Genomic DNA, 56,610 nt, shown 5'->3' on the forward strand with positions numbered 1-56,610 from the left:
CAGCAGCTGCAGCAGACCCAACCCGAATTGACCCTGGTGGCGGTGGGCGCCACCAGCGCCGGCCAGGTGGAAGGCGTGGTGATGGCGCTGCGCGCCGGCCTGCGCGATGTACTGGACCTGGACAGTGACAACACCGGCATCGAAGCCGCCCTGCGTCGCGCTTTGTCACCGCGCCCCGCCGCAAGCGCGCAGCAGGCGCACAAAGCGCGCCTGATCGTGCTGCTGGGCGTGCGCGCCGGCGTCGGCACCAGCACGTTGGCCGCACATCTTTCGGTGCTCGCACAGCAGACCCGCACCTTGGCCCAGGGCGATGCCGCCGTGCAGGACGGGCTATTGATGGAGCTGGCGCAGCCGGCCGGCGACCTCGCCCTGTACCTCAACCTGGACAGCCGCTTCCACTACGAAGATGCGCTGCGCAATGCCAGCCGCATCGATGCCACCCTGGCCCGCACGGCGATGGCCCGGCACACCAGCGGACTGGTCCTGCTCGACCGTGCCAGTGGCAGCGACGCACTGCCGCCGTCCGATCCTGGTGCGCTGCTGCAACGACTGCGCGGCGTGTTCTCCAGCGTACTGTGCGATGCCGGCGGCTGCCCGCTGCGGCAGCTGCCGCCGCTGCTGCTGGACCAGGCCGATGAAATCTGGCTGGTGGCCGACGCATCGATCGCCACCCTGGTGTCGCTGGACCACGCCCTGAAGCACCTTTCCGGCCAGCGCGACCGCGAGAAGCGACTGCAGCTGGTGATCAACCGCCACGACGACAACAGTGGCATGAGCCCCGAACAGATCGCGCGCCGCTTCGAGCTGCCGCTGCTGGCCACCCTGCCCGAGCGGTCGCGGGTACGCGCCTCCGCCAGCCATGGCCATCTGCTGCTGCAGGATGCGCCGCGCGACCCGTACCTGCGTGCCCTCGCCCCGCTGGTGCAACGCCTGGATCCGGCTGCCTGCCCGGTCCAGGCGCACGGCCTGCGGGAAAGACTTGCCCTTGCCCTGGGTGGATCGCAATGGAAGACAAAGTGACCCCGTTCCCGCACGTTGTCGCCCGCAGCACGGTGCCGGAGCATGCACCGGGCAGCCTGCCGTTCGCACAGACCGAGCAGTACCAGAAGGTGCTGTCGGCCGCGCACGAGCATCTGCTCAACAGCATCGAAGACGAGCGCATCGACATCGATTCCTGGGCCCCCGACACCATCGCCCGCTGGGTGGAAGTGCAGACGGTCAGTTTCATCCAGGAATGGCGCATCCCCATCAACGAAGAAGAAATGCAGGTGGTGGCCGAAGGCCTGGTCAAGGAGCTGACCGGGTTCGGCCCGCTCGATGACCTGCTGCATGACCCCACCATCGAAGACATCCTGATCAATGGCTTCAAGGATGTGCATGTCTCCCAGGGTGGGCAGCTCAAACGCGCACCTCAGCGCTTCACTGATGACACCCATCTGCTGCGCATCCTGCGCCGCATCATCGCCCCGCTCGGCCGCCGCCTGGATGATTCCAATCCGATGGTCGATGCACGCCTGCCCAATGGTGGCCGCCTCAACGCGATCATCTCGCCACTGGCGGTGGACGGGCCGATGGTGTCCATCCGCAAGTTCCGCAAGGATCCGTTCACGCCCGACGAACTGCTGGCCAAGGGCACCTTCGATGCGCCGATGCAGGCGCTGCTGAAGGCGATGGTGCTGGGCCGCTGCAACATCCTGGTGTCAGGTGGCACCAGCTCGGGCAAGACCTCGCTGCTCAATGCGCTGGCCAGCTATGTGCCGGCCAACGAACGCGTCATCACCGTGGAAGACACCGCCGAGCTCTCGCTCAACCACCCGCATGTGGTGCGCCTGGAGAGCCGCATCGGTGGCGCCGAAGGCCAGGGCGCGGTCAGCATCCGCGACCTGGTGCGCAACAGCCTCCGCATGCGCCCGGACCGCATCGTGGTCGGCGAAGTGCGTGGCGCCGAGGTGCTGGAGATGCTGCAGGCGATGAACACCGGCCATGACGGATCGATGGCCACCATCCACGCCAATTCGCCGCGCGACTGCCTGTACCGCATCGAGATGCTGGCCGGCTTCGCCGGTTTCCAGGGCAGCGAAGACAGCCTGCGCCGGCAGATCGCCAGTGCCATCGACTTCATCGTGCAGATCTCGCGCCTGGGCAGCGGCCGCCGGGTGCTGGTATCCATCACTGAAATCACCGGCGTCAGCGACAACCTGATCACCACCCAGGAGATGTTCCGCCACGAAGTGCAGATCGATGGCAGCGGCAAGGAAATCGACCGTTGGATCGGCCTCGGCTTCCAGCCACATTCGCACAAGCTGGAGCCGTTCCGGCAGTTGCTGCGCGAATCCCTGTACGGAGACTTCTGAGCATGGGTACCGGCCTGCTGCTGGGTGTGCTGAGCATCGTGTCGGTGCTGCTGGCGCTGGCGGTGTGGCTGTGGGGGACGGCCAGCAGCCGCGAACAGCGCCAGGCCTCGCTGCAGCATGCCGAGCAGCAGCTGGCGCGCGGCACCAGCGCTGCCGCCGCGCCGGCCGATGCAGCACGGCAGGCGCCGCTGCCTGCGCCGGGTCGCCGCGCCCTGCCCTGGAACGGGCTGCTGCAGCGTGCCGGCCTGGCACCGGGCTGGAAGCTGCCGCTGCTGATGCTGCTGCCGGGCATCGCCCTGTCCGCGTTCGCGGTGTTGCGCCTGGGCACCTTCTGGATGTTCCCGCTGACCCTGCTGCTGTACCTGCTGGGCTGCTGGCTGTGGCTGATGCGCCGTATCGGCAAGCTGCAGGCGCAGCTGCTGCACCAGCTGCCGGACTTCCTCGACAACCTGGTGCGCCTTACCGCGCTCGGCAACAGCCTGCAGGCCGCCTTCCAGGTCGCGTCGATGCAGACCAACGCGCCGCTGCGCGGCCTGCTCGACACCACGGTGCGCTATGCACGTGGCGGCATGGACCTTGACCGTGCGCTCAACCTGGCCGCACAGCCCTACCGCATGGACGTGCTGAAGGTGCTGGCGGTCGTGATGGGCGTGAGCGTGCGCATCGGTGGCCGTGCCGACCAGATCCTGCAGCGCATGGGCGACTTCATGCGTGACCTGGAACAGGCGCAGCAGGAACTGGCCGCAACCACTTCTGAAACCCGCATGTCGGCGTGGGTACTGGGCCTCCTGCCACCGGCCAGCGCAGTGCTGATGGCGATCTCCAGCCCCGAGTTCTTCCAGCCGGTGCTGCACGACCCACTGGGCCACAAGATCCTGCTGATCGCGCTGGCGCTGGAGTTGACCGGCGCCTTCCTGCTGTACCGCCTGGCCAAATCACTATGAACATCCCCGTCCACGCAGGAGGCATCCAATGAGCGCCAGCATCTGGTTCGTGGCTGCCCTGCTGGTGTTGGCCGCCGGCGTGGCCCTGCTGGGGCTTGGCAGCTGGGTGCGCAGCCATCGCGAGGACCGCAGCGAGGCCACGTTGAAAACAGCGCTGCGTCCGCGCGAAAGCGACGACACAGCGGCTGACGCACGCAAGGACTCACTCGGCTGGCTGGAGCAGTTCGGCCGCGGACTGAGCGGCGGACGCCTGGAAGCGGCGCTGCTGGCCGGTGAGGATCGCCTGCTGCTGGACCTGGCCGGCTGGAACACCCGCCGCGGCACCGCCATCTACCTCGGCCTGCGGCTGCTGCTGGCGGTGCTGGTACTGGGTATTGCGCTGACGCTGAGTGACGCCACGGGGTTGTCGAGGATCATGGTGGTGATCGGCGCGCTGGCTGCTGGCCTGCTGCTGCCGAAGTTCGCGCTCAGTGCGTGGGTCAAGCGGCGGCGACGCGCGGTGAACAATGAGCTGCCGCTGTTGATCGACCTGCTGCGCCTGCTGCAGGGCGTGGGCTACAGCATGGATCAGAGCCTGCAGACACTGGGCGACAAGCTGCGCGACGCACTGCCGGTGCTGGGTGGGGAAATCCAGGAAGCGAATGTGTCCTACACCCATGGGCGCACGCGCGCGCAGTCGCTGCGCCGGCTGAGCGATGTGTACGGCGATGACGATCTGTCCAGCCTTGTGCAGTTGATCCTGCAGGTGCACGCCCACGGCGGTGCCGTGCAGGAACCGCTGCGCCAGTTCAGCGTCCGCCTGCGCGAGCAGCGCCGCAACGCGCTGAAGGAAAAGGTCGGCAAGCTCTCGGTGAAGATGACCGTGGTGATGATGCTGACCCTGCTGCCGGCACTGATGCTGGTGCTGGCCGGACCGGCGCTGGTCGCGCTGGCCACTACCTTGTCGAAAATGGGATGACCTTCATGCCTGTCCTGCGCCCTGCCTGCCTGTTGCTTGCCTTGGTTGCCGCCGCTGCCGGCTGCAGTTCCACCACGCCGAAGTACCTGCGTGCGCCGAGCCTGGCCGAGCCGACGCCGGCCCCGCAGGACAGCCGCAACGCCTACCTGGAACTGATCCAGCGGATGCAGCAGCAGGGCGCCTGGTACGCTTCGCTGGCGCACGTGGATGCGTTCCGCCAGCGCTACGGCGATACCCCGGCACTGCGCCTGCTGCAGGCCGACGCACTGCGCCAGACCGGCCAGATCGATGCGGCGCTGGCGCTGTACCGCGAGCTCGGTAATGGCCCGCAGGCCGCGGCCGCTGCACACGGCATGGGCCTGATCGCTGCCCTCCGCGACGACGACCAGGGCGGCGAACAGGCGCTGGCACGTGCCACCCAGCTGAGCCCGCTGAACACCGATTACCTCGGCGACCTGGGCTATGCACGGCTTCGTGCCGGCCGCTTCGAACAGGCACGCGAGCCACTGGCCAAGGCGCTGGAACTGTCGCCAGGCAATGCCAAGGCCACCGCCAATCTTGCCCTGTGGGCGCTATTGCGTGGCGACACTGCCACCGTCGAACGGCTGGCCCAGCAGGCCAGCTTCAGCGAGGAGACCCGCCGCAGCGTGGAACAGCAGGCGCAGCAGATCCGCGCGCGGCTGCAGCAACGCCAGGCCGCTGCCACTGCTGCAGCGGCGGCAGCGGCACGGCCAGTTGCTTCGGTAGCTGCCACCCCCGCCAACGCAGGCCCACGCCTGGCCGCCGAACCGCGCCGCGATGGCCGCGACGAACGCGACCCACCACGACTGCCGCCCTCGATGCTGGAACGCTTCGGCTCCACCGACCATCCCACCGGGAACACGCCATGACCTCGACGCCGCTGATCCGCTGCCTGCTGCCGGTGCTTGCCGGCTTGTCTTTCGCTGCGGTTGTGCAGGCGCAGACGCCGCAGCAACCGTTGACCGGGCAGATGCTGGGTGGTGCCGCGCCCGCGCCGGCAGCCGCTCCCCTGCACAGCGAGCCGTTGGCTACCGTGGACGTATCGCCGCCACCAGCCGCGGCGCCCATCGCAGCCCCCGCAGCCCCTGAAACCAAGCCTGATTTCGGCGGTACGCAGTTGCAGCCCAACACCTCGCAGATCGGTGACACCACTCGCAGCCTGTTCCGCCTGCAAGCGTCCGGCGAGGTGGCCGGTGCCCGCCTGCCGATCCTCGGCGACCAGGCCACATCCAGCTACGCGCGTTACCTGAAGAGCTTCCAGTACGACATTCCGCAATTCTTCGAAACCGACGTCGCCAAGTCCGCAGGATCCTCCCGATCCGGACGCTGAGGCCCGCCATGAACCGAGCACGCCACATCAGCTTCAGTCGCCCGCGCGGCGGTATGTCGGTCACCATGATGCTGGTGATGATCGCGCTGCTGGCCATGCTCGGCCTGATCGAGATCGGCTTCCTGTTCTGGGCCAAGCGCGATGCGCAGAAGGTGGTCGATCTGGCTGCGCTGGCAGGCGCACAACGGCTGGACCTGTGCCGGCCCGACAACGCCGACAACAGCGCGGCCCGGCAGAATGCGCTCGCACAGAACACCTTCCCTGGGCAGGTGCAGATCCAGTGTGGCAACTGGAATGCCACCCGCGGAACGGCTGACCACTTCAGCCCAAGCGTGGACGCAGGCAATCCACGCAACGCGGTGCGGGTCATTGCCGAACGCGGCGTTCTGCCGTTCTTCGGCCAGAACAGCGGGCTGCCCACGTTGCGCGTGCAGGCGGTGGCCAAGCGTTCGGAACCCACCGCCGTGTTTGCAGTGGGTTCGCAGCTGCTGCGCACCAATGGCAACTCCCCCTTGATGGCGACCCTTCGGCTGGTCGGCCTGGACGTCACCAACGCAACAATTCTGTCCTACGACGGCCTGGCACAGGCCACCGTCACCCCGTCGGGGCTGCTGGCGGCACTGGGCATCCCGGTCACCGCCGACCTCAGCGTGGCCGACTTCAACCGGCTGCTGTCGGTCAACCGCATATCACTGGCACAGCTGGTCAATGCCACTGCCACGGTAGTGGGCCGCGAGACCGCCGTCGGCGTACAGCTGCAGGCGCTGTCCAACCTGGTCGGCACCCGGCTGGACATCAACCAGCTGAACATTCTGCTGGGCAGCCAGAACGGCGGCGGCGGCCTGTTCGCGCAGGTGATCTCACCGGACGGCACCATCGGCAGCGCGCTGGAATCGAGGGTCAACGTGCTGGATCTTGTCACCGCCGCGATCTCGATCGCCAACGATGGCAATGGTGTGCAGGTGCAGGGCCTGAACCTGCTGGGCATCGACGTCAAGGCCGGCGTGGTGGAGCCGCCGTCGATCGCCATCGGTGGCGTCGGCGCACGCGCCTACAACGCGCAGGTGCGGCTGATGGTGGACGTCGACAGCGACCGCCTGTTCGCGATTGGTCCGCTGCTGAACCTGCTCGGCACCCGCCTGCATCTGCCACTGCACGTGGATGTGGCCAATGCGATGGGGACACTGACCAGCATCCAGTGCGGTGCGGCGCCGCCGACGGCCACCGTCCAGGTCGATTCCTCGGTACTGCGCGCCTGCGTCGGCAAGGTCAACGCGGCCGATCGCTTCTCCAAGAGCAACGTCTGTGACGCGACCCTGCAGAACGAGCAGCTGTTGAAGCTTCTGGGGCAGCCCCTGATCAACGACAAGGTCACCCTGCCGGCGCTGACCAGCACGCAGAGCCTGACCCTGGCCGCAGGCCAGACCGGCTCGACCCGGATCAACCCGTTGGCCGTCGGCACCGCCGTGTCAGACCTGGTCAACGAACTGCTGCGGGTGCTGTCAGGCATGCTCAGTTCACCCAAGCAGGGCATGAGCGCCAATGACACGGCCAAGGCATTGGCCGACCGTTACCTGCAGGCGGCCTTCCCCAGCGGCGGGCGTTACAACGTGGACCAGGTGATTCCATTGCTGCGCGATGGCGATCCGTCACGCAACCTCGCACCGCTGGGCAACTGGACCGTTACCAAGGGGGTACCGAAACCCTGCCCACTCGGGTTGACCACCTGCTGGGAAGATGGATCGGTCTGGGCCGGTTACCGCGCCACCGTGACCGGCCAGGGACTGGGCCTGCTCGACGGCCTGCTGGGCTCGCTGGTCGGCGGCCTGCTGATCAACCGCTGCGACAGCCTGCTGGGCAACCTGATCGACTACAACGGCTGCGTGCGCACCAACCTGGCGTCCTACATCCAGACCGCCCCGGCCGGATTCCTGGATGGGCAGAACGGCGGCGGCGTGACCACCCCCGGCAACAACGTCACCTGCAGTGGCCTGCTGTGTGCGCTGCTGAACCCGGTGCTGGCGGCGCTCAAGCCCGTACTCAACAGCGTCGGCACCCTGCTGACCAACACCCTGGCCAGCCTGCTCGGGCTGGAACTGGGCCGCACCGATGTCAGCATGCAGTCGATCCAGTGCAGCTCGGCGCAGCTGGTCTTCTGACCCGCGCGGGCACCGGTTGGCGGCGTCCGCGCCCATGCTAGACTCGCGGCGGGGAACCACATTCAACTCAACCCACACTACATCCGTGGATGGTCTAGACATGCGAGAAACTTCAGGGGGCACCGTCTTCGCCCGGTATCGGCGCGGCGCAGCACTGCTGGCCGTGGCCATGATGGTGGTGGCGCCGTCGGCGCTGGCCGCACGTGGCGATCGCACTGCCACGGTGGAGCCGGCCAAGGCCGCACCGGTGGTACGCAACACCGTCGACGAACTCAAGCAGTTGATGGATGCGCAGCAGCTCACCGAGCTGCGTACCACCTACAACGGCAACTACGGCGCCAGCCTGCTGTTCAACGCCAATACCCTGACCTACTACGTGGCCCTGTTCCAGGAGAAGAATTTCTGGCGGGTGATCAAGACCGATGCCGTCGACAACGCCGAGCGTGTCTACCGCACCTTCGCGCAGCAGTCCGAACAGCTGGCGCAGGTCTACATCGACACCACCCGGCTGGAAGCCGGCAAGCGCTACACCGAGCGCCTGGTGGCCTACAACGAAGAGCGCCTGCGCACCCTGCAGCAGGAAATGGAACAGCAGCAGGCGCAGTCGGCGCAGGTCAGCGCAGCGCTGCAGCAGGCCCAGCAGCAGGCGGTCAGCCTGAGCACCGACGTGCAGAGCACCAACAGCCAGCTCGATGCGCTGCAGCGACGGATCCAGATCCTGCAGGCCGAACAGGGCAACCCGGAGCTGAGCCTGCCCAAGCCGGATGCGGCGACGGCACCGGCCGCCGCCAGCGACGGCCGCTGAGGTCTTCCGGGCCTGTAGACCAGAACGGCACCTTCGGGTGCCGTTTTCGTTGTGCTCAACGACAGGCGTCGCGTACCGCGTCATCCAGCTGCCTGCGCTGCAGGTAGTCGAGCCTGCGCGGCCTGGCCAGTGTTGCCACCTGCCGCTGGCGCGCCCGCTCGCAGCCACGCGGGTCAGCCGTGATCGATATCAGCGCGCCCTGTGCGCGCCCGCGCCGTGGCGTCCGCCTGCTACCGCTGCGGGCAGGCTGCACGACTGCAGGTGTGGGCCCGCGTGCCTTCGACTCGGCACCGGGCACTTCCCAGCGCCACTCCGCGCGCCCCTGGCAGGGCGTCTGCTGGTAGACCGGATGCTCACCTCCGGTGCACTTGTACACGTTGGTCTGTGCCATCGCGACAGCAGCCAACAACAGTGCAGGCAGCACTGCCCATCCCGGCATCTTCATGACTGGCCCTCACGCGTCCGATGGCCATGGTTGCCATCAGCACCGGCCTGCCGCCAGAGCGAGTCGCGTCAGCGCGACGACCACGCCAATCCGGCACAGCCGTGCAATGCACATCGCCCATCGTGCGCTGTACTGCCGCAGGCGCCGGCCAACCCGCAGGCGTCTTCCCTCCCTTTCGCCAAGGAACCTGCAATGAGCAATTTCGTGACCGTCAATGATGGCGCCCGCATCTTCTACAAGGACTGGGGCACCGGCCAGCCTGTCGTATTCGCCCATGGCTGGCCACTGTCGTCCGATGCCTGGGACCCGCAGATGCTGTTCATGGGCCAGAACGGCTACCGCGTGATCGCCCATGATCGCCGCAGCCACGGCCGCTCCAGCCAGACCTGGGACGGCAACAACATGGACACCTACGCCGATGACCTGGCTGCCGTTCTGGATGCGCTGGACGTGAAGGACGCGATCCTGGTCGGCCATTCCACCGGCGGTGGCGAAGTGGCGCACTACATCGGCCGCCATGGCAGCAAGCGCGTGGCCAAGGTGGTGCTGGTCGGCGCGGTGCCGCCGCTGATGCTGAAGACCGAAGGCAATCCGGCCGGCACCCCGCTGGAAGTGTTCGACGGCATCCGCAAGGGCACCGGTGGCGATCGTTCGCAGTTCTTCAAGGATCTGGCCACGCCGTTCTTCGGCGCCAATCGTGATGGCAACAGCGTCACCGAAGGCATGCGTGATTCGTTCTGGCTGCAGGGCATGCTGGGCGGCGTGAAAGGCCAGTACGACTGCATCCACGAATTCTCGGAGGTGGACTACACCGACGACCTGAAGAAGATCGACGTGCCGGCTCTGGTGGTGCATGGCGATGACGACCAGATCGTGCCCTTCGATGCTTCGGCCAAGCTGTCCTCGCAGATCATCCGCAACGCAGAACTGAAGGTGTACGCCGGTGCACCGCACGGCCTCACCCTGACCCATGCCGATCAGTTCAACGCCGACCTGCTGGCATTCGCACGCAGATGACGTATCGCGGCGGCGCCCGTGCGCCGCCGCTCCTGCCCTGGAGCCGGCCAGCGGCCAGCTCCATCACGGGACCATCAGATATCGCTGTGGTGATGCGGCGCCGCCGCCGGCAATGGATCATGGCCGCCAACGAAGTGACGCACCACCGGCGCGCGCTCGCCGCGATGCAGCGCGCGCAGCGCCTCCTGGATCGCCTTGTCGTCGGCGGTGATGCGTTCATGCTGGCGCAGGTGCTCCAACCACGACGCTGCGACGAAATACTCCAGATGGATGCCCGGGGTTGCCACATCTTCGACCACGCCCCAGACCACGGCACCATCGCGCCGACGGATCGTTCCCAGCGTGCGCATCTGCGCCTGGAACGCGGCGCGGTCGGCGGCATCGATGCGATATTCGATGGTCACCAGCACCGGTCCGCGATCATTCGACACCGGCACCGACAGTTCCGGAGCTGGCCAGTGCCCGGCCGGGCTCAGGTTCAGATCTTCGGCGCCTGCAATGCGTACCCGCCACACCAGCAGGCCGCCGATGACCGCACCTGCAGCAGCCACCAGCAGTGCCAGCTCGGGCGATGTGCGCTGCGCCAGTGCGCCCCAACTCAGGCCACCGGCCGCCATGCCGGCCGAGAACACCATGATGTACAGGGCAAGCGCACGCGCCCTCACCCAGGCCGGCACCGCCGTCTGCGCTGCGATCTGCAACGAGGACAGTACGGTGATCCAGGCAAAGCCATTGACCAGCATCACCAGCGGCAACACGTACCAGCTGCGGGTCAGCGCCAGGCCGGCCAGGCTTGCTGCCAGCGACAAGGTGGCCAGCAGCACCAGCAGGTCGCGGTCAAGCCTGGCCCGCAGCTTCGGCAGCAGCAGCGCACCGCCCACCGCACCGATACCGATGCAACCCAGCAGCACGCCGTACTGCCCCGCTCCGCCCTGCATCTGCCCGCGCACCACCACCGGCAGCATCGCGTTCATCGCCGCGGCGAAGAAGAAGAAGCCGGCCGATTTGATCAGTACCGCCTGCAGGCGACCGGCACGGCTGGCATAGCGCAGGCCCGCCTTCAGGCCAGCGCCGAGCCCTTCGGGCGGCAGGCTGGACGCCTTCGGATCACGCTTCCAGCCCCACACCACGAACAGCATGGCGGCAAAGGTGATGGCGTTGAACCCGAAGGCCCACACCGCACCCAGCTGGGCCACGATCACCCCGCCGATGGCCGGCCCGATGGAACGGGCAATGTTGATGCCGATGGAGTTGAGTGCCACGGCCGAGGCCAGCATCGGCTGCGGAACCAGCTCGGAGACGATCGCGGCCTGTGCCGGCATCGCCATTGCCGCACCGCAGCCCATGCAGAAGGTCAGCAGCACCAGCAGCTGCGGCGTCAGCAGGTCCAATGCCGTGAGCACCGCGGTCGCTGCCGCCACCAGCAGCATCCAGCCCTGGGTGAACAGCAGGTACTTGCGGCGGTCGACGATGTCGGCCAGGGTCCCGGCCGCCAGCGCCAACAGCACGATCGGCACGGTGGTGGCCGACTGCACCAGCGCGACCATCAGCGCCGAACCGGTGCGTTCGGCCATCACCCAGGCCGCAGCCACGTCGTTGACCCAGGTACCGATGTTGCTGGCCAGGATCGCCAGCCAGATCGAGCGGAACATGCGGATCTTCAACGGCGACCATGCGCCATCGACCTGCGGGGAGTGTTGTGACGCCGATGCGTTCACCATTGCCAAGCTCCAACGATTGAGGCGAACAGCGTGTCCCGGCCGCCGGCCTGCGTCAGTGCAGGACCCGCGTCGACCCAGGCCAGCTGCAGCTGCCATTGCCAGTGGTCATTGACCTGCCAGCGGGTTTCGGATTTGTACTGGGTACCGATGCGGCGTGCGCCTCCGGCACTGCCGGGCAACGCTGCCAACGGTGCCGGCGTGGTATAGACCGCATCGGCGCGCCGATGCTTCCAGGCCAGCTGTACACCCAGCTCGGTGGTCACCGCCTCATGCAGGCGCAGTGCCAGTGTCGGTTGCAGATCCATCAGGTTGGCCGGTGCCAACAGGCTGGCTTCGCTGAAATAGGCGGACTTGGGAAACAACGCATTGAACGTACCCAGCCGACCATCACCCGGGTCTGCGTCGCCGCTGGCAATGTCGGCCTTCAGGCCAAGCCGCGGTTGCAGCGGCAGCGCGCTCCAGCGCCAACCGGTATCGGTGGCGAGGGTCCAGGCGCGGATGTCCAGATCGCCGGTCACCGCCCGCAGTTCACCGCCCTGCGCCACCAGTTCGGTATTCCATTCCAGCGCACCCGACTGGCCGAACCAGCGCGCGCCCAGGGTCTGCCGCCGCTCGGTGCCGCTGCCCGCGGCGAAGCGCGCGCCCTCGCGACGATAGTCGAGCAGGTAAAGGTCCCACTGGCTGATGCCAGCGCCCTTGGCCGTGGTCGCATACGCGCCGAGCAGGTGTGCACCGCGCTCACCGCGGTCATCGAAAGCACCCGGGCGGTTCTCGACCGGGCGCAGCGCCATCAGGTCCAGTACGCCCAGCCTGCCCTGCCACCCCACCCGCGCACCATCGAAGGCCAGGCGGATGTTCGGCCCGTCGCGCACCGACAACAGGCGCGAGCTGCCATAGCCCGCTTCCTGCCGGCCCAGCTGCACGTGCATGCCAGCGCCGGACCAGCGCCAGTACGCCTGCTGCACGTCCAGCGCGCCGCGATCGGTACGACCTGGGCCACCGGCCTTGCCGCGCTCGGCATGCGTACCCAGCTGCAGCTTCGCTTGCCAATCACCCTGCGCGAAGGAGGCAGAAGCCAGCGCACGCAGCAGGCCGTAGCCATCGTCGCCAGCACCGACGCCAAACCGGGTCGGGGCGTAGTACATGCCACGCAGGCGCAGCGATGCATCCCACTGCAACTTGCCGTCGCCAACCGTGGTACAGGCACCACCGCCGCAGGCCAGCGCCAACGACGGCAACACCAGCGATGCCAGGGTCAGAACGCGAAGCACGAACACCCCATCGCGCCCCAGAACGCGGTCAGGTCGTCGGTTGGCGCCGGATGACGGACCGCGTGGCCATGCGCACCATGGGTGCCGCAGGCCACACCATGGTGATGACGGTGCGCCGCAGCCAACCCGGTCGCCCCGCCACCGACGTGGTAGCCACCGAAGCGGTTCACCGGCGACCAGTCCGGCATCGCCGGAGGCAGCTGCGGCGCCAACCCGGCGTAGTCGCCGTCGCCATGCACGATGCGGCCACCCACCACGGTCAGCAGGCTGGTGATGTCGGCGATCTGCTGCTCATCGACGCGGAAGAAGTCGGCCGACAGCAGGATGAAGTCGGCCAGCTGGCCCACCTTCAGCGTGCCCTTCACCGCTTCGTCGCCGGAGAACCAGGCGCTGCCCTGTGTCCACAGGCGCAGGGCCTGCTCGCGCTCCAGCAGGTTCTCATCACCGTACAGGGCCAGGCCGCCGACGGTGCGTCCCGTCACCAGCCACGACAGCGCCACCCACGGGTTGTAGCTGGCCACGCGGGTAGCATCGGTGCCGGCGCCGACCGGCACGCCCTCGGCCAGCATCCGCTTCACCGGTGGCGTGTGCCGCGCCGCCTGCACGCCATAGCGCTGCACGAATGCCTCGCCCTGGTAAGCCATGCGGTGCTGCACGGCGATGCCGCCGTTGAGTGCACGGATACGCTCGATGTTGCGCGGGGTGATGGTCTCGGCATGGTCGATGAACCAGTGCAGGCCATCGAACGGCACCTCACGGTTGACCTGCTCGTAGACGTCGAGGATGCGGCTGATGCTTTCGTCATAGGTCGCATGGATGCGGAACGGCCAGCGCTTCTCCACCAGCAGCTTCACCACATCGTGCAGCTCCGGCTCAAGTTCCGGTGGCAGTTCCGGGCGCGGCTCGTTGAACAGTTCAAAGTCGGCTGCGGAGAACACCAGCATCTCGCCGGCACCATTGTGGCGCAGCAGGTCATCGCCCTGGCGCGGTTGCAGCATCTCGCTCCAGCCGCGGAAATCGCTGACCTCGCTGCCCTTGTTCTGGGTGAACAGGTTGTAGGCGATGCGCACGGTCAGCTGATCATCGCGATGCAGCTGCTCGATGACCTGGTAGTCCTCGGGGTAGTTCTGGAAACCGCCTCCGGCGTCGATCACCGAGGTGATGCCCAGGCGGTTCAGCTCGCGCATGAAATGGCGGGTTGAATTGGCCTGGTATTCGACCGGCAGCTTCGGCCCCTTGGCCAGGGTCGCATACAGGATCAGTGCATTCGGCTTGGCCAGCAGCAGGCCGGTCGGGTTGCCCAGCGAATCGCGCACGATCTGTCCGCCGGGCGGGTCCGGCGTTTCCTTGGTATAGCCACAGGCACGCAGCGCGGCGCGATTGAGCAGCGCGCGGTCGTACAGGTGCAGCAGGAACACCGGCGTATCCGGAGCGATGTCGTTCAGCTCCTGCAGGCTCGGCAGGCGCTTTTCGGTGAACTGGGTCGCGGTGAATCCACCGACCACGCGCACCCACTGCGGCGCAGGCGTGCGGTCAACCTGCGCCTTCAGCATGGCCATCGCATCGGCCAGTGAACGCAGGCCATCCCAGCGCAGTTCCAGGTTGTAGTTCAGGCCACCGCGGATCAGGTGGGTGTGGCTGTCATTGAGTCCGGGCACGATGCGCCGCCCCTGCGCATCGACGATCGTGGCTTCGCTGCCCCAACCGCGCATGATGTCCTCGTCGCTTCCCACGGCAACGATGCGGCCGTTCTGCACGGCCAGTGCCTGCGCATGCGGCTGCTGCGGATCAAGCGTGGTGATGCGTGCGTTGCGGATGACCAGTGTGCTCATGCGACGCTCCTTGGAAGGGGATTGGATGGCCGCGGCGGTACCGCCAGCCAGGCCCAGCGCCAGCGCGGCACTGGTGGCCAGCACCACATTGCGGCGGCCAGGATCGAGAGGTTCGTTGTTCACGCGATGTCTCCAGAAAGAAGCAGACCATCCACCGCCCATGCACCGGGCCCGGCCAGGGCGATGGCCAGCAGTGCCAGCGTCCACAACAACGGATACTCGGCACCGCCGCGCATCCAGAACCACCCGTTGCGCAGCGCCAGCAGGGCGGTGAAGGCGATGAAGGCGGCAGCGACAAGCGCGGCGATCCGGGCCTGCCAGCCCAGCATCACAGCGCTACCGGCCACCACCTGCAGCAGCGCCAGCAGCAGTGGCAGCGGCGCCGACGACGGCAGACCGAAGCCACGCAGTTCGCCGGCAAAACCTGCCAGGCCCGGCCCGTTGAACCAGCCGAACAACTTGCCCAGCGCATGCGGCAGCAGGAATCCTCCCGCCGCCACCCGCAGGATCAACAAGGCCAGGTCGAGGCCATGGCCATCGCGCACGCTCAGTGCCCGCCTTCCTGCGCGCCGAACATGGTCTTGGCGTACTGGATGCCGACGCCATAGCCACCCGCATGGTCACGGGCGATGCCGGTGGTCAGGTCGTAGGTTTCAGCACGCGCCCAGTCGCGCTGCAGTTCCAGCAGGTACTGCACGCTGGTGATCGGCACGGCACCGGCCTGCACCATGCGGGCGATCGCACGTTCGTGCGCCTCTTCGCTGACATCGCCGCAGGCATCGGTGATCACGTAGACCTCAAATCCCTGCTCCAGCGCCGACAGCGCCGGGCCGACGATGCACACACTGGTCCACAAGCCGGCGAGCACCAGCCGACGCTTGCCGATGCGGTTCACCTCATCGATCACCGGCTGGTCTTCCCAGGTGTTCATCGACGTGCGATCGAACACCGCCTGGCCGGGGAAGATCGCCGGCAGCTCCGGGAACATCGGGCCGGAGAACGACTTCTCGGCCACCGTGGTCAGCACCACCGGCACCTTGAAACCCTTGGCGCCCTTGCTGATCAACGACACGTTGTTGCGCAGCGCGGAGATGTCGATGGTGTGGGTGGCAAATGCCATCTGCGACTGGTAGTCGATCAGTATCAGGGCGTGGTCGGCCGGTGACAGCAGTGCTTTGGCGGGGGTGGCGGTGGCGAGGCTCATGGGTGGACTCCGGTGGAGGAAACAACAGGGGGCTGGGAACGTGCCGCGCCATCGGCCAGGTACTGGCCGGGACTGCAGCCGGTCTCGGCGCGGAAGCTGCGGACGAAGTGGCTCTGGTCGAAAAAGCCAAGATGCTGGGCCAGGCAGGTCATCGACTGCGCGGCCGTCGGCAGCAGCTGCGTGGCGCGTTCGATGCGCCGACGGCGCACGTAACGCAGCGGACTGGCGCCGGTACCCATGCGGAACAACCGCACCAGATGGAACCGGCTTACGCAGGCAACGGCAGCCAGCTCGGTCACCCGCAGCGGCTGCGACAGGTGCTCGTCGATGTAGCGCAGCGCACGCTGCAGGGCAGCCGACTGGTGCGGTGCCAACGTGGTTGCGGACAGGGCAGGAGGCTGGACGGTAGCCATGAAGGAGCGCCGCGACGGGAGCACCCATGGTGTGCCGCCGGCTGCGATCGCCCTACCCCCGTCGGTCGAGGCCGGCGCTCACCCATTCGGGGGAGGCCGGCGCTGCAGCAGGCGGCGGCCGAACAACCGCGCATCCAGCGAATACGCGCCCGGGCCCAGCATGAGCAGGGCCAACGGCAGCAGCAGCCAGGGCAGCGCCGCGCCCTGTCCGTACAACCCCGGCACCGCCAGCATCACCGCCAGCGGGGTCAGCAGCCCAGGCAGCAGCAGGCCGATCGCCGCCAGGCACAGCAGTCCCGGCACACCGGCCGGACTTCCGCCCGCCAACAGCCCTCCTGCCACGCACAGGCGCAGCCACAGCAATCCCAGTCCGGGGCCGCGGTCAGGGAACATCACATACAAGCGCTGCATCGCCGGGCTCCGTCATCCATCACGGCGTGATAGCGGACACCGAAGCGGTACGCCTACCCCGAACGGGTCACCCCGGCCTGCCCCGCACCTGCCAGAATGACCGCATGCGTGGCCGCCCCTTCCCCATCCTGCGTCGCCTGCCGGCGCTGCTGTCGTGCCTGCTGTTGTTGACTGCCCTGCCCGTCTTCGCCGTGCAGCAACCCGCAGTGAGCGATGGCATGCCCGGCTATCAGCACACCGCCTGGCGCGTCGGCCAGGGCGCCCCGGGGGATATCTGGGATATCGTCCAGGACCGCCAGGGCATGTTGTGGCTGGCGACGGGTTCGGGCCTGTACCGCTTCGACGGCCGGCGTTTCGAGCGGCAGGCCGCACCGGCGGGCACCCGTTTTCCCTCCACCAACATGGTCACCCTCGGCCTCGATGGCGACGATGGTGGCCTGTGGATCGGCTACTTCCAGGCAGGCATCAGCCAGTTCACGCAGGAACGCCTGCGCAGCTTCGGCCGCCCGCAGGGCGTGCCGGTGGGTGTTGTCCCCCGCTTCGCGCATGACCGCAACGGCCGCCTGTGGGCTGCCGTCAATGGCGGCCTGCGCTGGTTCGATGGACATCGCTGGCAGGAGCCGCCGGCTTCCTTCGGCCTGCCGCAGAGACGCGTGCAATGGGTGCTGCAGGACCGCCACGGCACGTTCTGGGTGCTGGCGGACCTGCAGATATGGCGTCGCCCTCCTGGCGCGGCCCGCTTCGAAGCCACCGGCATCGCGGTCTCGCAGATGGCCTCGCTGGTCGAGAGCCCGCGCGGCGAAGTCTGGCTGGCCGACCGCGTGCGCGGCACGTCGCCGCTGGCCAACGCGCATGGCCTGTTGCCCGCCGAGGAACGTGAAGCACGGCGGCTGCCCGGGCTGGTCGCCTCGCGTCTGCAGTTCACGGCCGACGGGGCCCTGTGGGCCACGCTCAGCCCGCACGGTGGCGTGGCCCGGGTCACCTTCGACGGCCAACAGGCTGTGCGCATGGAGCGCTTCGATGCCGCGCAGGGCCTTACCGCGACGTCGGCAGTGCCGGTCCTTGCCGATCGCGAAGGCAACATCTGGGTAGGCACCAACCTCGGCCTCAACCGCTTCCGTGCGCACAGCGTGCAGACCTTGTCCGTGGGCCCTACCGATCCGTACCGGTCATTGGTACGAGCCATTGATGGCCGGGTGTATGGCTATGGCGAAGACCTGAAGCTGTTCGACCTGCGGCGTCCGCTGCTGGGCGGCAGCGCTGCGCAGTTGCAGGCCGCGGCACGGCAGGCACCCACTCCGGTGTGGCAGTTCGACTGGATCAATCTGGCGCGTACCGTCAGCGGCCACACCACCCTCATACCGCTGCCGGCACCGTTCACCGGGCAGCCACTGCACGCCCTGCTGTTTGCCGATGCGGACCAGGCCTGGGCCTGCGCCGGCGAACGCGCGGTGCTGCACTACACGGACAACCGCTGGCGTCGCGAAACCCGGCTTCCCGAGCAGGCCTGTTCGTCGCTGGCGCGTACCGATGACGGTGCGCTGCTGCTGGGCTACGCCGATGGCACCCTGCGCCGCCTGCACGGCGGCACGGTCAACACCTACGGCGCCACCGAAGGACTGTCGGTAGGCCCGGTAACCGCGTTGCTGCAGCACAAGGATCTGCTGCTGGTCGCCGGCGAGGCCGGCCTGGCCGCGCGTTTCGGCAACGGCCGCTTCCTGCCGGTGCGCACCGACATGGCCGGCGTGCTGGAAGGCATCACCGGCATGGTCGCCGATGCGAACGGGCTGCTCTGGCTCAATGGCAGCCGCGGCCTGGTGCGGTTGCAGGTTGCCACCCTGCGCAGCGCGCTGCGCAACGACCAGGCGATAGCCCCCCGCCTGTTCGACGCGGTTGACGGCATGCCGGGCATCGCCCTGCAGAGCGGCCCCATCCCCACTGCGGTACTGGCGGCTGATGGCCTGCTGTGGCTTGCCACCAATCAAGGCCTGGCGTGGCTGGACACGCGGCAGTCGCACATCAACACCATGGCGCCTGGCGTGCGCATCGGTGACGTGCTGTATGGCAGTACCCAGGCCCCCTTGCAGGAGGGACTGCGCCTGCCGGCCGGCACTACCCAGCTGCAGATCGACTATGTCGCGCTGTCGCTGGCGCGGCCCGAGCGCAACCGCTACCGCTACCGACTGTCCGGCGTGGACGACGCTTGGCAGGAGGCCGGCGCGAGCACGCGCGCCTATTACACCAACCTCGCGCCGGGCCATTACCGCTTCGAGGTGGAAGCAGCCAACGAAGATGGCATCTGGAGCAGCACGCCAGCCAGCCGCAGCTTCCACATCGCACCGACGTTCCTGCAGACCGCCTGGTTCAAACTGTTGTGCGTCTGCGTGGTGATGGCTGCGCTGGCGCTGGCCGTGCGGGTCCGCAGCCGGCAGCTGGCGGCATTGTTCCGCGCCCGCCTGCAGGAACGCAACGGCGAGCGCGAGCGCATTGCGCGCGATCTGCACGACACCCTGTTGCAGGGTAGCCAGGGACTCATCCTGCGCCTGCACGCCATCAGCCAGTCGGCACAGACACCAGAGCCGGTACGCACCCAGCTGGAATCGGCGATGCTGCTGGCCGAGCGCAATCTGGCCGAAGGCCGGGAACGGGTCAACGCGCTGCGCGACGCACCGTTTGCCGGCCGCGATCTCGCCTCTGCACTGGCCGACGTGCATGCCGAATATGCAGGCCAAGGCACCAATCCACTGCGCTTGACCATGGAAGGCACCCCGCCGCCGCTGCAGGCCGAAGCCGCCGAGGAAGTGTTCCTGATCGGGCGCGAGGCCATCCGCAACGCGCTGCGGCATGCGCAGGCCAGTGCCATCGAAGTGGAACTGTCCTACGGCACGCGCTGCTTCCTGCTGCATGTGCGCGACGATGGCGTCGGCATCGCCAATGACAACGCCGGCGGCGGACACTGGGGCATGCAGGGCATGCGCGAGCGCGCACAACGGCTGGGTGCGGAGCTGCAGTTGTGGACACGCCCCGGCCTGGGTACCGAAGTCGCGCTGTCCGTGCCGGCCCGTCGCTTGTATCACCGACATCCACCGCGCTGGCGTTGGCCCTGGAGCAGAACCTCCCATGACTGAATCCCTTCCTCCCATCGGCGTGCTGGTGGTTGATGACCATCCGCTGTTGCGCGATGGCCTGGCCGCACTGCTCGGCGCACATGCCGACCTGCGCCTGCTCGGCGAAGCAGCCGACGGCGAGGAAGCCCTTGCCCGCTACCAGCAGCTGCGCCCGGATGTGGTGCTGATGGACCTGCAGATGCCACGCATGGATGGCGTGGAAGCAATCGTGCGGATCCGTGCGATCGATCCCCGCGCACGCATCATCGTGCTGACAACCTACCGCGGCGACGTGCGCGCCGTGCGCGCGCTGCAGGCCGGTGCCAGCGCCTACCTGCTGAAGGACATGCTGCGCCACGAACTGGTGGCCACCATCCGCACCGTGGCCAGTGGGCGCCGCGCACCGATACCGGCGGAAGTGGCGGCCAGCATCGCCGCGCACGTGGTGGAAGACCGGCTGTCGCCACGCGAAACCGAAGTGCTGCGCCACGTGGCCGGCGGCCTGTCGAACAAGCGCATCGGCGAACGCATGCAGATTTCCGAGCAGACGGTGAAGGCACACATGAAGAGCCTGATGGAAAAACTGGGCGTTGGCGACCGGACGCACGCGGTAACCCAGGCACTGCGTCGCGGAATCATCAGCCTGGATGACACCGGTCAGGAGTGAAGGGGTTTCGGCAGGGCTGCGCCCTGCACCCGCAGAGGCCGAAGCAACAGCAACAGCAACAGCAACAGCAAAAGCCTGCATTCCTTGGGATGGCGGGGAGGGGACAGATGGCGGGGGACGCTGCAAGTACGTCCATGTAAGCTCGGTCGCGCCATCCATGGCGCTCACGCCCCCGCCATCTGTCCCCTCCCCGCCTCCGACAATTTCCCGCGATCTGTCGGAATGTCATGGCCTGCTCTTGGTGGGTGTCGACCTTGGTCGACACGTAGATCCACGCCATGCGTGGATGCTCTTCGATCAATTGTCGAAATATTCGATTTCGATTGGATTTGATCCAAGCGAAGCACAGATGGACCAACAGACACCGGACAACTGTCGAAGGCGGGGCGGTGTCGGATTGCGGGGTGTCAGCCGCATGGATGCGGCTGCCAAGCCTACAAGGACGTACTTGCGGCGTCCCCGCAATCCGACACCGCCCCGCCCCCACGGAATACCCGCTGTTGCTGTTGCTGTTGCTGTTGAGATTGAGGTTGAGGTTGCCGGCCAGCGGCCGGCACTACAGCAGGTGCAGGGCGCAGCCCTGCCGAACCACCCTCAACGCAGACGGATCAGCAGGCTGCCACCGGCGCAGATCGTCGCCAGCCACGCCACGCCGTGCCAACCCCACTGCGCCAGCGCCAGGCTGCCCAACGCACCGCCGCCAGCCATGCCGATGAACATGCCGGTGAACAGCAGTGCATTGAGGCGACTGCGCGCCGGCGGCACCAGGCCGTAGACCAGGGTCTGGTGCGCGACCAGCGCCGACTGGAAACCGAAGTCGAACAGCAGCGCGCTGACCACCAGCAACGGCAGCAGCGCCACGGCCGGCAGCCACGCATCGACCAGCAACAGCGCAAAGCCAACCAAGGCGACGGCAATCGCCAACCGCGCGACTGCAGGGCTGCCCAACCGATCTGCAAAACGACCGGCAACCGGTGCCGCCAATGCACCCGCAGCACCGGCAATGCCGAACGCACCCGCGGCGGCACTGCCCAGGCCCAGCCGTGCGTGCAGCATCAGCGCCAGCGTCGACCAGAACGCACTGAAGCCCACCGCCAGCAGCGACTGGCTGGCCACGGCGCGGCGCAGCTGCGGCTGCTCACGCCAGAGCGCCAGCAACGAACCCAGCAGCGCCGGATAACGCAGCGTACTGGTCGCAGCGAAGTGCGGCAGTGCGCGTGCCATCACCGCCCCCATCGCCAGCACCGAAAGCGCTGCCAGGCCGAACTGCACGCGCCAGCCCCAGGCTTCGGCCACCACGCCGCTGACCACGCGCGACAGCAGGATGCCCAGCAGCAGGCCGGTCATCACCCTGCCCACCACCTGCCCGCGCTGCGCATCCGGTGCCAGCACCGCGGCGGCCGGCACGATGTCCTGTGCCAGCGTGGCCATCAGCCCCACCAGCAGGCTGGCAACAAGAAGCCCCGGCAACTGGCCGGCCAAGGCGGCCGCCCCCAGGGCCAACGCCAGCAGCACCGACTTCAGCAGGATCAGGTTGCGCCGGTCGAAGCGGTCGCCCAACGGAGCCAGCAGCAGGATGCCCAGCGCATAGCCCAGCTGGGTCAACGTCGGCACCAGGCCCACGGCACGCTCGCCCGCAGCCAGATCCTGCGCGATCAGGCCCAGCATCGGCTGGCTGTAATAGAGCGAGGCCACCGAAAAGCCCGCGCCGGCGGCCATGGCCAGCACCAGCGATGGGGCGGGCGCAGCGCGTGGCGCAGAGACGACGGTTGAGAGCGAGGGAGCGGGCATGGAAGGCACCAGGGAGAGAATTGGAGCCTAGCGTGCCTACATTCGCGAGGCGTCTGTAGTAGGCTCAACAACATACTTTACATACGCCATACGCATGAACGATCTCGCATCGGGCGGCGACCGCCTGGACCTGCTGCGTACCTTCCTGCGCATCGTCGACAGCGGCAGCCTTTCGGCCGCCGCCGTGCAGCTGGGCACCACCCAGCCCACCGTCAGCCGTCGGCTTCAAGCCCTGGAACGGCAGCTGGGCCTGCGCCTGCTGCAGCGCTCTACCCACGGCCTGCTGCTGACCGAGGACGGCCAGCGCTGCCAACGCCATGCGCAGCGGGTGGTGGACGAATGGGAAGCGCTGCAGGCCGAGCTGCACGGGCAGACACAGAGGCTCAGCGGCCGCCTGCGGGTGATGGTGCCGCATGCGTTCGGCCAGGCGCAGCTGCTGCCCACCATGCTCGACTTCCTGGCCCAGCATCCACAACTGAGCCTGGAGTGGATCCTCGAGGACCGCCGCCCGGACTTCATCGCCGAAGGCATCGACTGCGCGGTGCGGGTCGGCGCGGTCGATGAACCGCGCGTGGTTGCCCTGCCGCTGGCCGAAGTACCTCGCATTGTCGTGGCCGCACCGTCGCTGGCCGATGCGGAGTCGATCACCACCCCCGAACAGGCGCAGGCATTGCCGTGGATCTCGCTGGTCACCTACTACCGCGAACGTCTGCTGCTGCACGATGCGCAGGGCCGTGCGCACACGCTGTCGATCACGCCGCGCCTGCTGAGTGACAACCTGTTCGTGGTGCAGCAGGCCGCACGTGCGGGATTGGGGGCCGCAGTGGTGTCGGCCTGGCTGGTGGCCGAGGATCTGGCCGAAGGTCGGTTGGTGCAGCTTTTAGCGGACTGGCAGGCACCACCGCTGCCGGTGCATCTGGTGTTCCCTGCTGCGCGACAGCAACCGCTGCGCCTGCGCGCCTTCATCGATGCGATGAAAACCACGCTGCCGCAGCTGCATGGCATGCGGCCGGCACCGCGCTAGGCGCTACCGGCCGCATCACTGCGAAGCGTGGTCCTGCTTCGCCACGGCATTCCATGCAGCGACCTTTGCCTTGGTGTCGGCCAGCATCTTGTCCAGCGCCGCGCGATCGTACACATCACCGCGCAGGATCACGCTGTCGATCTTTTCGGTGGCAGCGATGTCCTGCAACGGGTTGGCGGTCAGCAGCACCAGATCGGCCGCCTTGCCCGTGGCGACGCCGCCATAGCGCTGCATCTGGCCGAACCAGGCCGGGCCCGAACGGGTGGCGGCCGACAGCGCCTGCGGTGCGCTCAGGCCTTCCTTCACGAACAGCTGCAGTTCCTGGTGCAGGCCGATGCCGGGGTAGTTGAACGAATTGAGGAAGCCAGCATCGGTACCGGCAATGATCGTCACTCCCGCTTCCTGCAGCAGCGGCAGCACCGCAGCCACCTGGTGGTACTGCGCATGGCGCGCCTCGATCTGCGCCGGGGTGGCCTTGGCCGCGCGTTCGATGCGCCAGGTGTAGGTCGCGCGCAGGCCCGGGCCGATATAGGCCAGATACGGGTCGTTGGCGTGGTCATCCTGGTCGAGGAAGTCGAGGATGCGGCCACCGTTGAGGGTCGGCGTCACGAATACGCCACGCTTGGCGAAATCACGGTAGGCATGCAGCGCGGTTTCGCGATCGAAGCTGGCGTCGAGCCGGCGGTTGGCTTCGGCGCGATCGATGCGCCCGGCGCCGAAATCGGCGGCGATCTGCGCCTCGTCCTTGCTGCCAGCCTTGAAGGCATAGTCCAGATGCTCGATCGAGGCCAGGCCCGCATCCACGGCCTGCTCCACCGTCAACGCCATCGGAATGTGGCCCGAGGCCTTGAGACCCGCCTTGCGCGCCGCGCTGGCCGAGTACAGGAACAGCTCCGGCGTCAGCGTGCTGTCGGTGATCTTCACGAAGTCGACCTTGTCGTGCTGCAGGCGCTCGATCGCCTTGTCCGCGTCGGCCTTGCTGCCCACTTCGATGGTGCCCTTCCAGACCGGCTTGATGCCTTCGATTTTCGCACCGGAGGTCAGCAGGCGCGGACCGAACAGCGTGCCGTTGGCGATGTCGCCGCGCCACTGCAGTACCTGCTGCGGAAGATCACCGGAGCAATCGCGGATCGTGGTGATGCCATGAGCGATGTACAGCGGCAGCAGCGCCTTGTTCTCTTCCACCAGCGCCGGACCACCACCGAAGTGCACGTGCATGTCCCACAGGCCTGGAATCAGGTACTTGCCCTTGGCGTCGATCTGCCGGCTGGCGCTCCACTGGCTGCGTAGCTGCGCATCGGGACCGACCGCGACGATGTCCTCGCCACGGATGACCACGCTCTGCCCGGGCACGCTGCGCGCGTGCTCGACATCGACCACCGTGGCGTTGCGGATCAGCAGATCGGCGCGCTCGGCGGCAGACGCCGACAGCGGTGCAACGGCAAGAAGGACGGCAAGGGACAACGGATGGGAACGGAACATGGACGGCATCCTGGTGGGCACGGCAGCGTGCGGGTGGAAGGGGCGGGTGTCAGCGCGTCGCGCCATGCTGGCGCAGCAGGGTTTCGATGTTGGTGTAGCCGCGTTGCTTGGCATGCGCCAGCGGCGTTACGCCGTCGTCATCGGCAAGCTCGGGGTTGGCGCCAGCGTCCAGCAGCAGCTGTACGATCTGCACGTGGCGCGGGCCGCCATCGCCAAGCAGGATCGCCTCCAGCAGTGCAGTCCAGTGCAGGCGGTTGACATGATCCACGGCCACGCCGGCGCGCAGCAGCGTACGCACGGTGGCGACGTGGCCGCGTTCGGCCGCAGGAATCAGCGCGGTACCGCCATAGCGGTTGGTGCTGCGCAGGTCTGCACCGTGGGCGAGCGTCAGCGCCAGGATCTCATCCAGGCCGCGCGCGCCGGCATACAGGTACGCGCTGTCCTGCATCGCGTCCTTGGCATTGACGTCGGCACCGGCCTCGATCAGTTCCCGCGCCGCGTCCACGCTGTTCCCGTGGGTGGCCAGCAGCAGGGCCGTGCGGCCCTGGCCGTCACGCGCCTCCAGATCAGCACCCGCATCCAGTGCCTCGCGCACGGCGCGGGCATCACCGCGGCTGGCGGCATCGCGCAGCTGCGCATCGGCGTCGCTTCGGGAAGTCGCCGTACACGCCGGGATGACCATGGCCAGCAGGCACAGCAGCAGCATGCGGGCCAATGCCGAACGGCGCTGCCGGGAGCGAGGGTGGTGCATCGTGACTCTCCTCATGCGCAATGGCGCCGGCCATTGCCGGCCCCTGCCCTGCATGGTAGAAGTCGGCACGGGTATCCAGAAGTGAAATGTTCAAATGCAAGACAGTGCCAAATCGAATAGAACAGTGTTCGAACTGGACCTGCTGCGGGCCCTGGTGATGGTCGCCGACTGTGGCAGCTTCACCACCGCGGCTACCCGCCTGCATTCAACCCAGTCCACGGTCAGCCAGAAGATCCGCCGCCTGGAGGAGCTTGCCGGCCACCGCCTGCTTGAACGCGGCCACCGCGACGTGCATCCCACCGACGCCGGGCACACCCTGCTGGGCTATGCCCGGCGCATGCTGGATCTGAACGAGGAACTGGCCCAGGCCTTGGCCGGCGCCACCGTGGAGACCGCGGTGCGCATCGGCGTGCCGGAGGACTTCGTGAACCCGCAGACCACGCGCATGCTGGCCGCCTTCAGTCGCCGCCACCCGCAGGTCAAGCTGGAAATCAGCAGCGGCCTCAGCCGTGATCTGGCCCATGGCTTCGACCATGGCGAGCTGGACCTGGTGCTGGTCAAGCAGCGTCGCAACACCCGCCAGGCCGTGCACTGCCGGCGCGAACCGATGCATTGGATCGACAGCCTGCGCAGCAGCAGCCTGCAGCAGGACCCGCTGCCACTGGTCACCTTCCCGCCGCGCGGGCTGTACCGCGACGAGATGATCCAGGCCGTCGAGGCTCTGGGCCTGCGCTGGCGCATCGCGTTTACCAGTTCCTCGCTGAGCGGCATCCAGGGCGCGGTGGCCGACGGCATCGGCATCAGCCTGCTGCCACGGCGCGCGGTCAACCGCGAACACCGCATCATCGATGGGCAGCGCGACCTGCCACTTGTCGACAACTACGAGATCGGCCTGCTGCATCGCGCCGATGCCGATGATGCGGTGCGTGCGCTGGCCAGCGAGTTGTGGCGACAGGTGCAGCGCGAGCCGGAATAGTCGGCAGGGCTGCGCCCTGCACCGCATTGGTAGTGCCGGCCGCTGGCCGGCAACCTCAACAGCAAGCTCAACAGCAACAGCTGGTTTCCTGTCGGATGGCGGGGTGGCATGGCCTGCTCTTGGTAGGTGTCGACCTTGGTCGACCAGTAGATCCACGCCACGCGTGGATGCTTTTCGAGATATTCGATTTCCAATGGAGATTCATCCACGCATGGCGTGGATCTACTAGTCAGCGGGAACCTGTCGAAGGCGGGGCGGTGTCGGATTGCGGGGCATCCGCGCCATGGATGGCGCGGCTGAGCCTACAGGGACGTACTTGCGGCGTCCCCGCAATCCGACACCGCACCGCCCTACCTCGGAATGCCGCTGTTGCTTCGGCTGTTGCTGTTGAAGTTGCCGGCCAGCGGCCGGCACTACCAGGTGTTACCGGGCACGGCCCGGCCGCTACAGCCAACGGCCGTCGACCACCACGCGTCGCTCGGCCGGCACTGCGGCCACCGCCGCCGGGCCATGGTCGGCACGCACCGCCACGAAGGTAGCCGGACGACCTTCTGCAATGCCGTACTGCGGCAACCCGATCACCTCCGCCGCATGGGTGGTGACCATGTCCAGCGCCAGCATCAGGTCCGCATCGGTGTAGAAGCCCGACCGATAGCCCAGCAGCATCGCCCGCTGCAGCAGGTCGCCATTGCCATAGGGCCACCAGCAGTCGCGGATGTTGTCGTTGCCGGCAAACACGCGCACACCGGCGTCGTGCAGAGCACGCAGCGGCGGGAACGGATGGTCGCCCGGCGCATTGCTCATGATCGCTACGCCTGCGGCAGCCAAGGCCTCACCCACCTGCAGCGCCCGCGCCAACGGCACCTCGCCCAGCGCATAGGCGTGACTGACCGCCACCCTGCCCTGCAGGCCCGCCGCGCGTGTGCGCGCGGCGATCCGCAGCAGCTGCGCCAGCCCGGTCTCGCCCGGCTCGTGCAGATGGATGTCCAGACGCACGCCATAGCGCTCGGCCAGCCCGAACAACAGCGCAAGCTGGCCTTCGGCATCCCCGTCCAGCGTGCTCGGGTCGATGCCTCCAAGCACCTCCACCCCGGCAGCGATCGCGTGTTCCAGAATGGCCGCCGTACCCGGGCACGACATCACGCCCGCCTGTGGGAATGCCACCAACTGGATGCGCATGATGTCGGCACAACGCAGCGCCGCTTCACGCACCGCCTCCAGGTGACGCAGGCCGGTGCTGCCATCGATGTCGACGTGGCACCGCATCGCCACCGTACCGAATCCGCTGCACTGGCGGATCAGGGCCTCGGCACGATCGGCCATGGGTGCGGCGGTGGCAATCGCGGCCTTTTCCACTGCCAGACGCTCGCGCAGGCTGTTCACCGGCTGATGCGGATGCCAGCGGTCGCCGACGAAACTCTTGTCCAGGTGGATATGGCCGTCGACCAGTCCAGGCAGCACGGTAAAGCCGGTCAGATCGACGCTTTCGGCTCCCTGTGCTGCTGCATCGTCGCCATTGATGCCGACAAACCGGCCATCACGGATGTGGAAATTCAGCGGGGCACCGTCGCGATCGACGCCGCCATGGACGAACTGCAGGGTCATCAGGTTCTTCCGGAAAGCCAACACTGGCGCCATCCTGCCCGCCGCCGCGTCCATCGGCCAACGAAATATCTGCATGCCATGCATTCACCGGCACGATGAATCCCGTCCGCGACCGTGCGCCGCAGGGACGCCGGATACACGCCTGAACGGGTAACATGGGCGCCTGTTTCCGCTGTGATGCCGCATGGGCCCGTCCGACCGCCACGATCGTCTTCGCCGCTGGCAGGCCGCGTCCCTGCTGGCCGCTGCCCCGATCGCCAGCCTGTCCGCCACCGATGCCAGCGCCAGCGCGCCCCTGCAGGCGCCGCCGGGCCAGCAGCGGATTGCCTCCGCCGCGCTGGTGGAGGTACTGCACCAGCGCGTGCTGGCCGGCCAGAGCGCCACCGCCACCCTGGAAAGCTGGTGCGCCGAGCACGGCTTGGCCGAGCAGGCCCGGGTTCGTGCCGTGCGTGTGCACGGCCAGGACAAGACCGCGCCGGCCGACGTGCTGCAGGCCCTGGGCGCCACTGCCTCCACGCCCCTGCGTTACCGGCGCGTGCAGCTGGCCTGCGGCAGCCGCGTGCTGTCCGAGGCCGACAACTGGTACCTGCCCGACCATCTCAGCCCGGCCATGAACCAGGTCCTGGACACGACCGACGAGCCGTTCGGCCGCGTGGTCGGTCCGCTGGGCTTCCAGCGCCAGACCGTGACCGACCAGACGTTCTGGCCGCCGCGCGGCGAAGGCGACCATGGTGTGATCCTGGAAGTGCGCGCACTGCTGCGCGACCGCCAGCAGCAGCCTTTCAGCTACGTCATCGAGTCGTACCTGGTGCAGGCGCTGCCGTAACGTTTCATCCGCCCGGCATGTCCCGACCTACTGGGTGGTGATGCCGTTGGCAGCCGGATCGGTGGAGAACACGAAGCGTCCCGAATGCAGGTTCCGGCCCAGCGTGTACTCGGCCGTTGCGAATGCATAGACGGGAGGCGTGTTGCCCTTCCCGAAGGAGTGCGCCCAGGCGCTGAAACCGTCTTCGCTCCGGCTGCGGATCTCGCCGAGGCACAAGCTGTAGCCGCATGCGAACGAGACCACGTCCGTATTCCCGTCAAGCGCCGCAGTCACCGCTGACCTGTACAGCCCGGTCAGATCCTGTGCTTCCGGTTGGCGTGCGGCATCCTGCTCGAATTGGCTGACCGCCTGTGCGAATGCTCTGTTGGAACCGACCACCGCATGGAATCGTTCAACGGACATAGCCCCCTCACTCAACAGGCTGCGCTCGCCGGCGAGGAACGTTCCTTCAGCTGGCTTGGCCGCCGCAGCAATGACTGCAGCCCCGGGCGAAGCGGGAGCGGTGTGCAGGGATGTTGCAGCAGCGCGTATCCGTGTTGCTGCCTCAACCCGGTCGGCAGGCGCCATCGTGGCATCCTGGGCAGCGGCTGCCGGTGCTTCTTCTTTGCTGCTGCAGCCCGCGACTGCGAGCACCACAACCATCAGATGACGAACGTCCATGCGTTGTTTCCTCCCTGCTGATTGGGTGAGCATGCCATTGCATGGCGCTGGAAGCGAAGTGCCACACAAAGAAAGGCCCGGCAATGCCGGGCCTTTCGTTTTTGCATCGCTTAACGGAACCGGTAATCCAGCTGCACCCAGAACTGACGGCCATACGGGTCGTAGTTGCCGACCGGATAGAACGGCCAACCGCCACCGTTCTTGTCTGCCGGCGGGCGGCTGTCGCGCAGGTTGTTGACGATCACGCCCACCGACAGGTTTTCGCCGAACTGGCGGAACACGCTGGCGTTGTAGGTCATGTACGGTGCGATGCGGCCACTGCCATCGGTCTTGGGCAGCGAGCCGAAACGGTTGCCATACAGCGTCGTGGTCCAGTCGCCCTGGTTCCAGGTGATGCTGCCATTGGCCTTGCTGCGCCACTGGTAGTCATCCAGCGAATTGCGGATGTCGCGCACTTCGTCATCGGCGAACTGCTTGTACTCATGCTCCAGCACCAGGGTGTAGGCCAGGCGCGTGGTGAAGCGGCCATAGCGGCCCGCATCGAAGCGCCAGTTGCCCTTCAGGTCGATGCCGCGCACCGACTCCGATGCCGCGTTGATCGGGTTGATCAGTACGCGGGTCACCTGGTCCGGCTGCACGGTGGCAGTGGAGGGGTTGCGGATCACCCGCGACAGCGCGTCCTGGCACAGCGACGAGCTGATGTCGCGCGCTTCGCCGCCGAGGGTGCGGCCCAGCCGGCAATCGGCCTCATCACGCAGGATGCGGCTGGTGTCGAGGCTGGTCACTTCGTTGTCGATGCGGATGTCGTAGTAGTCGGCGCTGAAATCCAGCCCGGACAGCGGCGACCAGACCACGCCGAAGCCATACGACTTGGCCGACTCCGGCTGCAGCTGCGGGTTGGCGCGGTTGCTGTAGTCGATCGACAGGCCGTTGTAGTCGCAGTTGTCATACGACTGGCCGGCGGTGCGGCAGCGCCAGTAGTCGGTCATGCCGGGGTTGTAGCCACGGGTCTCGGTGGCGAACACATAGTTCATGTCCGGCGCACGGAAGCTGGTGGCCGCGGTGCCGCGGATCAGCAGGCTTTCGATCGGACGGAATTCGACACCGAAGCTCCAGGTCGCCTTGCCGATATGCTCGCCGCCGGCGCGGTACTGGTCGTAGCGACCTGCCAGGGTGGTGGTCAGCGACTGCAGCAGCGGCAGCTGCAGTTCAACACCGGCCGCGTAGCGGTCACGTTCGCCACCGGCACCGATGCCGGCGCTGGTGTTCCAGAATTCGCCGGTGCCCAAGCGCGGGTCCGGGCGGTTGCGGTAGCCCTGGCTGCCCGCCTCGACCACCGCGGCCAATGCGGCATCGCCACCGGGCAATGCGAACAGGCGGCCATTGACCGTCGCGCTGAAGGTCTGCAGCCACGCGGCATTGCGGCTCTCCTGGTAGTCGGACAGCCGGCCGTACTCATCGGGCGTCAACGGCTGGAACAGGCGCGCAGGGTCTGGTGCATAGACCTCCACGCCGTTGCGCACGCCCAGCTGCGGGCCCAGCAGGTACTCGTTGATGCCGGCCAGCAGCACCGGGCGGCGCGTGCGGTTCTCGTAGCGCGAGCGGCTGTAGACGGCCTCGTAGTCCCAGCCGCTGTCGCCGATCTGGCCACGCGCACCGACGTTGAACGACCACGAGTTTTCCAGGAAGCGATTGGCATTGCGCGGCAGGCCGCCGATTTCCTCCGGCGCGAAGCGGCGGTACCAGCTCTCCAGGTTGCCCGTGTTCTGGTTGTAGAAGTAGTTGCGTGACGAGGTCCAGGTGGGCGCACGGGTATTGTTGTTGATCCGTGCGCTGCCCAGCGCGACATCCGCAAACAGATCGGTGGTCTCGTTGACGTGGAAGGTCAGCAGGCCGTAACCGTTGAGGTTGCGCTTCTCGGTCTGCACGGTCCAGTAACTGGCAGCGGCTTCGTTGCTGCCGCAGTACCAGCCCTGGCGCGGGTTGTTGGCGCGCAGCACGCTGCCACCGTAGATGGACGAAGCCGCATCGCAGCCGGCGGTGCCCGGATCGATGTTGCGACCGGTGGCTGCATTGCGACGATAGGCGACGGCCGTCGGCTGCGGCGCCTTGCCGGTGGGGTCATCGTCCAGCGAATCCATGAAATCGCGCTGGCGCGCGTGGATCGCCTTGCGCACGTCCAGTTCGAAGCCGAACAGGCCTTCCCAGCGTTCGCCCGAGCTGCCTCCCACCACCTGCACGCGCTGGTTGTCACCACCGCCCTGCTGGGTGCCGCCGGCACGCACGTTGACGTCCACGCCGTCGAAGCGGTCCTTGAGGATGATGTTGACCACGCCGGCGATGGCATCGGAGCCATACACCGCAGACGCGCCCGCAGCCAGCACCTCGATGCGCTCGATCAGCGCACTGGGGATGTTGGCCAGGTTGACCACGTTCACCGAGCCTTCGTAGGCCAGCGGATAGTCGGCCTGGCGGCGGCCGTTGACCAGCACCAGCGTGCGGTTCGGGCCCAGGCCACGCAGGTTGATGGTGTTCGCCGCCGGGGTGAAGGTATTGCCGAAGTCCTCGCCCTGCACGTTGCCGGTGTTCTCGGTGAGCGCGCTCAACGCATCGAATGCATTGCGGTAGCCCTGCGCATCGATCTGCTCGCGGCTGATCACCGTGACCGGCGACGGTCCCTCGACACTGGCACGCGGGATGCGCGAGCCGGTGACCTTCACTTCCTGCAATGAGGTGGGTGCGCTTTCCTGCGCGAAGGCCGGCAACGAGGCCAGCATCAGGGACGACAAGGCAAGCACCAGCGGACGCGGGCGCAGCGCCAGGGAAGAGGCGGACATGGGCTTCCTGGGGGAGTTGGGCGGGTGGTCCGGGGCGCTGGCGACGGTGTGCGCATAACGATCCCGTAACGAAAGTGTCCTGAACGGATGGTTGCAACGGAAATGACCAGGCTTGATGGCGTTATGCCTGAACCGAATCAGACCGCAGCCAGCGACCGCGCCGCATTTGCAACTTCTTTCATTGTTCCCCCTCGCCGGCCTGCGGCATCGTCGCACCCCATGAACCGGTATTTCCCTACTTCCCTGCCACCGTTGCGACCGGTGCTGCGCCGCCACCTCCTGCTGCTCCAGCACGGGCCTGTGGTGCTGCGCCCGTTGCAGCGTTCAGACCTTTCCGCCTGGCGTCACCACTATCGACAGGTCGAACGCAGCAGCAACCTGCCTGACCATTTCGATGCCGAAGCCCATTTCCTCTGCGGTGTGCAGCGTTCGCAGCTGCAACACGACAACGATCATCTGCTGCTGGGCAGCTTCGACGCAGCGGGTGAGTTGCTGGACCAGTTGAACCTGCGCCTGCATTGCGCGCATGCGCGCAGCGTTGAACTGCGTTGGCTGCATGCCGCAGGCTGTCCCCAGCGGCGGCAGCTGCACGCTTCGTTGCAGGCGCTGTGCACGTTCCTGTTCGAACAGGTGGGCATCCGTCGCCTGTTCGTGCTGCTGCCGCCCGATGCAGGCAGCGCTCTGGTCGCTACCCTGCAGGCGATCGGATTCGAGCGCGAAGGCCTGCTGCGCGACCACCACCTGGATGTCGAAGGCTGGCAGGACCGCCAGCTCTACGCCCTGACAGCCCCTGCCTGGCTGCAACGGCAGTCAGCAGAGAACTAGCGCACCCGCTCCAGCGAAGCATCCGCGCCGGTCAACACGCTGCAGGCATGGTCCTGCAGTTCCTCTGCGCTGGCATCGTTGTCGCTGCCGGGATCCAACTGCGTGGCCAGCAGGATGAAACCCGGCGCGCCATGCACGCCCTCGTGCCCCGCCACCAGCAGGCTCCATTGGCCAACCCTGTCCACACCGCTCAGGCCATAGGCCAGCAGGTTGAGGGGATTGGCAGTCAACGCCTCGCCCGGCAGCAACCGCGCCTGGTATTGATGGCCGCGCAGCCGTACCGGCAGCGGTGCCCACTGCGTGCCGAGGGCCGCGCGATTGTCTTCCAGCGCCCGCAGCACGTCGGCGCGCAGGCAATCGACGTGGATGTGCAGCTGGTGCTGCGAACGTCCATGCGGCGAGTTCAATGCCAGGCTGGCGACGCTGCGCGGCAACCGCTGGCCAAGTGCCTGCTCGGTACGAGCGCGGGCCTGCCAGGCGGCAGCAAAGTAATTGGGTGCCCCGCGCCGGTACAACGCGGGACTTTCGATGCCACTGACCTTGTCCAGTGGCATCAGCAGGAACTGATAGCGGCCGTGCGCGTCCTTGACCAGCACATCGCGGTGATCAACGGCCGGGCGCACCTGCAGGCAATCGCCGCGTGGCGACTGTGCACCCTGGCAATCACGTTCGATCAGGCGCCACAGCGCATCCGAATGGGCCGGTGGTGGCGCAGGGGGCACGCTGGCACAACCGGCCAGCAACAGCAGGGGCAGCAACAGAAATCGCACGGCAACAACTCGCAGGATCAGGCGCGCAGGCAGCGCCGCGCGCCATTCTAGCCAGTGGGATGTGGCAATCAGTAGGTGCCGAACGGCACTTCAACCACGACCGGGGCGCCGGCAGGCAGCACCTGCAGGGTGTACCGGTCCAGTGCGCCGTCATCATCGGCCAGCGGCTGGCGGTGGAACTGCAGGCGATAATGGCCCTCGCCCACGCGCACCTCGGTGCCGTCGGCAGCCAGCGCGGCAGCGTCGGGCAGCAGCAGCCCGCCCAGGTCGCTGTAGGCACCGGCAACATCGGCGAAACCATAATCGGCCAGTTCATCCACCCGCTGCATCGCATAGACATGCGGCAGATACGGGCGCGCCGGGCTGCGGCCGTTGCTCAGATCGGTCACCCCGGCCTGCGGCAGGTGGTACTGCTCGCGAAGCGCGGCAACACCCAGCGACTCGCTGGCCACCTGCAGGCAGCACACCGTGCGCTTGCCTTCACGGTCGAGGATGGCGAAGCGATCACCACGGGTTGCGGCCTGCGGCAGCATCGCGAACGCCAGGTTGCGCTGCGCCGGCTGGTAACCGGCTTCGGTCTGCAGGTTGCGCCAGCCACCAAATACCGGCGCTTCGGCCGCCGGCGCTGGCGTCGGTTCGGCAGCCATGGCTGCCACTGCCATGCAGAGCAACGACAGCACTGCCGTCGCCTTCACTGCGTTCTGCCTGCCACGGAAACTGCCTGACCTCATACCGGACCCAACACCTGCACCGGAGTGGCCCGGCCTGCCCGCCGGCACGTTGCCGGCAACGCCGGCCACTATGCAGTGCGGCGGCCGCGCGGGCAATGACCCGAACGCTGCCGGGTTTCGCGCGGTCAGTGCTATCGTGCCGCCAATCCCCTGCGCAGGAGCGCCCGCATGACCATCCGCCTGACTCTGTTGCTGCCCGCCTCGGCCTTGTTGCTGTCGGCCTGTGTCAGCACTCCCGGCCCGGAGGTCAAGGGCAGTGGCCGCTGCGATGCCAGCCAGCTGGGCTGGGCCATCGGCCAGCCGGCCAACGAGCCGAACATCCGCCGCCTGTCCAGCGAAAGCGGCGCCGGCATGGTCAACCCCATCGGCCCGGCCACCATCACCACCAAGGACATCCGCCAGGACCGCCTGCGCGTGTTCGTGGACAAGGACAACATCATCACCGCCACCCGCTGCGAGTAAGCGCGTCACGGCCGTTGCGCAGAGCCGGGCATGCGTCCGGCTCCATGGCTCAGGGCTCGGTGTAGGCCGAGCACTCCGGCAGCGGCTGGTCCGGCTGGTACGCCCCTGACGTGAAGCGGAAGATGCGCGTGTAGCTGCATTGCGCATCCTGTTCGGTGCGCAGGTCCTTCTTCGTCAACCGCCCCTTGGCCAGCGAATCCCGCTGCGGTGATACCCCGGCCGGATAGTTGGTGGCCCCGGTCTGGTAGCGCAGTACGGGCATGTCCTGCGCTTCGGTTGCCAGCGCAAGTTCCGCATCGAAGCTGTACTCGTCATGGCAGGCGCCGGCACGCTGATCAAAATCGCGCTCGCTGAAACAGGCCCGGATCATCTTGTTGGCCGACCACGCAACGGACAGCACGTCGGCGTCCACCTGGATGCCATCGTCAAGATGACGGATGCGCGCCAGGTGCAGGGTCGATGCGCTGGCACCGCCGCCTGAATACATCGCACGGGCCTCCACCAGACCGCCGACGAGCACGTTCTGCAATGCGGCCTGTTGTGGATCGGCTACGGCCTGGCCTGCCCCGGCGCCGGGCGCCAGGCGCACGATGAAGGGCCAGACCCGCAGGTCGCCATCGTCAACCACGTCGATGGGCACGTAGCGCATCTGCGGCTCGCCTTCAGCATCCGCGCGCTCGGCAACTTCCAGCGAGGCCGGCTGGTCTTCGCCCGCTGAAGGCAGCGCCTGCACGCACCACTGGCCATCAGCAGTGCAGTAGCGCTCCGGGCCGTCCGGTCCCTGCCCGCCCTGCAGCAGCAGCGTCTCCAGCCGGTTGCCTGCCGCGTCCCGTTGAACGGGCGCAACGTCCGCCGCTGCAGGCAACGACGATGCCAGCAGCAGTACAGACAGCACCGCGTAAGCCATGCGCGTGGAAACCATGTTCATCCTGTGCGCACCGGCACGTCCTTGCGAGAGACCGATGGTAGCGCAGGCGCCGCGTTGCGGCTCAGTGCCCGTCGCAGTCGCAGCTGCCCCAGCCCCTCGCCTTCGACGTCTGGCCGATGCCGGGGTTGAAGGTATTGCTCGGGTCCAGCGTGCGGTAGAAGCCGGCCAGCGCCGGCTTGGCCGGATACAGGTGGCCGACGTTGTGCTCGGCCGGGTACTCCGCGCCGCGCTGGTCCAGCAACGCCCACATCGCATGCTCGATGGCCATCGGATCTTCACCCTTGCGCGCGATGTAGTCCTGGTGGAACACATGGCACAGGAAATGGCCGTAGTACAGCTTGTGCAGCAGGCGCCCATCGATATCGGCCGGCAGCTGCTCGAACCAGTCGGCGTCATCGCGGCGCAGCGCGATGTCCAGCGCGACGATGTCCTGCACCTGCCGGCGATGCACTTCGCGGTAGCGCACCGCCGCACCGGCCACCGCGAAACGATGCAGGAAGGCCTTGCGTCCTTCGTCCGCCGTGCAATGGAAGTAGCCGCCTTCGTGGTCGTTGAAGAAGCCGCGCAGCCAGGCCTCGGTGGCAGCCGCATCCTGTGCGGACACCTTCAGCAGCAGGTGATGCTCGTAACGCTGGCGGAACTCGCCCATGCGCTTGGGCAGGTGCGAGGGCAACAGGCCGGCCAGCGCCTGCATCATCCGGTCGGTGACACCGCGCAGGCCCAGCCGTTCGAACCAGCCATCAACCCGGCTCTTCAGTGCGAATGCGGCCGGAACGCGCGCGGTACCGAGCTTGTCGATCAGCAGGAAACTGTCCTTGCCGTAGCGCTCGCCGATGTCATACGCATCACGGTGAATGTACTCGCCGGCGATGGGCAGGCGCTCGAAGCCGGTCAGCAGCTGGCGGCGGATCGCGGTCAGGCTGTCGGTGCGGTTGCTGCCGATATAGAAGACCTCGGCGGCCTCCTTCTCGAAGGTATCCAGGCGCACGGCGAACACCGCCAGCTTGCCGGCAGATCCGGCCGCCTCGAAATGGCGGCTGGGGTCGGCGTTGAAGCGTGCCGGGGTATCGGCATCGACCTTGCGCACTTCCTCGGCATAACGCGGATCGGAGGCGGCACGGCCATCACCGTCGCTGACATCGGCGGCGCTGTAGTCACCGCTCTGCAGGCGTTGCAGGATCTGCTCGGGCGTGTCGCCCAGCGCGATGCCCAGATGGTTGACCAGTTGCAGTTCACCCCGCGCGTCGACCTGCGCATACAGCGCCAGTTCGGTATAGGCCGGGCCACGGCGCACCAGCGCGCCACCGGAGTTGTTGCAGATGCCGCCCAGCACCGAGGCGCCGATGCACGACGAGCCGATCACCGAGTGCGGCTCGCGGCCCAGTGGCGCCAGCGTCTGCTCCAGCCGGTCCAGCGTCGCGCCGGGCAGGCACAGCACCTGGCGGCCTTCATTCAACAGCTGGATGCCGGTCAGGCGCAGGGTGCTGACCAGCACGATCGGCCGGCCGTAGTCGTCGCCGTCCGGGGTGGAACCGCCGGTCAGGCCGGTATTGGCCGCCTGCAGGATGATCGCGGCCCCGCCCTGCACCGCGGCCTGCAGCACGTTCCACAGTTGCAGCAGCGTGCCCGGGCGCACCACCGCCAGTACCGGGCCATCACCGAAGCGATAGCCGCGACGGAAGCGACGGGTGGCCTTGTCGCCGGTCAGTACGTGGCGGTCCCCCACCGCGGCACGCAACTGTTCCAGCACCGTATCGCGATCACTCATGGCAGGCGCACCAGCGAATCACGGCCGATATCGGCAATGCGATGCGCGCCGGTCAGGGTCATCGCCACGCGCATTTCCTTGGCGATCAGGTCCAGCAGGTTGGCCACGCCGGCCTCGCCCTGCGCGGCAAGAGCGTAGACGAACGCGCGGCCCAGCAGCACGGCGTCGGCGCCCAGCGCCAGCATGCGCACCACGTCCAGGCCGGTGCGGATGCCGGAATCGGCGAGGACCTTCAGGTCACCCTGCACGGCGTCGGCGATGGCCGGCAACGCCCGTGCGGTGGACAGCACGCCGTCGAGCTGGCGGCCGCCATGGTTGGAGACCACGATGCCATCGGCGCCGAACGCGACCGCATCACGCGCATCGTCCGGGTCGAGGATGCCCTTGATCACCATCGGGCCTTTCCAGAACTCACGGATCCACTCCAGGTCCTTCCACGAAATGGACGGATCGAAGTTGCTGCCCAGCCAGCCGATGTAGTCCTCCAGGCCCGTTGGGTTGCCACGGTAGGTGGAGATGTTGCCGAGGTCATGCGGGCGTCCGCGCAGGCCCACGTCCCACGCCCAGCGCGGATGGGTGATGGCCTGGCCGATGCGGCGCATTGCAGCGTTCGGACCACTCATGCCCGAGTGTGCGTCGCGATAGCGCGCGCCCGGCACCGGCATGTCGACAGTGAATACCAGGGTGGTTACACCGGCCGCCTGCGCGCGCTCCAGCGCATTGCGCATGAAACCGCGATCGCGCAGCACGTACAGCTGGAACCACATCGGGCGCTGGATCGCCGGGGCGACTTCTTCGATCGGGCACACCGACACCGTGGAAAGCGTGAACGGAATGCCGCGGCTGTCGGCTGCACGCGCGGCCTGCACTTCGCCGCGACGGGCATACATGCCGGTCAGACCGACCGGTGCCAGTGCCACCGGCATCGCCAGCTTCTCGCCGAACAGCTCGGTTTCCAGGCTCAGGTCGGACATGTTGCGCAGGACGCGCTGGCGCAGCGCGATGTCGGACAGATCGGACACGTTGCGCTTCAGCGTGTGCTCGGCATACGCGCCACCATCGATGTAGTGGAACAGGAACGGCGGCAGCCGGCGTTCGGCTGCGGCACGGTAATCGGTGGAGGCGGAGATGATCATGGGGTCAACCGTGTGGGGAAGGTAGACGCGAAGCCCGCGCACGCCGGGCTTCGTTGTCATCGAGGGTGCGCAGCGTGGTGTGCACGAACTCGAGGTGGGCATGCGCGGCGGCGCGCGCACGTTCGGGGTCGCCGGCCAGCACCGCATCCATCATTTCGCGATGCTGGTCGGACAGCGGCGAGAAGGTCCTGGCCGAGGTGTAGAGCTTTTCGCGGCTCTGCGAGATATTGGTCTGCAGCAGTTCGAACAGGCCGCGCATCACCTGCAGCAATACCAGGTTGTGCGAGGCCTCGGCGATGGACAGGTGGAAGGCCGCATCGGCCTGCGCCTCACCGGCGGGGTCGTCCTTGCCATGTGCATCCATCATGGTCTGGAACGCCTGGGCGATGCGCGCGCGGTCCTCGTCGGTGGCGCGCAGCGCGGCGTGCCAGGCCGTGGCGCCTTCCAGCGCGTGGCGGATTTCCAGCACATCGAAGCGGTATTCCGGGTCCCCCTGGAACAGCGGCAGGTACGGCACCAGCGGTTCATCCAGTGCCTGCCGCGCACGTGCGGCGGGCTCGCTCACGTAAGTGCCACCGCCTACCCGCGCGGTCAGCAGACCATGGCTGGACAACTGCGCGATGGCCTCGCGCAGCGCGGTGCGCGAGACCCCCAGCTGAACGGCCAGCGTGCGCTCGGCCGGCAGCCTGTCGCCCGGCTGCAACTGCTGTTCCTGCACCAGCGCACGCAGCTGCGCGGCCACCTTGTCCGAAACCCGTTGTGTGCTCATGGCGCCATTGTGGCCCGAAGCACGCCGCTGTTGGTCAGCCTGTACTGCATGGCTCAGGGAATCATCCAGGTCAACCAGTAGGCCTGGGCCAAGGTGATCAGGCCGACCATCGTGGTGAAGATCAGGCTGTGCTTGACGGTGAAGCGGAACAGGTCCGACTCCTTGCCGGCCAGGCCCACCGCCGCGCAGGCAATGGCAATGGACTGCGGCGAGATCATCTTGCCGGTGACACCGCCAGTGGTGTTGGCCGCTACCAGCAGCACGTCGGACACGCCGATCTGCTGCGCGGTGGTCGCCTGCAGCGCCGAGAACAGTGCATTGGACGAGGTATCCGAACCGGTCAGGAACACGCCCAGCCAGCCCAGGAACGGCGAGAAGAACGGGAACGCCTTGCCGGTGTGCGCCAGTGCCAGCGCCAGCGTTGCCGACAGGCCCGAATAGTTGGCGATGAAGGCGAACGCCAGCACCATGCCGATCGAAAAGATCGGCATGCGCAGTTCGCGCACGGTTTCAGCGAAGGTCTGCAGCGCCGAGCGCGCCGGCATGCGCAGGGCGATGATCGCAATGATTGCGGCAAGGATGATCGAGGTACCCGTGGCCGAGAACCAGTCGAACTTGTACACCGCCTCATAGCTCAGCGGCGCATCGACGATCGGCGGCATCTTCTGCACCATCTGGTCCAGGCCCGGCACCGGAATCTTCAGCACCCAGCCTTCAAGCGGGCCACCGGCTGCGAACAGCGACTTGAACGGCTTGATGCTCCACACGGTGACCATCGCAGTGAGGATCAGGAACGGCGACCACGCCTTGGCGATCTGGCCGACGCTGTGGCGCGGCGCCTCCATTGCCTGTGCTGCCGCCTCAGCACTGGTTTCGGTATCGAAGCGGAAGATCCGTACCGGCTTCCAGCGGCGCAGGAACAGGGTCAGGCAGACCAGCGACGCCAGCGAGGCGGTGATGTCCGGCAGTTCCGGGCCGATGAAGTTGGAGGTCAGGTACTGGGCGATGGCGAACGAACCGCCGGCCACCAGCACCGCCGGCCAGGTTTCCTTGATGCCGCGCCAGCCGTCCATGATCGCCATGATCCAGAACAGCACGATGACAGTCAGGAACGGCAGCTGGCGGCCGGCCATCTGGCCGATCTCGAAGGCATCCAGGCCGGTCACCTGCCCCGCCACGATGATCGGGATGCCCATCGCGCCGAACGCCACCGGCGCGGTGTTGACGATCAGGCACAGGCCGGCCGCATACAGCGGCTTGAAGCCCAGCCCGACCAGCAGCGCGGCGGTGATCGCCACCGGCGCACCGAACCCGGCTGCACCTTCCAGGAAGGCACCGAAGGCAAAGCCGACCATCAGCATCTGCAATCGCTGGTCCTCGGTGACCGACAGGATCGAGGCACGGATGATGTCGAACTGGCCGGTCTTGACCGAAACCTTGTACAGGAACACCGCGCCGATGATGATCCAGGCGATCGGCCACAGGCCATAGACGAAGCCGAAGCCGGCCGCGCCCAGCGCCTGCGCCACCGGCATGCGATAGAACAGCAGCGCCACGGCAAGGGCGATGGCCACCGTGATGGTGCCAGCGATCCAGCCCTTCATGCGCAGCACGGCCAGGGCGATGAAGAAGAAGGCGATCGGCAGCAGCGCGATCAGGCTCGACAACCAAAGGTTGCCGGCGGGGTCGTACACGTGTTGCCAGGGCTGCATAGGGCTCTCGACAGGAACAGGAGGTTCCCCACCGGGTGGGGGCGTCGGGCCCGTCATATATTGGTCGTACCACATTGACCAACAATCGGACCACAGGCGCGAATTGAACCTCCAATCCTGCCGACAGCCTATTAGACCATAGGGCTATACGGAATTATTGGTCTTACCATTTAGCGATTACAGCTTCTTCTCCACCCGCCGTATCAACGCCAGCACCAGCACGCACAGCACGCTGACACCGAGCGCGATCACGTACTTGCCGATGCCCACGGCAATACCGATGGCCGCGGCCATCACCAGCGAACTGGCCGTGGTGAGCCCGCTGACCTGGTCTTCGCGACTGCCGCGCAGGATGGTGCCGGCGGCAACGAAGCCCACGCAGGCCACCACCGCTTCGATCAATCGCACCGGGTCGACCTGCAGCAGATCGCGGTAGCGTTCCTGCTGGAAGTGTTCGGCCACCGAATCACCGAGGCCGACGATCAGCGCAGCGGCACCGGCAATCAGCATGTGCGTGCGCAGGCCGGCAGCGTGCTTGCCCATCTCACGTTCAACGCCCAGCACGCCGCCAAAGACCATGGCGGCGGCCACGCGCAGCAGAATGGACATGTCCTGGGTAAGTTCCATGGGGAGGCTCCGGAAGTTTCCCGGAGCGTTGCCCGGCGGCCGTGGGACGGGGGTGAAGGCGATGGCACGCCCTCTTCACCGGGCGATGCCGCCTTGTTCCATGCAACGGGAGTTGCCGGCCAGCGGCCGGCACTACTGCGCCAGGTAACCACCGTCGATGGCGTAGTAGGCACCCGTCGCGAACGAGGCATCGTCGCTGGCCAGCCAGGCGACCAGCGCGGCCACTTCCTGCGGCGTTCCCAAGCGCTTGAGTGCATGCCGGCCCTCCAGGGTGGCACGCACTTTGGCGTCCATCTTTTCCAGCAACGGCGTGTTGATGAAGCCCGGGCCCACCGCATTGATGCGGATGCCATCGGCAGCGTGCTCCCATGCAGCCGTCTGGGTCAGGCCGACCACGCCGTGCTTGGCGGCCGCGTAGGCGGTCGAACCGGCATACCCGACCTGGCCCAGGATGGAGGCCATGTTGATGATGCTGCCGCCGCTGCCCGCCGTGCGCATCGCCTGGATCTGCGCCCGCTGGCACAGGAACACGCTGGTCAGGTTCACATCGACCACGCGCTTCCAGCCATCAATGGGATAGTCGCCGCTGCTTGCCGCTGGCCCGCCGATGCCGGCGTTATTCACTGCAACATGCACGCCGCCCAGTTCCTTCACCGTGCGCTGCACCGCCGCTTCCACCGCCGCCTCGTCGGTGACATCCAACGCGACACCGATGGCCTCGGCCCCTTGGTTGCGCAGCGTGGCCACCGTGGCATCCACCGCATCCTGCTTCAGGTCCCACACCGATATGCGCGCGCCCGATGCAGCGAGCGTTTCCGCTACCGCCAGGCCGATACCGGATACACCACCGGTGACGATCGCGGTTTTTCCGTTGAGTCGGTAATCAATCATCTGTGGTCTCCATCTGTTGGGAAATCGATGCGGACAGAACCGTCCGACCTCACCGACACTACGCCCTTCTTCGTGACGAAAGCGCTGCATGCGTGATACTTGCGCGCATGCCCGCCACCTGAGCTTCCATGCGTACAGCCTGCGTTCCACTTTCTGCCGATGCCGAACGGCGGCTGGATACCGATTCCTGCCTGCCTGGCGATCTGTACGAAGTGATGCTCAGCGATGCCACGGTCGATCTGCTGTTCGACAGCGGCTTCCTCACTACCCTCAATACGCGGTTCGGCCTGCTCTTTGACCACTACGAAGACGAATCGATCACCCGTCCCGAGCAGTTACAGTACGCACGCGCATTGCTGCGCGATCTTCAACTTGGCCGTAAATGCCAATCGATTGACCCGTTGGATATCGCATTCGGGCTGGCATTGGAGAAAATGACAGGAATCTATTTCCAACTCTGAAAGCGCAGGACCGATCCGCGCTGCAGGTGCACGATGGAACGTGCGGGCACATCGTCGCCGGCACCCATCATCCATGGTTGAGCGCCGAGCGATGTCCCGATATTTCACGTTTGCCGATTACCGCCGTTTTGGCCAGCGACACGGCTATGACTACCGTGCCGATCCAAGCCACCTGCGCGAAGAACAGTGGGCCGGTCATGGCGACCTGCACGAACAGACCCTGCGCGGCGGCATGAGCCTGCTCGCATCGGATGTGCACAACCGCATCGCCTACACCGCCACAGCGCACGAACGGCCCGGCCTGGTCATCCGCGTGATGCTGCAGGGCCAGGTCGACGTGCAGGTTCCCAACCGCAGTGACTTCAGCCTGCGCGCAGGCACCGCAGTGACCACCAGCCACCGCGACCATGTGGCAATGGTCGGCGTCCATCCCGGCAATATGCGCCTGCGTGGCATCAGCCTGATGGTGCCAGCCGATCTGGACCCGGACCTGCTGCGGCAACCGCAATTGCAGCGGGCATTGGGTTCACACATGGAATGCAGGCACTGGGCGATTCCGCACGCGATGCTGCCGCCTCTCGCGCAGCTGTTCGACAGCCCCTGGCAGGACGGCCTGGATGCGCTGTGGCGCGAGGGCATTGCCCTGCAGTTGCTGTCCACCGGCCTGCAGGCCGATGATCTGCACGCCGAAGGTGCGCGTGCGCTGCGCAGTGGCCAGCGGGCGCGGCTGGAACGCGTACGGACGTTCCTGCACGACGACCCTGGCCATGCGCACAGCCTGCTGGAACTTGCCCAACTGGCCTGCATGAGCCCCAGCGCCCTGCGCCGGCACTTCGTCCAGGCGTATGGCTGCTCGGTGTTCGACTACCTGCACGAGCAACGCATGCGACATGCCGAGCAGGGCCTTCGCGAATCCGGCTGGAGCGTGGAACAGGCGGCTGCGGAAACCGGCTATCGGCATCCCAGCAACTTCGCTGCCGCATTCCGCAAGCGCTTCGGGCTGGTGCCCAGCCGCTGGCGCACCGGCCCTTCGAAGGTTGGTTGAAGCGCATCTGCCCGGGCAGGTGTCGACCTTGGTCGACACGCTTTCGCACCACCGCGTTGCCGGCCAGCGGCCGGCACTACCCCCTCGGTCCTGCAGGCGATCTGTTCCGGTAGGTGTCGACCTTGGTCGACACGCTTTCGCGCCACCGGGTTGCCGGCCAGCGGCCGGCACTACCCCCTCGGTCCTGCAAGCGATCTGTCCGGTAGGTGTCGACCTTGGTCGACACGCTTTCGCACCACCGCGTTGCCGGCCAGCGGCCGGCACTACCCCCTCGGTCCTGCAGGCGATCTGTTCCGGTAGGTGTCGACCTTGGTCGACACGCTTTCGCGCCACCGGGTTGCCGGCCAGCGGCCGGCACTACCCCGTCGGTCCTGCAAGCGATCTGTTCACGCTTTCGCACCATCGCGTTGCCGGCCAGCGGCCGGCACTACCACACCCGGCGCTACCGACATCGCGCGACCGGGGTAGCGCCGGGCCGTGCCCGGCGTCATCCCCTCCGTCTCAGTACACCGGCAGTTCGATGTAACTGGCCTGCGCGGCGCTGTGCCATACCCGCTGCGTCGCCTTCTGGTAGTCACCCGGCTTGGCCAGGTAGATGTTCGGCACGTAGGTCTGTGGGTTGCGGTCGTACAGCGGGAACAGGCTGGACTGCACCTGCACCATCACCCGGTGGCCCTTCTGGAAGGTGTGGTTGGCATTGGGCAGGTCGAAACGGTACGGCAGCACCTGGTTGGCCGCCAATGCCTTGGGGTCGCTGAAGCTCTCGCGGTAGCGGCCACGGAAGATCGCCAGCGACACCGGCAGCTCATAGCCGCCCATCTCCGGTGTCGATGCTTCCTGGTCGGGATACACGTCGATCAGCTTCACCACCCAGTCGCTGTCGGTGCCACTGGTGGACGCCTGCAGGTTCACCACCGGCGTACCTCCGATACGCAGCGGTGCGGTCAACGGCTCGGTGATGAAGGTCAGCACGTCGGGGCGGCCATCGACGAAGCGCTGATCCTTGACCAGCCAGGTCGTCCACATGTCGCGGTCGCCAAAGCGCACCGGACGCGGTACGAACGGCACCGGCTTGGACGGATCAGACACGTATTCCTCGAAGTCGCCCTCGCCCGCAGCCGGCGCCTGGAACGCCAGCTTGCCACCGGCACGCAGGTACAGCGGCTTGCTGTTTGCCGCGCACGCCTTCTCGCAGCTGCGCGGCCAGCCCTGCAGGCGGTCCCAGTGGTTTTCACCGGTGTTGTAGACCAGCACTGGTGGCGTATCGGCCTTCGGCGCGCCATCCACCAGATACTGGTCGAAGAATGGCTTGAGCACGTCGCGGCGGAACTGCAGTGCGGTATCGCCATCGAATTTCAGCGCCCCAAGCTGGCTGCCGTCATAGTTCACCTGGCTGTGCCGCCACGGGCCCATCACCAGGTAGTTGTGGGTGTTGCCGGTGTCGCGCCCTTCCATCGCCTGGTAGGCGTGGTTGGCACCCCACATGTCTTCCTGGTCCCACAGGCCCTGCAGCCACATGGTCGGCACCTTCAGCGGCGTCTTCGCCATCACCGCATCCAGCGCCTGGCCCTGCCAGAACGCATCGTATGCGGGGTGCTGTACCAGCTTTTTCCACCAGGTCAGCTGGTCCACGCCGGTAAAGCGCGCGTAGTCACCGGCCGAGCCGATGCGCAGGAAAGTGCTGTAATCGTCGTAGCCCAGCGACGGCAGCGGCGTGCCCTTGCCCCGCTTCTCGGTCTGCATCGCGAAGTAGTTGAAATTGACCTGGCGGAAGGCGCCGTAGTTGAGCCAGTCGTCACCCATCCAGCCATCGACCATCGGGCTCTGCGGCGCGGCCACCTTCAGTGCGGGGTGCGGATCGGTCAGCGCCATCACCACGGTGAAGCCTTCGTACGACGAGCCGAGCATGCCGACCTTGCCGTTGGTCTCCGGCACATGCTTGACCAGCCAATCGATGGTGTCCCACGCATCGGTGGAATGATCGACCTTGGTACCGTTCAGTGGCCCACGCAGCGGCCGGGTCATCACGTAATCGCCTTCGGAGCCGTACTTGCCACGGATGTCCTGGAACACGCGGATGTAGCCGCCATCGACGAACACTTCATCGCCCTGCGGCAGCAGATCGCGCATGCGCGGCGAATCGCTGCGGCTGGCGCGGCCGGCGGCGTCGTACGGTGTGCGGGTCAGCAGGATCGGTGCATTGCGGGCGCCCTTGGGCACCACGATCACCGTGTACAGCTTGGTGCCATCACGCATCGGCACCATCACCACGCGCTTGTCGTAGTCGCGGCCCACATCGGGGGCGACGAAGGGTTTTCCGCTGATGTCCGGGGTCATCGGCGGCGTGTCGGCGGCCAGCACGGCGCTGGACAGGCTCAGGGCTACGGCAACAGCAACGGCACGCACACGCATGGACATCACCTCCCGGCAGGAAAGGCCCCAGCCTACTCCCGTAGCCCCCGGCAAAGCGCGTGCCTGCTTTGCATTCTGCGGCGTTTACAGGCAGGACTGATGGCACATGTGCGGTCTGCTGCCGCCGCGCTCACCGGGCATGGCCCGGTGCTACCCGTTCACGACCAACCACGGTAGCGCCGGGCCATGCCCGGCGGATCCATCACGCCACCGGTACTTCATGCAGGGCCAGCCAGCGCCAGTGCCCTCCTTCCTGCCGCAGCACTGCCAGCGATTCCCGCCACGCGGTTTCTCCCGCACCCACGGCATGTCCCTCGCGATAACGCAGCATCGCCAGCGGCGACGGCGCTTCCACCGCCTGCACGGCCTCGATGGCGATCCGCAGTCCCGGCCGGGCGCCGTGTCCGCCCACGAACAGCGCCTGCACGGCGGCGCGGTCCAACCTGCGACCGGAGATGCCGACCATGCTGAAGTCCGCGCAGAAATGTTCCATCAGATCAGCCAGTGCATCGGCCTCGATCTCTGCGCGGAACCAGGCCTGCAGCTTGTCGTGCAGCAGGTGGATTTCGTGTTCGGCGGTCATGTCCATCAAGCAGTCTCCGGAGTGGAAAGGGAATGCAGCTGCGACCGGCGCAGCAGCGCCAGCGGCAACAGGGTGAGTACGGCCGCCAGGCCCAACGCCACGCCGGTGGCATGCGCCGGCCACCACTGCATGGCCAAGGCCAGCAGCAGAGCAATGGCGGCGGTACCCAGGCAGAAGCTGAGCTGGCGGTTGAGGTTCCACAGCGCACTGGCATCGCCCAGCGCCTCGGCGTCCACACCCTGGAACGCCAACGTCTGCGCGGTGCTACTGCACAGGCTGCCGCCAGCGCCCATCAGGGCGAACAGCGTTGCGGCCAGCGTGAAGGGGGGCTGCGATTGCAGCGCCATCAGCAGCAGACCGCTGGCCTGCAGGACCATGCCCAGCCGCAGCACCGAGCCCGGCCCGAAGCGCGCCAGCAAGCGTCGGCTGCCGGTGATTGCCAGTGCCGAGGCCAGCGCCCACGGCAACATCAAGGCGCCGATCTGCGCGGCGCTGTAACCGGCGTGGTTCAACTGCAGGGTACTGGCCAGCTGGCTGCCGATGAACACACCCGGCACCGCCAGATAGACCAGCATCGCCATGCGCAGGCCTCGATGGGACAGCAGCGACCAGCGCAGCAGCGGCTGCGGCTGCCGGTGTGCATTACGCAGGTGGGCGACGGCCAGCACTGCTGCCAGCAGCAGCAACCCTGCGCCGGCGAAGCGATGGTCAGGCTCACCCAGCCAAGTCAATGCCAGCAGCAACGCGCCCAGCGCAGACATCGCGGTGGCCAGTGCATAGCCCTGCAGGCGTGGCGCACTGCGCAGGCCATCGGCCGGCATCCACGCCAGCACCAGGGCGATCGCCAGCACCGCCAGCGGCAGGCTGGCCCACAGCACGCCGCGCCAGGACAGCCACTGCACCAGCAGGCCGCCAAGAGCCGGTGCAAGCGCCGGCACCAGCAACGCCACCAGCAGGATGCGCCGGGTCAGCGCACCGCGTTGCTCAGGCGTGCACTGCCGGTACGCCGCCGCCTGCGCCACCGGAATCAGCAGCCCGCCAGCCAACCCCTGCAGCAGCCGCCAGCCCAGCAGCCAGCCGATGGACGGCGCGGCGCCGGCCAGGCCCGCAGCCACCGCGAACAGCAACAAGGCAGCCAGCAGCAGGCGACGCTCGCCGCAGCGCGCGGCCAGCCACGGGGCCAGCGGAATCACCACGCTCAGGCCCAGCATGTAGGCCGTGCCCACCCAGGCCAAGGTGCCGATGTCCGCATGCAGCTCGGCCGCCAGCGCCGGGTAGGCCACGGTGGCGATGAACATGTTGACCAGGTCCAGCGCGAACACCAGCAGGAAGATCGCCTCATGGCGCAGGCGTGGGGAAGGCATCAGCAGGCTCCAGCAGCGAAGGCGACAGCATCGCGGACCAGCGTTGTTGGAAAAACACGACAGCAGCTGCAACACTGTCAAACTTGTTTTGACAATCAGCCACCATGGTCAGCCTCGATCGCTTCGATATCTTCCGTGCCGTGGTCGAGGCCGGCAGCCTGACCGCCGCCGCCGAGCGCCTGGGCCTGAGCCGGGCCGTGGTCAGCTTCAACCTGAAGCGGCTGGAGCAGGAGCTGGGGGTAACCCTGCTGCTGCGCAGTACCCGCCACCTGGCGCTGACCGAGGCCGGCGAACAGTTCCTGCAGCACTGCGTGCAGGCACTGGATGCCGCGCAGGCCGCCATCGATGCCGCGCGCCGCGACCAGCATCAACTGCAGGGCGTACTGCGCCTGACCACCACCCCGGAGTACGCGCAGCTGCGGCTGATTCCAGCACTGGAAGCCTTCCGCGCGCAGCATCCAGCGCTGGCGCTGCATCTATCGACCTCGCCAGCCCCGGCCGACCTGATTCCCGAGCGTTTCGACCTGGCGATCCGCCTCGGCCGCCTGCCCGATTCGCAACTGCATGCCACCGAGCTGGAACGTCACCCGCTGTGCGCGGTCGCCGCTCCGGCATTGCTGGCGCGCCTGGGGTCCGCCGAGGCGGTGGATGATCCGGTGCTGCTGGGCACCCTGCCCCGCCTCGGCTATCCGCGCCTGGCCGATGTGCCGGTGGTCGCGCCGGATGGCAGCGATGCATTGTTCGCCACCAATCCGGGCAACGCGGTGATACGCGTGGATGGGGCCAGCAGCCTGCGCGCGTTCGCCGTGGCCGGTGCAGGAGTGACCGTGCTGCCACGCTGGCTGATCGAGGACGATCTCGCCCACGACCGCCTGCGGCCGGTGCTGCGCCAGCATCGTTTCCCGAAGCAGAGCGTGTACGCGGTGTACCCGCACAGCAGCCAGCCCTCGCCGAAGGTGCGGCAGCTGATCGATTTCCTGCGCGGTTGGTTTGGTGACGACGCCAGCTGAATCCTGCGCCCGCCGCGCACGGCCCGGCGCTACCGGGATGCCCGTAATCGGGTAGCGCCGGGCCATGCCCGGCGAGCGCAGCGGCACCCCGTAAACAGACACGGCCCCTTGCGGGGCCGTGTCTTCAACCATCAGTACCGCAGCGGATCAGCGCAGCACCTGCTCCACCAGCTGCACGTCCACCGTCTGCAGCGGCTCGGCGGCGTTGCGCGACAACTGCACCTGGTAGGTGCCGCCGGCGATCTTCCACTGGCGTGCCTGCGCATCGTAATGCGCCAGGGTCTTCGGCTCGGCTTCGATGCGGATGCGGCGCTGTTCGCCCGGCTGCAGCTCCACCTTGTCGTAGCCGATCAGGCGGATCGGCGTGGCGCTGCCGGCCGGCAGCTTCAGGTACAGCTGGGCGACGTCGGCACCGGCGCGCTTGCCGGTGTTGCGGATGTCGACGCTGGCAACCAGGCGCGAACCCTCCACGCTCACCTTCAGGTTTTCATAGGCGAACGAGGTGTAGGACAGGCCGTGGCCGAAGGCGAAGGTCGGGGTCAGGCCCTTGGCCGCCATCCACTTGTAGCCGACGTTGGCGCCTTCGATATCGAAATCGAACACATCGCCGAACGGCTTGGCCGGCTTGAAGCCAAGGCCATCGATGTGCGGGCGCGGCAGCTGCGATTCGTCCACCACCCAGGTCACCGGCAGGCGGCCGGACGGATTGGCCTGGCCGGTCAGCAGTGCGGCAATGCCTTCACCGCCACGGATACCCGGGTACCAGGCCTGCAGCACCGCCGGCACCTGCGCCAGCCACGGCGTACGCACCGGGCCGTTGGTTTCCAGCACCAGCACGGTCTTCGGGTTGGCCTTGGCCACCGCCGAAATCAACCCATCCTGGTTGTCCGGCAGCTGCATGTCCGGCAGGTCCACCGATTCGGCCGCCCACTGCGTCGCGAACACGATGGCCACATCCGCCTGTGCAGCAGCCTTGGCCGCAGCGGCGGCGTTGGTACCGTCCACGTACTCGATGGTCGCATCCGGGCGCGCGGCACGCAGCGATTCCAACGGCGAGGACGGATGGAAGATCACCGGGCCCGGCCAGGTGGTCGGCAGCACGCCCGGCACCGCGTTGGTGCCCTTGGCCGTGACGCCCACCATCGACGAACCACCGCCACCGATCACGCCCTTGTCGGCATGGCCACCGATGATGACGATGCGCTTGGCGCTGTCGGCCAGCGGCAGCAGGCTGCCTTCATTGCGCAGCAGCACGCTGCCTTCTTCCACCGTGCGCTGGGCCACGGCGAAACCGGCTTCAGCGTCGACCTTCTGGTGCTGCGGCGGGTTGTCGAAGTTGCCGTGCAGGAACATCGTGCGCAGGATGCGCGCGACCATGTCGTTCAGGCGCGCCTGCGGTACCACGCCGCCGTGCACGGCCAGGCGCAGCGGCTCATCGAAGAACACCGCCGCATCGAACACTTCACCGGCGGACTGCTGGTCCAGGCCGGCCAGCGCCGCCTTCGAACCGCTGTGCACGCCGCCCCAGTCGGACATCACGAAACCGGGGAATTTCCACTCCTGCTTCAGCACCTGGTTCATCAGGTAGCCGTTTTCGCAGCCGTAGGTACCGTTGATCTTGTTGTACGAGCACATCGCCACGCCCGGGCGGCCAGCTTCCAGCGCGATCTCGAACGCCAGCAGATCCGACTCGTGCATGGCCTGCTCGCCAATGCGCACGTCGTGGAAGTTGCGGCGGGTCTCCATGTCGTTCAGCGCGAAGTGCTTCATCGACGAGATCACGTGCTGGCTCTGCACGCCCTGGATCACTGCGCCGACCATCGAACCGGCCAGCAGCGGGTCTTCACCAGCGTATTCGAAGTTGCGGCCGTTACGCGGGTCACGCTGCAGGTTGACGCTGCCGGACAGCAGGATGTTGAAGCGCTGCTGCCAGGCTTCGCGGCCCATCGTCGCGCCACCGGCAAAGGCAACACCGCGGTTCCAGGTGGACGCCGTGGACGGGCCCGACGGCATGGCGGTGGCGAAATCACCCGGGCGGATGCCACCGGGATTGGTCACGCCCACGCCGGCGTCGGCCGACTGCTGCGACGGAATGCCCAAGCGCGCTACGCCCGGCACGAAACCGGCCGAACCCACCGCACCTTCCGGCAGCTTGCCACCGTCCTTGCCCAGCCCGAAGTAGCTGTGCAGCATCTGGAACTTCTCGTCCTCGGTCATCGCCTTCAGCAGCAGCGCAGCGCGCGCATCGGCGGTGAGCGTGGTATCCATCCACGGCTGCTCGCCGCCCTTGTCAGCCGCATAGGCCAGGGTCAGCAGGGTTGCACGCAGCGCGCTGCCTTCAACCTTGAACGGCGCACTGCTGGCGGCCTGGAAGCCATCGCTGAAATAGCTGGCATCGGCCTCCAGGGCCACGCGTGCCGGATCGAAGCCGGCCGCTTTGGCCGATTCACCGGCCACCGCGCCGAGCAGCACCGCCGGCGCGCCCAGTCGCGAACGCGACACCAGTGCCGGCAACTGCGAAGCACCGGCGCCAGCGTCGGTGTACACCGCCACTGCATGGCGGCCGTCATCCAGGCGCAGGTAGTTCAGGCCCGGCTGGTCGGGGCCGGATTCGGCGGCGATCGGCAGCCGGGTCAACACGGCCTGGCCGTGCTGGGTCTGGCCGTCATCCTTGCCGGCGGCGATGAAGCGGTACTGGTAGCCCAGGCCATCGGCCAGCAGCTGCAGCGGATCGACCTGGCCGATGCCGCGCTGTACCTGGCGAACGCTGACCGCATCCACCTGCAGGGTCTTCAACTGGGCAGCCAGGGCCGGCATCGCGTCCGCGGTCGGCGCCTGTTCCAGCGTCAGCACGGTGAAGGCGGCGGAGTCGGCCCAGGCCGGGGTGGCCAGTGCGGCAGACAGGGCCAGGGACAGGGCGAGCGGCTTTGTAAACGTTTTCATCGGCGGGCGTAATTCCGTTGCCAAGGCAATCGGTCCAGGGAAAGTGCCGCCGAAGGGTGCAGCGTCATGCCGCGCATGCGTTGCCGGGCAACGCCTTGCAGGCCAGAGGACGGGCCGGTCTGCGCGCGGGACCCTCCTCCCGTGCGTGACAACCTGCCTGTCCGGGCCGCGCAGGGCGACCCATCATGTGAAGAGTGTGCGAGGGCGTTCATCGCTGTCAACAGGACCTAAGTCACAGGCGCGATGTGCGGACTGGTTATCAGCCCATCACCGGCGGTCATCAACGGGCTGCACGGCGCTGCCGATAATGGTTCTCCCCGGCGACGATTCGAGCCCATGACCGTACATCGCGACTTCGACCATCTCTGGCGCGACCGCTGTGACACCTCCAGCCAGCGCAGCCCGCGCGTGCTGATCCGGGTGTTCGTCGCCCCCGGCGAACTGGAACGCAGCGTGGCCTTCTACGAGCAGCTGCAGGGTGTGGTCGCCGATGCCGGCTTTCCGTTTCCCGATGCGGGCCTGCGGCTGGCGATGGTCGGTGCGTTCCTGCTGATCGAAGGCTGCGACGAGGCGCTGGCGCCGTTCACGTCGACCACGGGCACGTTGCTGGTCGACGACGTTCGGCCTTATCACGACAAGCTGGTGGCCGCCGGCGCCGAGATCATCTTTCCGCTGCAGGTGGTACCGACCGGTGCGGCGTTCAATGCGGTGCATCCCGATGGCACCGTGGTCGAGTACGTGCACCACCGGCCGGACCCGCAGGGGCGGTGAGGTGGCGGCCGGGCTGCGCCCGGCACCCGCAGAGGCAACGGCCAATGCAACAGCAGAAGCAAAAGCTGGGCTCCTATGGGTAGGCGGGGTGGGTCCGGTTGCGGGGGACGCCGTGAATCCATCCATGGAGGCTCGGTCGCGCCATCCATGGCGCTCACGCCCCCGCAACCGGACCCACCCCGCCTTCGACAGATTCCCGGCGCGCAGTAGATCCACGCCATGCGTGGATGTTTTTCCCACGAACCTTTGCGGCATACGTCATCCACGCATGGCGTGGATCTACAATTCCTCCATGTCCTCCCCCGCTCTACCCTGGAATGGCACCCTGCTGCTGGATGCACACGTGGCCGTGCTGCAGGGCCACGCCGGTGACAGCGCCGCGCACGCGCACTACGCCCATCAGCTGCTGCTGAGCGACGGCGACCCTTGGCAGGTCGAGATCGATGGCGTGCAGCAGCAGGGCAAACGGCTGTGGCTGCGCTCCTTCCAATCGCACGCGATCCTGTCGGCGCCCGCTGACGGCTGCACGGTGTTCCTCGAACCGGCACATGCCGACCTCGAACAGATCCAGCAGCATCTGCAGTCGTTGCCCGGCAATGCTGCGCAGCTGCACGAGTGGCTGCCGCGACTGAGCCGCCCACAGCCCCTGGACCGCCGTGTGCAGGCGGCGCTGGCCCGCATCACCCAGCACCTGCCCGGCCCGGTGCCGGCCGCCGATATCGCCGAGGCCGCGCATCTGTCGACCAGCCAGCTGCATCGGCGCTTCCAGTCCGAGCTGGCAGTGACCCTGCGCGGCTGGGTGCTGTGGCAACGGCTGCGCAGTGCGCTGGCGCATCATCTGCGCGGGCACAGCCTGACCGACAGCGCGCATGCCGCCGGTTTCGCCGATCTGCCCCACCTCTCGCGCAGCCTGCGCCGCATGTTCGGCATCGGTGCCGCGCAACTGCAGGGCCTGCAGCTGCACGCAGCCTGAGGCATCGATCAACCGCGCCTGCGCAGGCCTTCCGGAAGCTCCGGCACCTCGCCATGGGGCAGCGCGCGGAAGGGCGCCAGCAGTTGTGCGGAATAGGCCTGCGGATAGTACGGCTGGCTGCCGATGCCCAGATCACGCTGCCGCAACCGATAGCCCGGTGCATCAAACGCGGTCCCCAGCAGGTGGTCCCACACGGTGAAGAACAAACCGAAATTGACATCACCTGCAGTGCCATAGCGGATGTGGTGGAAGCGGTGCAGCGGTGCCCATGCCATCACCCGGCCCAACACACCCGGGCGCATGTCCACGTTGGAATGCTGCAGCAGCAGCTGGATCGCGATGGCGAACGCCAGCACTGCGGCCACCGGCATCGGCATGCCCAACAGCAGCAGCGGCAGTACGCCGCCCACCGCTTCGGCGGCCTGGTGCAGTGGGTGTTTCATCAAACCATTGAAGCCATACATGCGGGTCACGCTGTGATGCACCGCATGCAGCCGCCACAACCAGCCGATGCGATGGCTGGCGTAGTGCACCAGGGTGATGCCAAGGTCAGCGGCGATGATCGCCACCAGCACCTGCAGCGCGAATGGCCACTGCGTCGGCCAGACGTGCCAGGGCACGATTACCGCCAGCATCGGCACCGTGGCGATCGACAGCAGGTTCAGGCTTTCATTGACCAGCGCATGCAGGACGTCGCGCAGGCGGTCACCCTGGTCGTGGTTGAACGCCGGATCGTATGGCCACAGCCGCTCAGCAGCGAACGACACCGCGATGGCGACAGCCAGCAAGGCAAGCAGCCACAGCGGGTCACCGTGGGAGTGGCCGACCCAGGTGATGGCGGCGGCAACAAAACCCAGCAGGAACAACGGGGCATACAGGCGGAGCATCCAGTGCTTCATGGCTGGCTCTGAACAGTGAGGGGCCTGCATGCTGGCGCGGCATGCGGGCTGCAGGCTTGAACAAACAGCGCAACCCCGCGTCCGCTCACGTTGAATGCCCACCTTGGTGGGCGATCCACCTCTGGCGTGGATCTACAATGTCGACCTCATCGCGGCCTGGACCGGCATGGATTCCTTCACCTTGATGCGCGCCTTCCGCCGCATCGTCGAACGCGGCAGCCTCGCCCGTGCTGCCGAAGACCTGGGCCTGTCGCCAGCCGGGCTGAGCAAGCAGCTGCGCACGCTGGAAACGCATCTGGGCGTAGTGCTGCTGCAGCGGACCACCCGCCGCATGAGCCTGACCGAAACCGGCCATGCCTATTACCGCGAATGCTGCCGCCTGCTCGATGAACTGGACGCGCTGGAGCGCGGCATCGCCGAACAGCGCGGTGAAGTGAGCGGGCGCCTGCGGGTCAATGCACCGCAGTCATTCGCGCTGAGCACGCTGTCGCCATTGCTGCCACGCTTCCTGCAGCAGCATCCGCAGCTTGCACTGGACCTGGTGATGGAAGACCGTCTGCTTGATGCGGTTGGCGAAGGGTTCGATGTATCCCTGCGCATCCGCGCCGAACTGGAAGATTCGCGGCTGGTCGCACGCCGCCTGGCTTCGCTGCAACAGGTGCTGTGCGCGGCACCGTCCTATCTGCAGCACCATCCGGCACCGCAGGCGGTGGAAGAACTGCAGGCACACAGCGTGCTTGGCTACAGCCTGTCCGATTCACCCGGCAGCTGGCCGCTGCTCGGCCCCGATGGCCAGGTCACGGTGACCCTGCCGACACGGGTCACCGCCAACAACAGTCTGCTGCTGCGTGACCTGCTGGTCGCCGGCCTCGGTATCGGTGCGCTGCCCTCGTTCCTGGCCGCACCGTCACTGGCCAGC

General features: G+C 67.2%; 50 protein-coding genes (2 of these 50 only partly in view). 22 read left to right on the forward strand and 28 right to left on the reverse strand.

The annotated features are described in order from the left end of the window. The 8 genes from LC407_RS08485 to LC407_RS08520 all read left to right on the forward strand — a co-directional run. Positions 1–1,020 carry the 3' portion of a fimbrial protein gene (locus LC407_RS08485; protein WP_059064412.1) on the forward strand. Its footprint begins 237 nt before the window's first position, so 1,020 of the gene's 1,257 nt are visible here — the last part of the coding sequence; the start codon falls outside the window, past its left edge; the stop codon is at positions 1,018–1,020. Further along, complete coding sequence (locus LC407_RS08490) at positions 1,005–2,354, forward strand: CpaF family protein (protein ID WP_025878541.1); 1,350 nt, start codon at positions 1,005–1,007, stop codon at positions 2,352–2,354. The genes LC407_RS08485 and LC407_RS08490 overlap by 16 nt, the downstream gene beginning before the upstream one ends. 2 nt (positions 2,355–2,356) lie before the next feature. After that, positions 2,357–3,298, forward strand: a complete 942-nt coding sequence (locus LC407_RS08495; RefSeq protein ID WP_223482628.1) for a type II secretion system F family protein — start codon at positions 2,357–2,359, stop codon at positions 3,296–3,298. A gap of 28 nt (positions 3,299–3,326) precedes the next feature. Next, the gene (locus LC407_RS08500) at positions 3,327–4,256 is read left to right on the forward strand and encodes a type II secretion system F family protein (protein ID WP_033831344.1); all 930 of its coding nucleotides are present in this window, start codon (positions 3,327–3,329) and stop codon (positions 4,254–4,256) included. A 5-nt stretch (positions 4,257–4,261) separates the two neighbouring features. Next, a complete protein-coding gene (locus LC407_RS08505; RefSeq protein ID WP_105165017.1) occupies positions 4,262–5,146 on the forward strand; it encodes a tetratricopeptide repeat protein in 885 nt (294 codons plus the stop codon). Beyond that, complete coding sequence (locus LC407_RS08510; RefSeq protein ID WP_025878537.1) at positions 5,143–5,607, forward strand: DUF3613 domain-containing protein; 465 nt, start codon at positions 5,143–5,145, stop codon at positions 5,605–5,607. Before LC407_RS08505 ends, LC407_RS08510 begins: the two co-directional genes overlap by 4 nt. Positions 5,608–5,615: 8 nt before the next feature. Then, entirely contained in the window at positions 5,616–7,766 is a 2,151-nt protein-coding gene (locus tag LC407_RS08515) for a TadG family pilus assembly protein (protein ID WP_223482629.1), read from the forward strand. Between the two features lie 100 nt (positions 7,767–7,866). Further along, positions 7,867–8,571, forward strand: coding sequence for a DUF2968 domain-containing protein (locus LC407_RS08520; RefSeq protein ID WP_025878535.1), 705 nt, complete (start codon positions 7,867–7,869; stop codon positions 8,569–8,571). Positions 8,572–8,626: 55 nt separating this feature from the next. Here the strand turns inward: LC407_RS08520 and LC407_RS08525 are convergent, their stop codons facing one another. Further along, a complete protein-coding gene (locus tag LC407_RS08525) occupies positions 8,627–9,010 on the reverse strand; it encodes a hypothetical protein (protein ID WP_223482693.1) in 384 nt (127 codons plus the stop codon). 198 nt (positions 9,011–9,208) lie between these two features. On the opposite strand from LC407_RS08525, the gene LC407_RS08530 reads away from it, so the two are divergent. Then, positions 9,209–10,033, forward strand: a complete 825-nt coding sequence (locus LC407_RS08530; protein ID WP_025878533.1) for an alpha/beta hydrolase — start codon at positions 9,209–9,211, stop codon at positions 10,031–10,033. 74 nt (positions 10,034–10,107) lie between these two features. Here LC407_RS08530 and LC407_RS08535 read toward each other — a convergent pair whose 3' ends face one another. The 7 genes from LC407_RS08535 to LC407_RS08565 form a co-directional block, all read right to left on the reverse strand. Beyond that, the gene (locus LC407_RS08535) at positions 10,108–11,754 is read right to left on the reverse strand and encodes an MFS transporter (protein WP_223482630.1); all 1,647 of its coding nucleotides are present in this window, start codon (positions 11,752–11,754) and stop codon (positions 10,108–10,110) included. Continuing rightward, the gene (locus LC407_RS08540; protein WP_317850708.1) at positions 11,748–13,031 is read right to left on the reverse strand and encodes an alginate export family protein; all 1,284 of its coding nucleotides are present in this window, start codon (positions 13,029–13,031) and stop codon (positions 11,748–11,750) included. The genes LC407_RS08535 and LC407_RS08540 overlap by 7 nt, the downstream gene beginning before the upstream one ends. Continuing rightward, positions 13,010–14,857, reverse strand: coding sequence for an amidohydrolase (locus LC407_RS08545; protein ID WP_223482694.1), 1,848 nt, complete (start codon positions 14,855–14,857; stop codon positions 13,010–13,012). Before LC407_RS08545 ends, LC407_RS08540 begins: the two co-directional genes overlap by 22 nt. Before the next feature lie 119 nt (positions 14,858–14,976). Then, positions 14,977–15,402, reverse strand: coding sequence for a DoxX family membrane protein (locus tag LC407_RS08550; RefSeq protein WP_025878529.1), 426 nt, complete (start codon positions 15,400–15,402; stop codon positions 14,977–14,979). 2 nt (positions 15,403–15,404) lie between these two features. Continuing rightward, the gene (locus LC407_RS08555; protein ID WP_033831352.1) at positions 15,405–16,061 is read right to left on the reverse strand and encodes a hydrolase; all 657 of its coding nucleotides are present in this window, start codon (positions 16,059–16,061) and stop codon (positions 15,405–15,407) included. Then, a complete protein-coding gene (locus LC407_RS08560; RefSeq protein ID WP_025878527.1) occupies positions 16,058–16,474 on the reverse strand; it encodes an AraC family transcriptional regulator in 417 nt (138 codons plus the stop codon). The genes LC407_RS08555 and LC407_RS08560 overlap by 4 nt, the downstream gene beginning before the upstream one ends. Positions 16,475–16,552: 78 nt before the next feature. Then, complete coding sequence (locus LC407_RS08565; RefSeq protein WP_223482632.1) at positions 16,553–16,885, reverse strand: hypothetical protein; 333 nt, start codon at positions 16,883–16,885, stop codon at positions 16,553–16,555. 104 nt (positions 16,886–16,989) lie between these two features. Here LC407_RS08565 and LC407_RS08570 point away from each other — a divergent pair, with 104 nt between their 5' ends. Together LC407_RS08570 and LC407_RS08575 are read left to right on the forward strand one after the other, a co-directional pair. Continuing rightward, positions 16,990–20,013: a sensor histidine kinase gene (locus LC407_RS08570; protein ID WP_223482633.1), complete on the forward strand. Its 3,024-nt coding sequence runs from the start codon at positions 16,990–16,992 to the stop codon at positions 20,011–20,013. Beyond that, entirely contained in the window at positions 20,006–20,659 is a 654-nt protein-coding gene (locus tag LC407_RS08575; protein ID WP_032975280.1) for a response regulator transcription factor, read from the forward strand. The genes LC407_RS08570 and LC407_RS08575 overlap by 8 nt, the downstream gene beginning before the upstream one ends. 594 nt (positions 20,660–21,253) lie before the next feature. Here LC407_RS08575 and LC407_RS08580 read toward each other — a convergent pair. Beyond that, positions 21,254–22,450, reverse strand: coding sequence for an MFS transporter (locus LC407_RS08580; RefSeq protein WP_134832713.1), 1,197 nt, complete (start codon positions 22,448–22,450; stop codon positions 21,254–21,256). A 94-nt stretch (positions 22,451–22,544) separates the two neighbouring features. Here LC407_RS08580 and LC407_RS08585 point away from each other — a divergent pair, with 94 nt between their 5' ends. After that, positions 22,545–23,474, forward strand: a complete 930-nt coding sequence (locus LC407_RS08585; RefSeq protein WP_025878522.1) for a LysR family transcriptional regulator — start codon at positions 22,545–22,547, stop codon at positions 23,472–23,474. A 15-nt stretch (positions 23,475–23,489) separates the two neighbouring features. On the opposite strand, the gene LC407_RS08590 is transcribed toward LC407_RS08585, so the two are convergent. Together LC407_RS08590 and LC407_RS08595 are read right to left on the reverse strand one after the other, a co-directional pair. Further along, the gene (locus LC407_RS08590; RefSeq protein ID WP_032975277.1) at positions 23,490–24,956 is read right to left on the reverse strand and encodes an amidohydrolase family protein; all 1,467 of its coding nucleotides are present in this window, start codon (positions 24,954–24,956) and stop codon (positions 23,490–23,492) included. A gap of 49 nt (positions 24,957–25,005) precedes the next feature. Then, positions 25,006–25,707: an ankyrin repeat domain-containing protein gene (locus tag LC407_RS08595; protein WP_223482634.1), complete on the reverse strand. Its 702-nt coding sequence runs from the start codon at positions 25,705–25,707 to the stop codon at positions 25,006–25,008. A 94-nt stretch (positions 25,708–25,801) separates the two neighbouring features. Here LC407_RS08595 and LC407_RS08600 point away from each other — a divergent pair, with 94 nt between their 5' ends. Beyond that, positions 25,802–26,683 (forward strand): LysR substrate-binding domain-containing protein, encoded by an 882-nt coding sequence (locus tag LC407_RS08600; RefSeq protein WP_032975274.1) that lies wholly within the window; start codon positions 25,802–25,804, stop codon positions 26,681–26,683. A gap of 444 nt (positions 26,684–27,127) precedes the next feature. Here LC407_RS08600 and LC407_RS08605 read toward each other — a convergent pair whose 3' ends face one another. Further along, positions 27,128–28,288 (reverse strand): amidohydrolase family protein, encoded by a 1,161-nt coding sequence (locus LC407_RS08605; RefSeq protein WP_223482636.1) that lies wholly within the window; start codon positions 28,286–28,288, stop codon positions 27,128–27,130. Between the two features lie 184 nt (positions 28,289–28,472). Between LC407_RS08605 and LC407_RS08610 the strand changes: the two genes are divergently transcribed. Continuing rightward, positions 28,473–29,114, forward strand: a complete 642-nt coding sequence (locus LC407_RS08610; RefSeq protein ID WP_059064427.1) for a hypothetical protein — start codon at positions 28,473–28,475, stop codon at positions 29,112–29,114. Positions 29,115–29,141: 27 nt separating this feature from the next. Here LC407_RS08610 and LC407_RS08615 read toward each other — a convergent pair whose 3' ends face one another. After that, entirely contained in the window at positions 29,142–29,774 is a 633-nt protein-coding gene (locus LC407_RS08615) for a hypothetical protein (RefSeq protein WP_099784515.1), read from the reverse strand. Positions 29,775–29,884: 110 nt separating this feature from the next. Beyond that, positions 29,885–32,611 (reverse strand): TonB-dependent receptor, encoded by a 2,727-nt coding sequence (locus LC407_RS08620; RefSeq protein ID WP_223482637.1) that lies wholly within the window; start codon positions 32,609–32,611, stop codon positions 29,885–29,887. A gap of 219 nt (positions 32,612–32,830) precedes the next feature. Between LC407_RS08620 and LC407_RS08625 the strand changes: the two genes are divergently transcribed. Then, positions 32,831–33,436 (forward strand): GNAT family protein, encoded by a 606-nt coding sequence (locus LC407_RS08625; RefSeq protein ID WP_134832717.1) that lies wholly within the window; start codon positions 32,831–32,833, stop codon positions 33,434–33,436. Here LC407_RS08625 and LC407_RS08630 read toward each other — a convergent pair. Both LC407_RS08630 and LC407_RS08635 read right to left on the reverse strand, forming a co-directional pair. Next, positions 33,433–34,197, reverse strand: coding sequence for a CDP-diacylglycerol diphosphatase (locus LC407_RS08630; RefSeq protein ID WP_223482695.1), 765 nt, complete (start codon positions 34,195–34,197; stop codon positions 33,433–33,435). The two genes, LC407_RS08625 and LC407_RS08630, sit on opposite strands and share 4 nt — an antisense overlap. Positions 34,198–34,274: 77 nt before the next feature. Then, positions 34,275–34,937: a decarboxylase gene (locus LC407_RS08635; RefSeq protein WP_099784523.1), complete on the reverse strand. Its 663-nt coding sequence runs from the start codon at positions 34,935–34,937 to the stop codon at positions 34,275–34,277. Between the two features lie 168 nt (positions 34,938–35,105). On the opposite strand from LC407_RS08635, the gene LC407_RS08640 reads away from it, so the two are divergent. Continuing rightward, entirely contained in the window at positions 35,106–35,399 is a 294-nt protein-coding gene (locus tag LC407_RS08640; RefSeq protein WP_025878511.1) for a hypothetical protein, read from the forward strand. Between the two features lie 49 nt (positions 35,400–35,448). Here LC407_RS08640 and LC407_RS08645 read toward each other — a convergent pair whose 3' ends face one another. From LC407_RS08645 to LC407_RS08675, 7 genes are all read right to left on the reverse strand, one after another. Then, positions 35,449–36,327 carry a hypothetical protein gene (locus LC407_RS08645; RefSeq protein WP_223482638.1) on the reverse strand — a complete coding sequence of 293 codons (879 nt, stop codon included), beginning with the start codon at positions 36,325–36,327 and terminating at the stop codon, positions 35,449–35,451. Positions 36,328–36,388: 61 nt separating this feature from the next. Beyond that, on the reverse strand, positions 36,389–38,095 hold the full coding sequence (gene dld / locus LC407_RS08650) for a D-lactate dehydrogenase (protein WP_223482639.1): 1,707 nt from the start codon (positions 38,093–38,095) through the stop codon (positions 36,389–36,391). After that, positions 38,092–39,231, reverse strand: coding sequence for an FMN-dependent L-lactate dehydrogenase LldD (gene lldD / locus LC407_RS08655; protein ID WP_223482640.1), 1,140 nt, complete (start codon positions 39,229–39,231; stop codon positions 38,092–38,094). Before lldD ends, dld begins: the two co-directional genes overlap by 4 nt. Before the next feature lie 4 nt (positions 39,232–39,235). After that, complete coding sequence (lldR, locus tag LC407_RS08660) at positions 39,236–40,000, reverse strand: transcriptional regulator LldR (protein WP_032975263.1); 765 nt, start codon at positions 39,998–40,000, stop codon at positions 39,236–39,238. 53 nt (positions 40,001–40,053) lie between these two features. Next, a complete protein-coding gene (gene lldP, locus LC407_RS08665) occupies positions 40,054–41,712 on the reverse strand; it encodes an L-lactate permease (RefSeq protein WP_025878506.1) in 1,659 nt (552 codons plus the stop codon). Positions 41,713–41,889: 177 nt separating this feature from the next. Next, positions 41,890–42,339 carry an MgtC/SapB family protein gene (locus LC407_RS08670; RefSeq protein WP_223482641.1) on the reverse strand — a complete coding sequence of 150 codons (450 nt, stop codon included), beginning with the start codon at positions 42,337–42,339 and terminating at the stop codon, positions 41,890–41,892. 132 nt (positions 42,340–42,471) lie between these two features. Continuing rightward, the gene (locus tag LC407_RS08675; RefSeq protein WP_025878504.1) at positions 42,472–43,230 is read right to left on the reverse strand and encodes an SDR family NAD(P)-dependent oxidoreductase; all 759 of its coding nucleotides are present in this window, start codon (positions 43,228–43,230) and stop codon (positions 42,472–42,474) included. Between the two features lie 128 nt (positions 43,231–43,358). On the opposite strand from LC407_RS08675, the gene LC407_RS08680 reads away from it, so the two are divergent. Beyond that, positions 43,359–43,691 (forward strand): hypothetical protein, encoded by a 333-nt coding sequence (locus LC407_RS08680; protein WP_025878503.1) that lies wholly within the window; start codon positions 43,359–43,361, stop codon positions 43,689–43,691. A gap of 91 nt (positions 43,692–43,782) precedes the next feature. After that, positions 43,783–44,736 carry an AraC family transcriptional regulator gene (locus tag LC407_RS08685; RefSeq protein WP_025878502.1) on the forward strand — a complete coding sequence of 318 codons (954 nt, stop codon included), beginning with the start codon at positions 43,783–43,785 and terminating at the stop codon, positions 44,734–44,736. Between the two features lie 501 nt (positions 44,737–45,237). On the opposite strand, the gene LC407_RS08690 is transcribed toward LC407_RS08685, so the two are convergent. The 3 genes from LC407_RS08690 to LC407_RS08700 form a co-directional block, all read right to left on the reverse strand. Continuing rightward, positions 45,238–47,148, reverse strand: a complete 1,911-nt coding sequence (locus LC407_RS08690) for a CocE/NonD family hydrolase (protein ID WP_059064464.1) — start codon at positions 47,146–47,148, stop codon at positions 45,238–45,240. 202 nt (positions 47,149–47,350) lie between these two features. Then, positions 47,351–47,737 (reverse strand): DUF4440 domain-containing protein, encoded by a 387-nt coding sequence (locus tag LC407_RS08695; RefSeq protein ID WP_223482642.1) that lies wholly within the window; start codon positions 47,735–47,737, stop codon positions 47,351–47,353. Next, the gene (locus tag LC407_RS08700) at positions 47,737–49,095 is read right to left on the reverse strand and encodes an MFS transporter (RefSeq protein WP_223482643.1); all 1,359 of its coding nucleotides are present in this window, start codon (positions 49,093–49,095) and stop codon (positions 47,737–47,739) included. The genes LC407_RS08695 and LC407_RS08700 overlap by 1 nt, the downstream gene beginning before the upstream one ends. 104 nt (positions 49,096–49,199) lie before the next feature. On the opposite strand from LC407_RS08700, the gene LC407_RS08705 reads away from it, so the two are divergent. Then, positions 49,200–50,105: a LysR family transcriptional regulator gene (locus LC407_RS08705; protein WP_223482644.1), complete on the forward strand. Its 906-nt coding sequence runs from the start codon at positions 49,200–49,202 to the stop codon at positions 50,103–50,105. Positions 50,106–50,252: 147 nt separating this feature from the next. Here the strand turns inward: LC407_RS08705 and LC407_RS08710 are convergent, their stop codons facing one another. Beyond that, positions 50,253–53,048 (reverse strand): glycoside hydrolase family 3 C-terminal domain-containing protein, encoded by a 2,796-nt coding sequence (locus tag LC407_RS08710; protein ID WP_218787670.1) that lies wholly within the window; start codon positions 53,046–53,048, stop codon positions 50,253–50,255. 336 nt (positions 53,049–53,384) lie between these two features. On the opposite strand from LC407_RS08710, the gene LC407_RS08715 reads away from it, so the two are divergent. Both LC407_RS08715 and LC407_RS08720 read left to right on the forward strand, forming a co-directional pair. Beyond that, complete coding sequence (locus LC407_RS08715) at positions 53,385–53,819, forward strand: glyoxalase/bleomycin resistance/dioxygenase family protein (RefSeq protein WP_025878496.1); 435 nt, start codon at positions 53,385–53,387, stop codon at positions 53,817–53,819. A 268-nt stretch (positions 53,820–54,087) separates the two neighbouring features. Further along, positions 54,088–54,792, forward strand: a complete 705-nt coding sequence (locus LC407_RS08720; protein WP_317850709.1) for an AraC family transcriptional regulator — start codon at positions 54,088–54,090, stop codon at positions 54,790–54,792. 8 nt (positions 54,793–54,800) lie between these two features. Here LC407_RS08720 and LC407_RS08725 read toward each other — a convergent pair whose 3' ends face one another. After that, positions 54,801–55,679: a sterol desaturase family protein gene (locus tag LC407_RS08725; protein WP_223482646.1), complete on the reverse strand. Its 879-nt coding sequence runs from the start codon at positions 55,677–55,679 to the stop codon at positions 54,801–54,803. A 178-nt stretch (positions 55,680–55,857) separates the two neighbouring features. Here LC407_RS08725 and LC407_RS08730 point away from each other — a divergent pair, with 178 nt between their 5' ends. Next, a protein-coding gene (locus tag LC407_RS08730; RefSeq protein WP_134832729.1) for a LysR family transcriptional regulator crosses the window boundary here: on the forward strand, positions 55,858–56,610 show its 5' portion. 153 nt of this gene lie beyond the right edge of the window; 753 of the gene's 906 nt are visible here — the first part of the coding sequence; its start codon is at positions 55,858–55,860; its stop codon lies beyond the right edge, outside the window.

Origin of the sequence: Stenotrophomonas sp. OVS01A (assembly GCF_019969775.1) — a bacterium.
Taxonomy (GTDB): domain Bacteria; phylum Pseudomonadota; class Gammaproteobacteria; order Xanthomonadales; family Xanthomonadaceae; genus Stenotrophomonas; species Stenotrophomonas indicatrix.

What these genes read in the sequence shown, in the direction of transcription:
- LC407_RS08685 (WP_025878502.1), top strand. Translation starts at nt 43,783, where the DNA reads ATGTCCCGATATTTCACGTTTGCCGATTACCGCCGTTTTGGCCAGCGA.
- LC407_RS08710 (WP_218787670.1), bottom strand. Translation starts at nt 53,048, where the DNA reads ATGAAAACGTTTACAAAGCCGCTCGCCCTGTCCCTGGCCCTGTCTGCC.
- LC407_RS08640 (WP_025878511.1), top strand. Translation starts at nt 35,106, where the DNA reads ATGACCATCCGCCTGACTCTGTTGCTGCCCGCCTCGGCCTTGTTGCTG.
- LC407_RS08700 (WP_223482643.1), bottom strand. Translation starts at nt 49,095, where the DNA reads ATGCCTTCCCCACGCCTGCGCCATGAGGCGATCTTCCTGCTGGTGTTC.
- LC407_RS08610 (WP_059064427.1), top strand. Translation starts at nt 28,473, where the DNA reads ATGGGCCCGTCCGACCGCCACGATCGTCTTCGCCGCTGGCAGGCCGCG.
- LC407_RS08515 (WP_223482629.1), top strand. Translation starts at nt 5,616, where the DNA reads ATGAACCGAGCACGCCACATCAGCTTCAGTCGCCCGCGCGGCGGTATG.
- LC407_RS08545 (WP_223482694.1), bottom strand. Translation starts at nt 14,857, where the DNA reads ATGAGCACACTGGTCATCCGCAACGCACGCATCACCACGCTTGATCCG.
- LC407_RS08535 (WP_223482630.1), bottom strand. Translation starts at nt 11,754, where the DNA reads ATGGTGAACGCATCGGCGTCACAACACTCCCCGCAGGTCGATGGCGCA.
- LC407_RS08615 (WP_099784515.1), bottom strand. Translation starts at nt 29,774, where the DNA reads ATGGACGTTCGTCATCTGATGGTTGTGGTGCTCGCAGTCGCGGGCTGC.
- LC407_RS08625 (WP_134832717.1), top strand. Translation starts at nt 32,831, where the DNA reads ATGAACCGGTATTTCCCTACTTCCCTGCCACCGTTGCGACCGGTGCTG.
- LC407_RS08555 (WP_033831352.1), bottom strand. Translation starts at nt 16,061, where the DNA reads ATGAGCCTCGCCACCGCCACCCCCGCCAAAGCACTGCTGTCACCGGCC.
- lldR (WP_032975263.1), bottom strand. Translation starts at nt 40,000, where the DNA reads ATGAGCACACAACGGGTTTCGGACAAGGTGGCCGCGCAGCTGCGTGCG.
- LC407_RS08570 (WP_223482633.1), top strand. Translation starts at nt 16,990, where the DNA reads ATGCGTGGCCGCCCCTTCCCCATCCTGCGTCGCCTGCCGGCGCTGCTG.
- LC407_RS08600 (WP_032975274.1), top strand. Translation starts at nt 25,802, where the DNA reads ATGCAAGACAGTGCCAAATCGAATAGAACAGTGTTCGAACTGGACCTG.
- LC407_RS08670 (WP_223482641.1), bottom strand. Translation starts at nt 42,339, where the DNA reads ATGGAACTTACCCAGGACATGTCCATTCTGCTGCGCGTGGCCGCCGCC.
- LC407_RS08500 (WP_033831344.1), top strand. Translation starts at nt 3,327, where the DNA reads ATGAGCGCCAGCATCTGGTTCGTGGCTGCCCTGCTGGTGTTGGCCGCC.
- LC407_RS08705 (WP_223482644.1), top strand. Translation starts at nt 49,200, where the DNA reads ATGGTCAGCCTCGATCGCTTCGATATCTTCCGTGCCGTGGTCGAGGCC.
- LC407_RS08620 (WP_223482637.1), bottom strand. Translation starts at nt 32,611, where the DNA reads ATGTCCGCCTCTTCCCTGGCGCTGCGCCCGCGTCCGCTGGTGCTTGCC.
- LC407_RS08510 (WP_025878537.1), top strand. Translation starts at nt 5,143, where the DNA reads ATGACCTCGACGCCGCTGATCCGCTGCCTGCTGCCGGTGCTTGCCGGC.
- lldD (WP_223482640.1), bottom strand. Translation starts at nt 39,231, where the DNA reads ATGATCATCTCCGCCTCCACCGATTACCGTGCCGCAGCCGAACGCCGG.
- LC407_RS08530 (WP_025878533.1), top strand. Translation starts at nt 9,209, where the DNA reads ATGAGCAATTTCGTGACCGTCAATGATGGCGCCCGCATCTTCTACAAG.
- LC407_RS08505 (WP_105165017.1), top strand. Translation starts at nt 4,262, where the DNA reads ATGCCTGTCCTGCGCCCTGCCTGCCTGTTGCTTGCCTTGGTTGCCGCC.
- LC407_RS08605 (WP_223482636.1), bottom strand. Translation starts at nt 28,288, where the DNA reads ATGACCCTGCAGTTCGTCCATGGCGGCGTCGATCGCGACGGTGCCCCG.
- LC407_RS08590 (WP_032975277.1), bottom strand. Translation starts at nt 24,956, where the DNA reads ATGTTCCGTTCCCATCCGTTGTCCCTTGCCGTCCTTCTTGCCGTTGCA.
- LC407_RS08575 (WP_032975280.1), top strand. Translation starts at nt 20,006, where the DNA reads ATGACTGAATCCCTTCCTCCCATCGGCGTGCTGGTGGTTGATGACCAT.
- LC407_RS08560 (WP_025878527.1), bottom strand. Translation starts at nt 16,474, where the DNA reads ATGGCTACCGTCCAGCCTCCTGCCCTGTCCGCAACCACGTTGGCACCG.
- LC407_RS08675 (WP_025878504.1), bottom strand. Translation starts at nt 43,230, where the DNA reads ATGATTGATTACCGACTCAACGGAAAAACCGCGATCGTCACCGGTGGT.
- LC407_RS08565 (WP_223482632.1), bottom strand. Translation starts at nt 16,885, where the DNA reads ATGCAGCGCTTGTATGTGATGTTCCCTGACCGCGGCCCCGGACTGGGA.
- LC407_RS08720 (WP_317850709.1), top strand. Translation starts at nt 54,088, where the DNA reads ATGGCGTGGATCTACAATTCCTCCATGTCCTCCCCCGCTCTACCCTGG.
- LC407_RS08585 (WP_025878522.1), top strand. Translation starts at nt 22,545, where the DNA reads ATGAACGATCTCGCATCGGGCGGCGACCGCCTGGACCTGCTGCGTACC.
- LC407_RS08635 (WP_099784523.1), bottom strand. Translation starts at nt 34,937, where the DNA reads ATGAGGTCAGGCAGTTTCCGTGGCAGGCAGAACGCAGTGAAGGCGACG.
- LC407_RS08520 (WP_025878535.1), top strand. Translation starts at nt 7,867, where the DNA reads ATGCGAGAAACTTCAGGGGGCACCGTCTTCGCCCGGTATCGGCGCGGC.
- LC407_RS08495 (WP_223482628.1), top strand. Translation starts at nt 2,357, where the DNA reads ATGGGTACCGGCCTGCTGCTGGGTGTGCTGAGCATCGTGTCGGTGCTG.
- LC407_RS08645 (WP_223482638.1), bottom strand. Translation starts at nt 36,327, where the DNA reads ATGAACATGGTTTCCACGCGCATGGCTTACGCGGTGCTGTCTGTACTG.
- lldP (WP_025878506.1), bottom strand. Translation starts at nt 41,712, where the DNA reads ATGCAGCCCTGGCAACACGTGTACGACCCCGCCGGCAACCTTTGGTTG.
- LC407_RS08595 (WP_223482634.1), bottom strand. Translation starts at nt 25,707, where the DNA reads ATGCACCACCCTCGCTCCCGGCAGCGCCGTTCGGCATTGGCCCGCATG.
- LC407_RS08725 (WP_223482646.1), bottom strand. Translation starts at nt 55,679, where the DNA reads ATGCTCCGCCTGTATGCCCCGTTGTTCCTGCTGGGTTTTGTTGCCGCC.
- LC407_RS08580 (WP_134832713.1), bottom strand. Translation starts at nt 22,450, where the DNA reads ATGCCCGCTCCCTCGCTCTCAACCGTCGTCTCTGCGCCACGCGCTGCG.
- LC407_RS08690 (WP_059064464.1), bottom strand. Translation starts at nt 47,148, where the DNA reads ATGCGTGTGCGTGCCGTTGCTGTTGCCGTAGCCCTGAGCCTGTCCAGC.
- dld (WP_223482639.1), bottom strand. Translation starts at nt 38,095, where the DNA reads ATGAGTGATCGCGATACGGTGCTGGAACAGTTGCGTGCCGCGGTGGGG.
- LC407_RS08680 (WP_025878503.1), top strand. Translation starts at nt 43,359, where the DNA reads ATGCGTACAGCCTGCGTTCCACTTTCTGCCGATGCCGAACGGCGGCTG.
- LC407_RS08695 (WP_223482642.1), bottom strand. Translation starts at nt 47,737, where the DNA reads ATGGACATGACCGCCGAACACGAAATCCACCTGCTGCACGACAAGCTG.
- LC407_RS08715 (WP_025878496.1), top strand. Translation starts at nt 53,385, where the DNA reads ATGACCGTACATCGCGACTTCGACCATCTCTGGCGCGACCGCTGTGAC.
- LC407_RS08490 (WP_025878541.1), top strand. Translation starts at nt 1,005, where the DNA reads ATGGAAGACAAAGTGACCCCGTTCCCGCACGTTGTCGCCCGCAGCACG.
- LC407_RS08525 (WP_223482693.1), bottom strand. Translation starts at nt 9,010, where the DNA reads ATGCCGGGATGGGCAGTGCTGCCTGCACTGTTGTTGGCTGCTGTCGCG.